Consider the following 57,671-nt stretch of genomic DNA (forward strand, 5'->3'; position numbering starts at 1 on the left):
ACCTTTTTTCGAATTTTCTTATTTTTAGAAAAATATAGTTAATTCTGCATATTCAGTATTTTATCTGACTATTTCTTTTTTTACTCCATCATCAAAATCTTTTTCGGCTGATATCGTACAATCTGGTATACCATAACCATAGAAGAAGCCAGCACAACCCCCATTCCACAAAGATACAATATTATAATCTGCTGTGTCTTAATTGCAGCCTGCACACCGTTCGAAAGATCTACAGCTATTTTTATCACATTCGCCAAAGGATAAGAAAAAATTACCCCCGCTGTAATTGCCAGCAATACCGGGCAAAAAGATTCCATCAACATCTGCAGCATAATCCGCATCTTTGTTTCTCCAACAGAAAGAAGAATGCCAATCTCAAACATGCGATCCCGCAAATTCATAAGAATCAAAAAACTTAATGTGATAGTTCCAAGGATTACGGAAACTATCACCATGAGATTCGAAATCCCTGCCAGGCTCTTCAGGCTGTCGGCCACCGCTTTATAAGCTGAAACATTTACCGTATAGTCCATATCATATTCTTCTTTGATATATTCCGGCATTTTTTTCGCATCTTCAGCAAACGCTCTTCCTTCTTCCGGGTCCTTCAACTGCAATGTAATTTCTTTTACATTATCATTTTCATTCATCTCATAAACTGGTGTATCCAGGGTATAGATAGCATTTGCTGGGTTATTATATACCACATTTCCACTGTAAGCTGCCTCGTTCGTACTGTAAATACCACTGATTTTAAATGTATACCGCTCCTTTGTGTATGGTGAAAGAACAGCTATGGTATCTCCTATTCCCAGTCCATTCCGTTCCGCAATCCCATCACTGACTACCGCTTCTTCTGCATTCTGCGGTACATGTCCCGAAATCAGTGTAACTACAGAAGAAACAGAACTAAAATACTCGACAGGATCAGATGATCCCTCCACATAAATATTTTCTGTTCCATTTTCTTCCTGTCCGTCCATAATTTCAGCTGTAAAGTTATCCGCCAGAGCAGCTGTCACCGTATTACAGCTGCCAAACCGAATTCTTTCATCAGCGCAGAGTTCCAAATATTTTTGATGTGAAATCGAATTCACACCGCGCGGCTCTTCACTGTATATCTGACGCTCATTCGATACAAGCACGCTTCCTCCGATGCTCGTCCGAATCTCCCATATCCGTTCCCGACTTGCCGCGCGGATACATAAGCCAAACAGGATCAGGATGGATAAAATCAGGAAACTTAAAAACATCAGAATTGTATTTTTTTTATGATAAGAAATACTGCGAAATGCTCTTTTGATCCAGTTCATAAAAACTTTCCCTCCCCCTCATGTTTAATCCTGCAATTTTTTCTTTTCCAGCCGTACCACCACATCTGCCTCCGCGGCAAATGCTTCCGAATGTGTAACTGCTATTACACATTTCTTATCTTCATGAGCCAGCTCTTTGAAAATTTTCACAATGCCAGCCGCCGTATCAACGTCCAGATTTCCCGTCGGCTCATCCGCAAGAATCACCTCTGCATTTGTCGAAATCGCACGCGCAATCGCTACGCGCTGCTGTTCGCCTCCTGAAAGTTTATTGATATTGCGGTTCATCTGATCTTCTGTAATTCCCATTCGTGTCAGAAGTTCCCGCGCCCGTTCTTTTTTGTTTTTAATCGGATTTGACGTAATTTCCATTGCCGCCAGCACATTCTCCAGCGGGGTCAGATAAGGCAGCAGATTATACGCCTGAAACACAATTCCAATCTTGCTGTTTCGATATCTTGTATAGCCAATTTCCCGGATATCTTTTCCTTCAAAGCACACGCAGCCGCTCTTAGGTTCTTCCAGCGCACCCGCCAAAGTCAGCGTCGTTGTTTTCCCCGATCCAGAAGGACCAACAATCGTGTAAAGAGTACCCTTCTCAAATGAATAGCTGGCTTTATCCAAAATATCAATTCTCTTTCCGCCGCTCTCGTAAAAATAGCTTACCTCTTTTAATTCCAGTTCTGCCATATTGTTCCTTTCTACTATAATCTAGTCGCCTCTACATTTTTCCAGTTCTCACTTCCGTAAGAAACCCATCTTTTACCAAATATACTTTATCAAATTTTTCCAGTTTATCATAATGATGTGTAATAAAAATCACAGATTTTTCCGGCATTTCTTCTGTTATAATTTTATAAAGATATTCATTGGCTTCTACATCAAATCCACTGGACGCTTCATCAAAAAGCATAACCGGCGCATCTTTCAATAGTGCCCGTGCAACCACAAGCTTTTGTCTTTCTCCTCCTGAAAGAAATGCTCCATCATCTCCTATTTGTGTTTTTTCTTTTTCTGGAAAACGTTGCAAGTATTTTTTCACGCCACTTTTCCTTAGTACCTCATTCAGTTTTTGTCTGTCTGCTTTCCCCTCCAAATCTATATTCTGCACAATGTCCCCCAAAAACAACGCTGATTTCTGACTCACAACAGAAAAAAGGCTTCGGTATTCTGATAATTTTAGCACTTTTATATTTTCACCATTACATAAAATTTCTCCTTCTTCCGGTTCATAAAATCGTAATAGTAATTCCAAAATTGTTGATTTTCCACTTCCATTTTTTCCAATAATAGCCACTTTTTCTCCCGGCTCAAGTTTAAAAGATACTTTCTTTAACACTTCCCTATCCTTTGTATACTGAAATCTCACATTTTTAAATTCTAATATTGGCGAAATCTCTTTTTCCACTCTTTTACTTCCACTTCGTTCCTCTTCCATATTCAAAAATGTATAAAGTCGTTCAGCGGACGGTTTGACACTTGCAAAATGCATACGCAGATCAATTAAACTATTTACCGGTCTTGTAACATAACTAGAATAAGAAACAAAAGCAAAAACTGAACCTATGGAAATTTTTCCCACGAACACCAAATATCCACCAACTAAATAAATAAGAATTGTTACACCCCACTCTAAAACAGCATCCCCAAAAATATTCCATGTCTCAATCATGGTTCCTTTCATTTCAACCGCTAACGATTTACAAATCTGTTTTAAAAATTCGCATTTTCTTAATTCATATAGATTCCACAATTTAATTTCTTCCACAGTATTAATTGTATCGCCAAGCCATCCTCCAAATTGTTGCTCAACTTGAATATACATTTTCATGTTTTTCTCACGCTTTTTAGCAAGACATTTTACTAACACGTATTTCACTGGAATTACTATCACTACAATGCATAACAGTTCAGGACTCAACAGCATAAGTCCAGCAAGTCCACTAATTACACGAAAAACATACGAAAAGCTCATCACTACATATCTATCTGTCATAGACGCAACCTGAGATACATCGCATTGTAACATTTGCACTATTTCCATACTATTTTTCATTTGAAAATAATGTTTTTTTAAATGCAATAATTTTCGAAATACATTGCAATACAAGTTCTTATAGAATGAATTATGTATTTCTGCAAAAGTTTTTGCCTGCACAACTTCAATCATTAAATATACCAGCACACAAACAAATAAACCGGCTACTCCATTAACAATTTGGGGCATATTTTTTTCGAGTATTCCGATGTCTGTGATCTGTTTTATCAATAATGGTTGCAGAAATACAGTTACTGTAGAAACAATAGTGCTTATACTCAAAATACCTATTTCTTTTTTATATTTGAGTAACTCTTTTAAAAAATATAAACATTTATTATTCTCTATTATTTTCTTCATTGTTCACAAATATAATATTTTTAATCCTTTAAGCAAACACTGATTCCTATTAGTCCAACCATACACACCCCAAGAAATATGTCCATCCAGACTATTTTCCCACTTTGCTTTTCTCCACTCGAAGGAGCCTTAAAAAATACTTTTTCAAAGCCTGTATCATTTTTATCAAAATATTTTTGTCCTATAACCTCTTCTTTCGTTTCATTCTCCTTCTTCTCAAGCCAATACTGGATCGAAATTTCCTGCATTTCTTCACCACCATATTCGGCTCTTTGATTATCTTTTGCAAGTTCTTCCGCTATTTTTCCGCCAAAAATCTTCATCGCACTATCTTGACTTTCTTCATAGGGTTTTCCAGCTCCCAAAAATAAAAATTGTCCTACTTTCTCCACGCTATCTGGAATCCGTATTTTTGACAAAGAAGAGCAATACATAAAGGCATTATCACCAATGCTCTCTAAACCATCATAAAAATAAATCTGTGTGATTCTAGTTCCCTGAAATGCGCTTTTTCCTACCTTTTTTAGTGTTTTTGGCATTACAATGCTGATAAACCCAGCAGTTGTATCACTGTACTGACCATCTTCCGCAAAGGCAGATTCCCCGATTTCAACAATGCCTTCGGATATCTGCACTGCCCGAAGATCCGTTTTTCTCAAAAAGCAGGAATCTCCGATTCTCGTCACTTCTTTCCCACCTACTTCTTTCGGTGTGACAATCACGCTTTCCGTCCCGATATAGTTTCGTAAAGTTACAGTTTCATCTTCTTCCACGCTATACTGGTAATCTCCCTCTTGGAGCCAGTCTGCCTGTAGCGAAACCTGTGTCGTTCCAGATTCCACTGCAAAAACGTCTTCCCGCCATACCAGCACCAGAACCATCGCTACGATCATTATCATTCTTTTTTTCTTCATGAACACCTACTTTCTGTCCAGCAATATAGATGCCGGGCTTTCTCTAGTTATTTTGCCGACTTGCAGAATTAATATCAAAAGGAAAAGATCTAAAATACCAAGAATCATCCCCGTCATGATTTTCCAGTTCCACTCAATGGACAAATCCGTATCAACAGTTACTCCCGTTGATTCATACGCAGCTATTTCGCTTGTCGGGAGCGCGTTTTTAATATTTCCCGACAGATCTTCATTTTCCTGCTCCACTTTCTCAGCCTGATTCGAAATCATCCGATCTGCGAAATACTCTGCTGTTGGTGTCGCACACAGCGCCGCAAAAACCAGGGCAATCAAAACCGGAACCAAATTCTCCAAAACGAACTGTCCTAAAATCCTTTTTCTGTGTTCCCCCATCGAAAGTAAAATTCCAATCTCACGTTTTCGCCCTTTGACTGACAGGCTGGTCAGAATGCCGAACAGTAAAATTCCGGCAGTCACAAATCCTACGATCATATATCCTATCAGACGATTCAATTTTTCAACAGGTTTCGCAACCATCTCATACCATTCCTTGTTTCGAATCAACTGATAGGACCATTCTCCAGATTCCAAATCCTGCTGTGATATTACCATTGGCTTTACGCTGGAACGTATTCCATTTTCATCGGTCTGTACAACATCATCCACACTTCCTATTTTTATTTTGTTTTTTGTTTCTTCTATGAATGGTTCAACTGATTTTGTATCTTTCAAATAGACCGTAACTGTATTAAATCCCACATTTTGAATTTTTAATGCTTTCATAGAATACTCGCAGAAAATATCCAGTGGAATAAAAATTAAATTATTGTGCCAGTCATTCACAACGGAATCGGACTGATAAACCTCTGGAGTTCTGTAAATGCCTCGAATTTTGAAACTAATTTCTTCCGGGGCACTTACTTTATAGTATTCGATCGTTCCCTGCTCCATTTTATATTTAACAGTATCGCCCACATGGAGATGATTTTTTTCGGCGTATTTTTCTCCTACCACAGCTTCGTATTTGCCCCGTTCTCCGTAGCTCAGTCCGCTTCCTTCCACAATCCTGTAACCCTTTGCCAGAAAATAGGTATCGTATGCGCAGTCCAGTGTTCCAACAGCCGTCATCGTATACATGCCTGAATCTTTCAGATAACCTTTTAGGCGCTGTTGTGTCTCCTCGCTGATATATGTTTCCGTATCCACCGGATCAAGCCAATATGTTCCCGCTTCCATGGTGTACCCCTGAACATAATTGCTGTCAATGAACTTTTCTACGATTGCGGACGGGATCGCATATACAGTACATGATTTTCCAGCTTCTCCCTCGGCCGGCCCGCGCAGAGTAATAGAGTTGGCCAATGTTTCCTGTGCTCTTTTCACTTTATTTCCACTTGCAATTCCAATCATCAGCATAGAAAATATCGCCAGGAAAAGTACTAAAAACAGTATGATATACATCAATGTTTTCGCAGGAGTACTTCTTAATTTTCTGCTCGCTCTTTTCAACATATTCTTTCTTCCCCCTATATATTTCAAAATGCGACAAGCTTATGTTTAATTTTCAAGTGTCCAAATAATCCTATCGCTCAATTTTTCTATTTGAGAATCACTTTTAATATCAACAACTGATATTTTTTTCAAATGCTCAAAATCCCTTTCCTTGTCAATTAATTTTAAAAAACACATCTTTTTTTGTTCAAAACTCGCATCCATATCAATTGCAAATTCTGATATTCCAATATCATTAATTGTAATATCATATCTTTTTTGAACCTCATCTTTAACATGACTAATAAACGCTTCTTCATAGCGCATATATGGTAGCATCAAAACACTATAATCTGGTTCTATTGCACACATAAACAATTGTGTAGTAATGCCAAAATCATTAGAATATTGTGGATTAAACGAGAGACATGCTCCTGGTATCCCAACAATTACAATATCATAATCTTGTTCTAACCGCTTTACAGCCGCATTTATATTTATAATTATCTCTTCATTCCTATTTTTCCCATTTAAATATTTCTTTTCAAAGCAAAATGTATCTTTCCCAATTAATCCATTTAATCCAGAAACAATTGCTGCAACTTTATATCCTTTTTGTTTCAAACATTTTTGCAGTTCTAATTCCATTTTCAATTTTCCACTATTTTGTGTCAAACCCAAAACGCAAATAACCGGAATATTTATCTTTCTTACTCTTAAATCGTCACACTTTTTTTGAATTTTTAATTTTTTAGCAACAACGACATTTTCATAATGCTGATCTATCTCTAAACTGTTCCTGATATTATTAATAGAAACTATCGTTATGGATTTCTGCTTTGCTGTTTTCACCACGCTCTTTATATATTCAGGCGATGCATCGTGCCAACTTTCAAGAAGAATTAACACTTCACATTCTTTTATAATATTACCTATTCCCTCCTCTATTATTATCTCACTACCATCACAACGTTGAATTTTTTTCCCGCAAAGTCCCCATGCTTTTATTGAAGCAATATGCATAATTTCACCATATCTACATTCATGTATGTTCTCAAATAGTGTTATACTTTCTTGATCTACCGGAAATATACCTACTCTTTTTAACATTTTCATTCATACTCCTCAAATTTATAACCAAGTTCTTTTAAAGTACAGTAATTTTTCATTGCCTCTTCAAATCCCCCTCTAACCTTCCAGCAATGTTTTTCTATTTCTTTATTTGAAATATTTTTAGTGTCATCTGCACATGCTATACAAATTGTGCAATGTTGATATGCCCAACAATCCTTACACCGGTCTTGCGAATATCGTTCTATATTTAGCAAATTTAACACTTTGTTTTTATCTATTCCTTTTTTTATATCACCTATTTTGGAAACTTCTGATATTTCACTCACTCGCTCACACGGATATATATTTCCTTCTGCTGTTACAAAAATTTTTTTCGCGCCTGGAATACAGGGACCACTATGATGATTTACCTTTGAAATCTCTTCTTGCATTTTTTCCTCATGTTGTTTAATTTCTCTCATTTCATTATCAAATTCTTCTTTTACTGCTCTAGCCACAAATTTTTCATTAATTCGTTTTAATTTTGAAAGAAAACATTTAAAATATTCATATTCCTGTTCTTCAACAAATTCTCCGCTAAATTCACATTGTTTATCCGTATAATTATCATTCAAAACAGATATTCTACTCAAATTTTTCGAAATCAGCCTATCTTTATCCAAAAACTCATATATTGTTCTTAACTCATTTTGGGGATCTAACACTGTGTTGAAAGACACATTTTTTTTATAATATTTTCTGTCCATACTATATATCATTTTCATGCTATCTCTCAATTTTTCAAATGATCCTCTATTACTTCCTGCAAATATTCTATTTTTATCGTGCACTTCTTTAGGCCCATCCAAACTAAACATAATTTGTATATTATTTTTAATAAAATACTGAACAATTTCTGGTGTAAACAACGTTCCATTAGTGGTCAAATTAAAATGTACCGTTCTTTGGCAATATTCTCTCTTCACATACTCAACTACTTCTTTTATCAATCTGAACATTAATAATGGCTCTCCGCCATAAAATGATATATATATGTCTTCGCTAGACATCGAATGCCCATACAAATAATCTACTGCTTCTTTTGCAGTTTCCCAGCTCATTTCTTTTTGACTATGATTTCTATTTTTGTAATCACCAGAATAAACACAATAACTGCAACGCAAATTACATTTTTGTGTCACTTGCAAAACTAACTGATTCATTCTATTTTCTAAATAAGATTCTAAAAAGTCCGTAGCAAAATGTTTTACCTCTTCTACCCGCGTTCTTTTCAAATATCCTTCATTTATTAGCTTTTCTATTTCTCTTTCCGCTTTTTCATCCCAAATATTGTTTTCCAAAAAATTATATGTTTCGAAAGACACCTGAATAATTTTATCAGTATTCACATCATATACATAATATTCTTTTGCAGTTTTGAAACAATGAATAAATGGTTTATGCATGTTCTTTTCCTCTTGTTTTATATGCTATTTCTTTGTTAATCAATTTTATTATGTCATCAAATGTATCAAATTTTCCAGCCACAATATCTTTTTCCTTAAAATGAATATCAAATTCTTTTTCTAACTCCACATATACATTTATCAAATCTCTTGCGCTGAATTTTAGATCATTTCCTAAAAGCTTTTGATTTTTCCAGTCTTTTTTCTGTTCTAAATTTCTATATTTCTTTAATATATCTTTCACTTTTTCTTCTATCATTTCTATTCTCTTTCATCAAATCTACTATTGTCAGCATTTTTACTCTACAACAAACATATCAACATTTTAACAAACGCTATTTCAAAGGATCTATAATACTTCTAGCCATATTCTTAAACGATTTTTTATAATGCTTAAATCAACTTTTAAACTTATCCTCTAATTAAAATGAGGACTACCACTAATTAACACTGTAGCTGCCCTCATCTTTCTTACATTTTAGTGATTAGCATTAGATCCAAATACACTTGTGTATAACTGATTCTGCGCCTGAGCTTTCTGAACATAGGCAGACCCACACGTAGAAAAGCATGTGCATGAACACGGTCCATTTGCATAAACACTCACATTATTTCTTCCCTTATGTTCTTTCTTTTTAAGCGTTTTCTTCATTTGAATACCTCCCTTCGAGCATAATTTTATTACCCATTGCGATCGCAAAAGTAATCCAGTAAATTTTAGTCGTCTAAAAGTTGCATTATTATCCATTTATATGCGTTATAACAATTTTCAAACTGCATTTGCTCCATCCTTGTTTTCACATTCCATCCTTTTTTATCAAAAACCTCAAAATCTATCAAACTATTACTTTCAAATATATTTTTATCCGTTTGAATAATAAGCACATCTGGATTGTATATTGTATTTACTGCCATTATTAACGTCTCTGTCACATTCCCATGCGTATAAAATTCTAATGGAATTTCTGCCACGCAAGACTCTTTTAGGTTCTTTTCTGATGTTAATACTATACACTCATAGTCTTCCTTCCCAAAACACTCATATAACAACTTTGCCCCAATAACAGTACGTGTTAAAATTATCGGAATTGACCACGCTTTATTATTCACAATCCCATTCCATTCCAATTCTTTTTCATAGATACATTTGTTTATATGATTCATAATAAATTTTTTTGCATCTTGGTATGAACCTTTTTTATTTTTCCTTAAATAACATATCAAAAGCACAGTAATAATCGGAGCTGCAAAACTATTTGATTTGTATTCTTTCCCAACAATCTTCTTTAAAACGTCATCAAAATTTAACTGTATCGAATTCATTTCCGAAAAAGGAAATGATTTAGACACCGAAATTTCTTTTTCCTGCAATTTAGCAATATAATTTCTTACCCCGAAAACCCCATCAAAGCATGCCGGCCATGTAGGAAAGTTTGTATTTGATAGCGCTGCACATAATATCATTTTATTAGAAACCATTTGTTTTATAATATTTTCTATCTTTTTTGCATCTATATAATTTGTTGTTCCAACACTCATATGCACAAGTTTTATCTTTTCTTTTAAGCACCATTCTAACGCCGCTTTGAATGAATCAATGCTACCTCTTTCCCCTGTTTCCATAATTTTTATAGAGATAAATTCTACCTCTGGGCAAAAATATTTGATGATACTATAACACTTATCGCCATGTGTTAGTTTATATCTCTTTCTAAACAGATTATCTTTTTTTTCAGAATTGCACAAAACAACTTTTTTATTCTCATCAACATAGTATTCATTCTCACTCAGAAACAGCCCCCCTGCTGTCCCGTCATCTATAATTACATATTTTCCATCGTTTTTTTTATTTTTCATATGCAAATAGTCTTGTTCAGCTTTTCTTTTTCGTCTACATACTTACATTATATCTATATTTCTTCTTTTTTCAATGTGCTTTTTGTACATATTTTCAGTTTTTATTCATTATAAATTCACATAAATATTTTTTTCACAAAAACATGTAATTTTTTTTATATAAATACGTATATTTATAGATATTTCTTTTCATATCAGTTCAACCCCCATATTTTCCACAACTCTCAACTTTTTCCACTAATATCCTATTTGTTCTTTCATTTCCATTCTTATCCCCTTCTATCTAGCAGATTCTTCCGCTCTCAACTTCAGAGAAAAAGCGGTCGGCGTGTGGGCGGCGGATGCGGTGGGAGGGGAGAAACGTGCCGGGGCGCGGGGCATTGATTTGGGTGGGAGCGGAACCTGACGCGGACGGGACGGAACGGGGGAGATGAAATCCGGCTCACAAAGCCGGATTTCAAGAGACACTGAGTCGGGAAAACATCAGTTTTCCTGACGAATTGTCTCGGTGCTCCCCCGTTCCGTCCCATCCACGCCAAGGTCTCCGCCCCACCCAAATCACAGCCCCGCACCCCGGCACGTTTCTCCCCTCCCACCGCATCCGCCGCCCACACGACGCCCGCTTTTCCTCGTCCCCCCTCCCACCAAAAAACGGCCCCACAAGGAACCGTTTTTTCTCATCTTATAATACATTCTTCAACAGCATCAGCACCGGATTATTCTCCCGAATCCATGCCAGCGCCATATCGCCCTGGATCTGCTTCATGCATACATTCCCCCAGTGTGTCGCCTGAAAGCAGTACACCACCGCAAAGAAAATCCAGATCCACAGCACCGCACGCACGACACCAAGTCCTGCTCCTCCCATGCGGTTCAAAAAGCTGATCCCCGGAATCTCCGCAATCAATTCCACAATTTTCACCGCAATCGTCACGAAAACAACGGCAAGCACCAGCGTCAGAAAGAAAGCAATCCCTTTCATAATCTTTTCCGATACCGCCTTCGCCGCGTAGGATGCCAAACTGTGCAGCTGTTCCTCCTGGTACTCCCGCACCGCGCCGCTTCCGAGGATCTGGTTCACCAGCTCCTCCGGCACGCCCATGCTCTCCAGCCATTTCTTCTGCACATCCTGGTTTTCCCCCGACAGAAATTCATTGTTTTCAAATGTCTCTAAACATTTCTTCTCCACATACTGCGGCAGCGTTGTCCGCTCATTCAGCACATCCGTTACATACGGATTCATCCAGATCGCCAGTCCTGTCACCAGAATCAGGGACACCATGGACAGCACTGTCCGGACCAGCCCCTTTCGATATCCAGCCAGCGCGGAAAGAATACACACCGCAAGTAATACGTATCTCAGCCAATTCATGTTTTTCTTCTCCTATTTCAGCCGGATCATCGAAACGCCGTCCTCCTCCGCGAGCAGATACCGGTTCTGCCCCATGCCGAGGATCTCGTGAATCTGTGTTTCGCTGACCACGCCGCTGTACTTCTTTCTTCCATTTAAGGTATATACACACAGCTCCTGCCGGTTCGTCAGCAGAATCTGTTTTTCTTCTATCTGAAGGTTCTGGTAATAGAAATCCAGATTTTCATCCGCAAGCTGCTTTCCTTTCAGATTGTAGATTTTCATCCGGTAAGGATGATCGTCGCTCTCCCCGCGCAGAATCAGAACCACGCGGTCGTCCGCATACGCGCAGCTTAAAATTTCTCCATCTTCCGATACGCTCACCGTTTCCTTCGGCTTGTTTGTTCCTTCATAAACGCGGAAGCCGTTGTCAAAGAAGGCAACCCATGAGGATGTTCCCGCGGTTTCGATCTGCGGGCACAGCATATCGGTGTAGCTCGATGAGCTTGCAAGATTGTCCACCAGATCCTCGCCCCTGCTTCCGAAATTGTAGAAAGCGACCTGTGATTTCATCTTGCCGCCGTCTTCGTAAGCGTAGGAAACCGCCATCCAGAGTCCGTCCGCGGAAAGTGAGAGATCCATCGGATAGCCCGGGCTGTCCATGTTCGGGTGAGAGGAGGCGATCTCCGTTCCATCGGTATTATAGTATTTGATCCAGCTCTCCCCGTTGTTTTCCAGAATCGCCGCAACGACGCCCTGGCCTGCAACGGATGCTTTCACGATCGGATACGACGCGGTAATTTCGCCGGCCTTTCCATCGGCATCGTATACAACAATTTTGGTTCCGTTTTTATCGTAAATGGCAATTGCATCGCCGCAGGATATCATCTGCGGATTTTCCATGGTATAATGATCGCTCCAGAGGGTCTGATTTTCCCGGTCGCGCAGTTCGATGCCGTCGATACCGTAGCGCACGATCTTATTTCCGGATTTCTGAAACATATACGTATCGGTGTCCTCGGTCTCTGTTGCCTGTACTGTGTCGTATCCCTGAAAAGTACGCAGCTGAAGCCATACCCCTGTACCAATTCCGGCCGCGAGAATGGCTCCTGCAAGGATTCCAACGGTGATCCGGCGTCTGCGTTTTCTTTTTCTGTTTTCTGCTTTATACTCCTCAAGATCCCGGACTTTTGCTCCGTTCTCCTGTTCTTCTCTGTTTTTTCCGTCCATTTTCATTCCCCTTATGTTCTTTTCGGACTTATTTTCTGCCGCCCTTTCGGCCGCAGTTTGATTCCGCTCTAGTGTACCATATTTTTCTCTATTTTGGGAGGTATATTTTCTGCCCCGCATATATGAGATCTTCCACCGCGATCTGGTTCAGTTCGCAGATATCTTTCACTCTGCTCATCGTTCCGTAATATCTCTCACTGATTTTCGAGAGGCTGTCCCCCTTCTGTACGGTGTACTCCTGCCAGACCTGCGCGGCGGTTTCTGCCGTCTCACTGCCGGAAGCAGTTCCCGGGGCGGACGATGGCTCTGCTCCCGGTGCTGGATCTGTCTGCACCGTACCGGTATTGTTCTCCGCTGCACCAGTCTGCTCCCCGCCGGATGTGCTTTGCTCTCCGCTGCCTGCCGGATCCGTTCCGGATAAATTCTGCTCCTCACTTACCGCCGCGCTCCCGCTCTCATTTTCCGTTTCCAGTTCCGTTCCTGTGCTTTCCGGTGTCGAAGTATTTTCCCCTGTGTTTCCCTCTTCCGCCGCTGATGCTTCCGCTGCACTCTCCGCCGTCTGTGTCTTCTCTCCCTGTACGTTTCCCGCCACTGCTACCGTCTGCTCCTTTGTTTTCCCCGGAAACGGCAGCGCATCTCCGTATTTCTGCGTCACCGTCACAAGAAGCGCCGCAGCCGCGCATGCTGTCATCGCATAGAGGATCGGCTTTCTGTGATCGTGTTCCGGCTCCTCCCCGCTCTTCTCCTCAATCATCTTCCGAAAATCGCTGACAGCGCGGTCGGGCACGCTCTCTCCGTTTTCGATCGACCGGTTCTGATTCTGATCGATCAGATACGACTGCATCGGCTCATTCTTTTCATAATAAATGTAAAAGCCTCCCGTGCTCCGCAGGGTGCCGCCCTCGTACGTATAGAAGGTTTCCTCTTTTTCCTGTCCGTTGACGCGGAACAGCGTCTTGTCATTTCCGCCGAAGTGGTTCAGATGCGCTCGGATGATCTGTTCATTCAGATCCTCCCCGTATCCCGGAAGAGAAAGTGCCCAGCCGAGGATCTGCTGGTTTTTGAAATATTTTTCCATCACATCGTGGACCTCCGTCCATACTGCATCATCGAAGACCAGGTGATCCGGCGCCGGCTCCATCGTATGAATCGCGGCCGCGCTGCGGATAAAAAAGTAGGAAATTCCGTCCGCCCACTTAAATTCACCGAACAGCATGGCGGCACGTCCCTCTGGTGCGGAAAAATATTTTTTCAGAAAGGTTCCGACATAATCTTCCAGATAAATCCGCTCCCTGCCGTTCGTATCACCGACCTGGCGGATATTTTTCGGCAGATGAAAGTATCCCTCGTTGCCGTTCGCCTGCTCTTTGTTTTCTTTATAGACAATCTCAATCATGCTTTTCACCCCTTTTTGCCTACTTTATCACGGATGTTCCGCGAAAAAGATCGTTTTGGGGCAGGGCTGTCACGGTTTTTTCCGACTGTTTTCCCGTTTTTCTGCACCGGAGGGCATGTCATGTTTTTTTCATTGCAGGAATAGTTTATACCATATACGGTTAAACTGTGGATGATTCTTCTGAAAGGCAGGTACCGGTCATGTTTCGAAAAAAAGACGCCGAAGTTTACTACATCAATGAGCGAAGCCGCAGCGCCAGCGAAGAGCTGGCGTCGCTGTTTTCTTACTGCATTCAAAAGGACGGACGCATGTTCCGTGAACTGGTATTTCTCTGCATCGGAAGCGACCGGATCACTGGGGATTCCTTAGGACCGCTGATCGGGTACCAGCTTTCGCCGTACTGCAGCCGCATTTTTCATGTCTATGGAACGCTGGATGACCCGGTGCACGCCCTGAATCTACCGGACCGGATTTCGTACATCCATTCCCGCCACCCGGAGGCACTGCTCGTTGCGATTGATGCTTCGCTTGGTTCGCGGCGTCATCAGGGATACATCACGATCGGAAACGGGGCGATCCGGCCGGGCGCGGGGGCAGGGAAGACGCTGCCCGAGGTCGGGGATATTTTTATCACAGGCATTGTGAATGTATCGGGCAGTTTTGAACAGCTTCTTCTGCAGACAACCCGGCTTGCCACGATTTTCCATATGGCGGAATCCATCTCGCAGGGAATCCTGCTCGCCTGCCGGGAACTTGAGGCGGCCGGGACAAGCGAACTTCTGCTTTAAGAAAAACTGCAGACAGCAAAACAGGCAGAGACTGCACCATTTTCCGGTGTGGCCTCTGCCTGTTTTCTTTTGTCATTTATTTCGAAAAATCTTATTTACAGAACTCTTTTACCTGCTCGTAAACGCCCTCGCCGTCGAGTTTGTATTTTGCAAGAAGAGCGGCTGCCGGGCCGGACTCTCCGAAGACGTCCTGTACACCGATTTTTTTCACCGGAACCGGGCATTTCTCTGCCAGTGCATCGCAGACTGCGCTTCCAAGTCCTCCGATCACCGAGTGCTCTTCTACGGTTACGACTTTGCCGGTCTCTTTTGCTGCTGCAACGATCAGCTCCTCATCCAGCGGTTTGATGGTGTGGATGTTGATGATCTTGGCATCAATGCCGTCTGCGGCAAGTTTCTCTGCTGCTTCCAGAGCGGAGCTTACGCAAAGGCCTGTTGCAACGATGGTGACATCCTTGCCTTCACGGAGAACAACGCCTTTTCCGAGCTCAAATTTGTAATCCGGTCTGTCGTTGATCACCGGCACTGCCAGACGTCCGAAACGAAGGTAAACCGGTCCGTTGTATTCATAAGCTGCTTTCACGCAGGCTTTTGCCTCTACATCATCTGCCGGGTTCAGGATGACCATGCCCGGGATGGTTCTCATCAGGGCGATATCCTCGTTGCACTGATGTGTTGCGCCGTCTTCTCCTACGGAAATTCCGGCATGGGTAGCACCGATTTTTACGTTCAGATGCGGGTATCCGATGGAGTTGCGTACCTGCTCAAACGCACGGCCTGCGGCAAACATCGCGAAGGTGCTTGCGAACGGAACGATGCCTGTGGTGGAAAGGCCGGCAGCGATTCCCATCATATTACATTCTGCGATACCACAGTCGATGTGACGGTCCGGATATGCTTTTTTGAACACACCAGTCTTGGTTGCTGCTGCAAGGTCAGCGTCGAGTACGATCAGATTGTCATGCTCTGCGCCAAGTTCAACCAGTGCATTACCGTAACTTTCTCTTGTTGCGATTTTCTTTACTTCTGACATAACGCTTCACCTGCCTTTTCCAGTTCTGCCATAGCAATTGCGTATTCTTCATCGTTCGGAGCTTTTCCGTGCCAGCCTACCTGGTTCTCCATGAAGGAAACGCCTTTTCCTTTTACGGTCTTTGTGATGATGGCGGTCGGCATGCCTGTTACGGTGCGCGCCTCATCAAATGCAGCTTTCAGCTGATCGAAATCGTTGCCGTCCGCTACGTTGATTACGTGGAAGTTGAATGCCTCGAATTTTTTGTCGATCGGGTACGGACTGTTGACATCTGCTACGTTTCCGTCGATCTGAAGTCCGTTGTTGTCTACGATCACAACGAGGTTGTCCAGATGTTTTGCTCCGGCAAACATGGCTGCCTCCCAGACCTGACCTTCCTGGATTTCACCATCGCCAAGAAGTGTATAAACACGAAATGCTTTGTTCTGCAGTTTTGCACCGAGTGCCATTCCGACTGCTGCGGAGATTCCCTGTCCGAGGGAACCGCTTGACATATCAACGCCCGGGATATGTTTCATATCCGGATGTCCCTGCAGATAAGATCCAAGATGGCGAAGGGTCAGCAGATCTTCTTTCGGGAAATAACCTTTTTCAGCCAGTGCTGCATACAGTCCCGGCGCTGTGTGGCCTTTCGAAAGTACAAAACGATCGCGGTCCGGATCTTTTGGATTTTTCGGGTCCACGTTCATTTCTTCAAAATACAGATACGTGAAAATATCGGCTGCAGACAGAGATCCGCCCGGATGGCCGGCCTTTGCTGCATGAACGCCGCTGACGATCCCTTTGCGGATCTCATTGGCCGTCTTCTGAAGTTCTAACTTGTTCATGTCTTTTCTCCTTGTTTAGTTGAATCGGAATCAAAAGCTGGAAATATCGCTATTGTTCACTTTGTTCACAATACCATATTTCCAGCTTTTATGCAATCATGTTTAGGTCTTATTCGCCGAATACAGCTTTGTAGTCAGCCTGGAATTTTGCGATTCCGGCGTCGGTCAGAGGATGTTTGGTCATCTGTACGATTACGTTGTATGGAACAGTTGCAATGTCTGCACCAGCCAGTGCGCAGTCGGTTACGTGGATCGGGTTGCGGACACTTGCTGCGATGATCTCGGTGTCGATGCCGGCTACGTCGAAGATCTCAACGATTTCACGGATCAGATCAACGCCGCGGGTGCTGATGTCATCGAGTCTTCCAAGGAATGGGGAAACATAAGTTGCACCTGCTCTTGCAGCCAGAAGTGCCTGGTTTGCGGAGAAGATCAGGGTTACGTTTGTCTTGATGCCCTCTGCGCTCAGAACTTTAACAGCTTTGAGTCCTTCTACGGTCATCGGGATTTTAACAACCATGTTTGGATGGATGGCTGCGATCTCACGGCCTTCTTTGATCATGCCTTCTGCATCTGTTGTGGTAGCTTTTACCTCGCCGCTGATCGGTCCGTCTACGATCTCGGTGATCTCTTTGATGACCTCTTTGAAGTCACGTCCTTCTTTTGCGATCAGGGACGGGTTGGTGGTAACGCCGCAGATAACGCCCATGTCGTTTGCTTTTTTAATGTCCTCTACTTTTGCTGTGTCGATGAAAAATCTCATGTTGTTTTTCCTCCCATATTCATACTTTCGTAAGGTTTCGGGGCCTGTTGTTTTCCGCAGAACGGCTCCGTTTTTCTGTTATCTCCAGTATAGATATGTTTGGTTTTTCCGTCAAGTCGGCCTCATTTTTATTAATTAATTTTATTATTTATAAATACTATTTTATAAATTACTCTGGCGGATTTTTTCTCATTTTTTCCGGTTTTTCCTTTTCTTTGTGTTTTCCCGGTTTGCGTCGGAGCTGTTTTATTCAAAATTATTAATAATAATTTCAGCCGTCCTATTTATTTTTTAATTTTTCGGTTCTTGCATACGAAGTGCTGCGCCGCACGATCAGTTTCGGCTCATACTCGACATGATACGTGCTTAAGGGTTCATTGCCGTCCTGGCTTTCCCGAAGAGACTGGATTTTCCGCAGGATGATATCGCACGCATCGCGGCCCTTCAATGGCACATAGTGGTCAATCGTCGTCAGGGAAATCGAGCGGAAGCTGGAATAGACGGTGTTGTCACATCCCACTACGGAAATATCCGCCGGAATGCGCAGTTTGCTCTCGAGCACGGCGTCCATGATCCCGAACGCGATCATATCATTCATGCCGACGATTGCCGTAAGGTTCTTGTCCTCCCGCAGCAGTTCCTTCGTCAGATAATAGCCCATCTTGTACTCAGAATCCATGCTCGGGATCACCTCGTCGAGGTCCTCATCCGCCGATTTGACGATCACGCCGTGGCCGTATCCTGCCTCCTCAAACTCGCGCACAAAGCCCTCCACGCGTTTCAGGCGCTGGCCCTGTTTGGAAGTCAGCGGAGGTGAAACAAACGCCACATGCCGGTGTCCCAGTTCCAGCAGGTGGCGTGCCATCAGCCTGCCGGGTTTTGCATTGTTCAGCTCGACCGCATCAATTTCCAGCAGCTCTTCTCGGTTGTTGATGATGACAAGCGGAATCTCCGCGGCCAGCTCCTCCACTTTTTCCTTGCAGCTTCTGCTCGGATTGCAGGTATAGATAATGCCGCGCGGGCGCACACTCTTCATCATCCGAAGATAATTCTCTTCGATTTTCAGATCCCTCTGCGTATTGCAGACAAAGACCCCGTAATTCTTCTCTTTTGCAACTTCTTCGATGCCGTGCAGCAACATCACATAGTAAGGATTCGTCAGCGTCGGACAGAAGACGACGATCAGCTTGTTGCCGTTCGACTCTCTTCTCATCTTCCGCCGGGGAATCTGGTAGCCCAGCTCTTTTGCCGCCGCCTCCACTTTTTCTACTGTTTCCCGCGAGAACGAAACGTTTTCCCGCCGGTTCAGAATCATGGAGACCGTCGCCTGGGATACGCCTGAGGCTGCTGCGACATCACTGGATGTCACTTTTTTTCTGCCCATAATTACAGCTCCGTTCTGCCCTCTAACGCACGCAGAAGGGTGACTTCGTCAATATTTTCCAGATCGCCGCCCACCGGAACACCGCTCGCAATCCGTGTTACCTTGATGCCGGTCGGCTTGATCAGCTTGCTGATGTACATCGCTGTCGTCTCGCCTTCCAGACTGGAGTTTGTGGCAACGATAACTTCCGAGACATCACCCTGGAGACGCTGCATCAGCTCTTTCAACCGGATGTCGTCCGGCCCGATTCCCAGCATCGGGGAAATGGCTCCATGCAGGACGTGGTAAACGCCGTCGTATTTTCCGGTTTTTTCATATGCCGCAAGATCCTGCGTCGTCTCCACCACCATGATCACGCTGTGATCGCGCTTGACATTGGCACAGATCGGGCACAGTTCTTTGTCGGTCAGCGTCTGGCAGCACTTGCAGTACTGAACGTGGGATTTTGCTTCTGTGATCGAATCGGCCAGCCGTTTTGCCTGGTCGGCCGGCATATTCATGATATGAAATGCCAGCCTCTGTGCGGTTTTCACACCGATGCCAGGCAGATGGGACAGCTGCTCGATCAACTGATTGATGTATCCGCTGTAGTAATCCATCAGAACGGGAATCCTCCGCCCATGCTGCCGAGTCCGCCGGCAAGTTTGCCCATAGCTTTGGCTGCCTCGTCCTCAACTTTGCGCAGTGCTTCGTTGGTTGCTGCCATGATCAGATCCTCGAGCATTTCTACGTCGTCCGGATCTACGGCATCTTCGCTGATTTTAACTTTGGTTACTTCTTTTTTACCGGAAATGGTTACTTCTACGGCTCCGCCGCCTGCTGTCGCAGTGAACTCTTTCTCCTCCAGTGCTTTCTGGTTCTCTTCCATCTGCTTCTGCATTTTCTGAGCCTGCTTCATCAGATTGTTCATGTTGCCCGGCATTCCTCCCGGGAATCCTCCTCTTTTTGCCATGGTAATATCCTCCTGAAAAATTTGTTTTTAATTTATTCTTCCCCGTCGTCGAAGTCGCTCTCGTCGTCCTCCTCGACCGGGATTCCATGAATCGCCTGCGTCAGTGCATCATCCACGGAAATCGTGGAGAGCGCGGCGTTTGCATGCTGGTCTGCTAAAATGAGCTGGACCTCTACGGTTTTTCCAGTCATCTGTTCAATAATGGTGCGGATCTCATCGGCTGCCTCCGGCCGCTCAACGTAGATGGATGCGAGCTGGTCTGCAAACTCAACAAACAGTTTGGCGTCGCCCGTCTCGCTGTTGTATTTCGGAACGGCGCTCTGCAGAAACTGGCGGAACATGCCGCTTGTCTGGCCGACAATTGCCTTCCAGGACGCGCTGATGCGCTGTAAATCCGCCGGTGCGGCTTTCACTGGTGCCGGTGCACTCTGCGGTGTTTCTGCCGCCGCATAGCCGTCTCCGGCCGCTCCGGAGCCTCCTGCACTGCCGTTTCCTGCTCCCGGTGCATTTGTCACCATCATCGGGATTCCGCGCTCCATTTTTTCTTCGAGAATCCTAAGACGCTCCAGCACGGATTCGAGGTTCTGCTCCATCTGCGGTTTGCAGAGTTTGACGAGCGCCACCTCAACGAGCACGCGCTTCTGCGCCGCATAGCGGAGCTGGCCGGAGAGCTCGGATAAAACGCGGATATAGTGGATCAGCGTCTCATCGTCTACCATCGTGCTCTCTTCTTTTAAGAGCTTCAGGTTTTCTGTAGAGACGTCGAGCAGTTCTTCGGTTTCATCTGCGCTTTTTACCAACAGCAGATTCCGCAGATACCACGTAAAGTCGGTAACGAACTGTCCCAGCTCTTTTCCGCGGTTTAAAAGGGTTTCCAGCGTGCGGATGCTTCCCGTTACATCCCCGGCGAGGATCGTGCGGAGCATCTGGCTGAAGATTTCGGTATCAACAGTTCCGAGAACCTCAAGGACTTTATCGTACGTCAGCTTCTGCCCGAGGTAGAAGGCGATGCACTGGTCCAGGAGGCTTAACGCGTCTCGCATGGATCCGTCGCCCGCCTTTGCGACGTAGCGGATGGCTTTTTCTTCGACGTCCACGCCCTCTTTTTCCATCAGTTCACTAAGACGCGCCGCAATGGTGTCGATCGTGATGCGGCGGAAATCGTACCGCTGGCATCTGGAAAGGATCGTCACCGGGATTTTGTTTGCCTCTGTGGTCGCCAGAATGAAGATGACATAGGACGGCGGCTCCTCCAGGGTTTTTAAGAGTGCATTGAACGCTCCGGTAGAAAGCATATGCACCTCGTCGATGATATAGACTTTATACCGTCCCTGTGTCGGCCGGTAGGCTACCTCCTCACGGATTTCACGGATGTTGTCGACACCGTTGTTCGATGCCGCGTCGATCTCGATGACGTTCGTGGAAACGCCCGCCAGAATCGCCTTACACGTCGGACATTCGTTGCACGGGCTTCCGTCCACGGGATGTTCGCAGTTGACCGAGCGGGCGAGAATCTTGGCGATCGTCGTTTTTCCTGTTCCGCGGGTTCCGCAGAACAGGTACGCATGACCGATGCGGTCCGCGCGGATCTGATTTTTTAATGTTGTTACAATGTGATCCTGTCCTTTTACATCCTCAAAGGTGGAAGGACGGAATTTTCGGTACAGAGCAGTATAGCTCATAAAATTTTTCTCCTTTTATTGCATCGGCATGGAAGCCTGCCGCCGGCAGTTTCTTTTGGACAGCAGTGCAACAGAAGAACGGAGACCTTGTTCTTCTTGCTTTAAGGCCTCCGTTCTTTTTCCTTGCCTTTTTTCGGGAACGCATCAATCGCCGAAGCTGATTCCCATCCGTTTTGCCTGCAGGACTTCCTGTGCATTCGGATCTACGGTCTTTAATTTTCCGGCGCACTCGCCCAGCGGAATTTTCTTTACTTTTCCGTTGACCATTCCGACCATGTAGCCGTACTGTTTGTCCAGAATAAGCTGTGCTGCCTCGGATCCGAGTCTTGTGGAAAGGACACGGTCATACGGACACGGGCTGCCGCCTCGCTGCATGTGGCCCGGTACGGTGACGCGGATTTCCATGCCTGTCTTTGCCTCGATCTCTTCTGCGATCTTGTAGGATACGGACGGGTATTTCTTTGCGATTTCTTCCTGACGTTTTTTCAGCTCTTTCTTCGGAAGTGCTGCGTCTTCTTTTGCAATTGCACCCTCGGCAACGGCAAGAATGGTGAATCCGCTTCCGCGCTCTTTTCGTCTGTTGATGGCCTCGCATACTTTTTCAATATCGTATGGAATTTCCGGAATCAGGATAACGTCTGCGCCGCTTGCGATTCCGGCGTACAGCGTCAGCCAGCCTACTTTATGACCCATAACCTCTACGATAAAAACTCTCTGGTGAGAGGAGGCTGTTGTATGGATGCAGTCGATCGCATCGGATGCAATATTGACGGCACTGTAGAAACCGAAGGTCATATCCGTTCCGTAGATATCATTATCGATGGTTTTCGGAAGATGGATAATATTCAGTCCTTCCTCTCTCAAGAGGTTTGCTGTTTTCTGGGTTCCGTTTCCGCCAAGAATGACAAGGCAGTCCAGAAGGAGCTTGTGGTAGGTATGCTTCATTGCTTCCACTTTGTCCAGACCGTTTGCATCCGGGGTACGCATCAGCTTGAACGGCTGACGTGAGGTTCCGAGAATAGTTCCTCCCTGTGTTAATATACCGGAAAAATCTTTTGCACTGAGCATGCGGTAATCGCTGTAGATGAGGCCTTTATAGCCGTTCATGAATCCGTATACTTCGAGATCTTTTACATTGTTTGCAAGGCCTTTTACGACTCCGCGCATGGTCGCATTTAATGCCTGGCAGTCTCCGCCGCTTGTTAACAGACCAATTCTTAACATATGACTTTTCCCATCCTGTTCTTTATTAGATTTTCACGACTGCTTCTTGTTTCTTGGCAGTATTATGGAATGTTTACATTATACCCTATTTTTTTCGTTCTCACAATAGTTCGGGGGAAGAAAGCGCGGGAGTTTCTATTTTTTGTACGAAAAAAGGAAGTCTGTGGTTCAGGCTTCCTTGGATTTTCTTTTTTATGCGCGCCGCACTTCGAACTCTCACCACGAACGTTACTCCTACAGCCTACTCGGCCCAGGCACCCTCACGGCACACAGGAGATTCCACTTAGTGCTGCTGCATTCCTGCCCTGACACGGTTCATGGAGTCCTGTTGCGTAAGACCCAGACGTCAACGTCACTTATAGAAGGCAGCTTCGCAATGAAAGAGCCCTCGGATTGGCATCACCCCCGCTGTAGCGGATTGCGGGTACAGGGCACCGCTATCTCCCCGGCTGCGCATTGTTTAGTATACGGGATTTCGGAGGGGATGTCAAGGAATTTGTGAATTGAAATATTGGTATAGCACGAGTATAATTTATAGTAAGGCCAGAAAATAACGCAAAAATTCAGTACCGCAGAGTGTGAACGACTGCTTTTTTCATTATTTTCAAGATTTGCTATCGATAACTTTTTGAAAATGATACATTTTTTTCTTATAGAAGGAGGATGGACGAATGATACGAGTTACGGTCTGGAATGAGTTTCAGCATGAGCGAACGCAGGAGAAAGTGAAAGAGATTTATCCGGACGGGATTCACACCTGTATTGCAAAGTTTCTGGGACAGGAGGAGGAGCTTTCGGTTCGGACGGCTGTGTTTGACGAGAAGGAGCATGGGCTGACGGAAGAAGTGCTGGCAAATACCGATGTGCTGGTGTTCTGGAATCATATGCTGCAGGAGGAGTTCTCGGACGATGTGGCCGAGCGGGTTCGGCGTCATGTGCTGGCCGGAATGGGGCTGGTAGTTCTGCATTCAGGGCATTATTCCAAGATTATGCGGAAGCTTCTCGGAACAAGTATGACGCTTCGGTGGCGGCATGGGGATCGTGAGAGACTGTTCTGTACGTGTCCGACCCATCCGATCGCGCAGGGAATTCCGGCATGGGTGGATATTCCGGAGGAAGAGATGTATGGGGAGTTTTTTGATATTCCCAAACCGGATGATGTGGTATTTACGGGATGGTTTGCAGGCGGTGAGGTGTTCCGCAGCGGATGCACCTTTACACGTGGGCTGGGCAAAATTTTCTATTTTCAGCCGGGACACGAGGAATACCCCATTTACCATATGCCGGTGATTCAGAAGATTATCAAAAATGGGGTACGCTGGTGCGTTCCTGTAGTACGAAGACCGGCACCACTGGATAATGCATGGGTGAATCCATCTACGGAGGAAGTGTATCTTTCTTCACACCAAAAATAGCAGCTGCAGTTTACCGATATCTGTATCCCGTTTGATTTTTTCAAAACAGGGGTCTGATTTCACGATCAAAAATGTTCTGCAATACACGGATGGAATCTGCGTACACATTGCATAAATCAGGAGGAAATGTTATATGAGAAAGCTTTCCGTTTTTTACGAACACATTCTACAGGCGTGTGAGCAATCCGGTAAGACGATTCCGGAAGTGCTCGCGTTCTGCAGGGATCAGGGAATTTCGGCTGTTGAGATGAACTACAGTCTGTTTGCATCAGAAAAAGAGGTCATTGCCCCGATGCTTTCCGATGCGGGGCTGGTGATCAGCTGTATGCATGAAACCTTTGATTTTTCCCATGATACGGATCTTGGCAGAGCACAGCAGATGCTCGATACTGCGGCATCGCAGCAGGTTTCGCGTGTCCTGTTTGTTGCAGGCGCGCTTGAAACTGCCGAAGCGGCAGAGCTTGCAGCCTGCAGCAGCACCTATGAGGCAACGAGTACTTTTATGACCGAAAACAAATCGATTCAAAATATGGTACATGCGCTTTCCTCACTCGCCGAATATGCGGCTTTGCGTGGCGTTACGATTACCTTAGAGGACTTTGACGGTTTTTTACAGCCGTTTGCACGCACATATCCGCTGCTCTGGTTTATGGAGCACGTGCCGGGGCTGCGGTATACGCTTGATATCGGAAATTTTGCTTTCAGTGATGAGGATGTTTCGTATGCTGCCTGGCTTCTGAAGGATTATATTGTCCATGTTCACTGTAAGGATCGTGCCGAAAGTCCGCTCGTTCACGGACGTTTCTGCCGCGGCCTTGGCCAGACACCGGCCGGAACGGGATATCTGCCGATGGCAAAGCTTCTTACAGATTTAGAAGCGTGCGATTACGACGGTTATCTCGCCATCGAGCATTTCGATGCGCCGGATCAGTTATCGTTCATCGAACAGTCCGCAGCGTTTCTGCGCCAGTGGGTTTCCGAATAATTCCGCCTCTTTCATAAGCGCTCTGATTTTCGGAAAATTTCGTATTTCCGGGGAGAAATTCAGCAAGGAAAATATGTCGAAAAAATTCTTTACTATCTTTGGTTTTTTCGTATCTTTTCCTTGCTTTCCAGGGAAAACATGGTAAACTAAATTTGAAGCTTTTTGAGAAGGCATGATTCGAAAAGCAAATCTAAAACAAGAGGGTTTTAAAGTAATGGGAGAAATTATTATTCCGCAGGGTTACAAATCTGCATTAAACCTCCACGATACACAGGTGGCGATTAAAACAGTAAAGGATTATTTCCAGCATGAGCTGACACATCGTCTGCATCTGCTCCGTGTAACAGCTCCACTTTTTGTACAGCCGGAAACCGGCTTGAATGACAATCTGAATGGCGTAGAACACCCGGTTTCTTTTGAGTTAAAGGATCAGGGTACCAAGAAAACCGCTGAAATTGTTCAGTCTCTGGCAAAATGGAAACGGTACGCACTTCACAAATACGGCTTCTCTGAGGGAGAAGGCATCTACACCGATATGAACGCCATCCGCCAGGACGAGGTGACCGACAACATTCACTCCGTTTACGTGGATCAGTGGGACTGGGAAAAAATCATGTCCCCGGAAGAACGCAATCTTGATTTCTTAAAGAGTACCGTAAAAGATATCTATGAGGCACTGAAAAACACGGAAAAACATATGGCAGACCAGTACGACTACATCGAAACCATTCTGCCGGATGAAATTTTCTTTATCACTTCCCAGGAACTTGAGGATCGCTATCCGAATCTGACTCCAAAGGAAAGAGAGTATACAATCACCAAAGAAAAAGGTGCTGTCTTTATTATGCAGATCGGCGGCGTGCTTGCTTCCGGAGAGCGTCAGGACGGACGTTCCCCGGACTACGACGACTGGTCCTTAAACGGCGACCTGATCGTTTATTATCCAGTGCTTGACATCGCTCTTGAGCTCTCCTCCATGGGTATCCGCGTCAACGCAGATGCTCTCCGCGCTCAGTTAAAGGAATGCGGATGCCAGTCCCGCGCGAAGCTTCCCTTCCAGAAATCCATTCTGAACGGCACTCTCCCGCAGACAATCGGCGGCGGTATCGGACAGTCCCGTATCTGTATGTTTTTCCTGCGCAAAGCGCACATCGGAGAGGTACAGTGCTCGGTATGGCCGATGGAGACACGAGAGGTGATGGATGTGATGAATATTCAGCTTCTGTAAGATTGGTTTCGAATAGACTATTACTGTAAAAGGGATACGTTTCCTGTCCGCCCGTTTTCAGGGTATGACAGAAACGTATCCCTTTTATATTTTCCTGCATTGCTGCTGCATTTCGTCCTTACATCAAATCTTTTTCTGCTTTTCGCGGTTTCAGAACCGTTCTTCCAAAAGCTCAAGCAGTTCCTCTCTCTGAAAGGATGCTGTCTTAATTTCATCACCGGAAAGGATCTCTTCCGCCAGCTCTTTTTTCCTCTGCTGAAGCTTGATGATTTTTTCCTCGATGGTTCCTTTTGCAATCAATTTGTATACCGTCACAACATTTTTCTGCCCAATACGATGTGCACGGTCTGTCGCCTGATTTTCAACTGCAACATTCCACCATGGATCGTAATGGATGACGATATCCGCGCCGGTCAGGTTCAGGCCGGTTCCGCCTGCTTTTAGGGAAATACAGAATACAGACGTGTCATCCCGGTTGAACTGTTCCACCATTTGTGCACGCTGCTCTTTTTTCGTGCTTCCCTGCAGGACAAAGTAGCTGATGCTTTCTTCCTGCAGACGCGCGGTCAGGATCTCGATCATCGAAGTGAACTGGGAGAACAGCAGGATTTTGTGGCCGGATTCCACGGCACTCTGAATCAGCTCGATGCAGAGATCGAGTTTTGCCGAACCGCCTTCGTAATTTTCGTAAACAAGCGCAGGATCACAGCAGAGCTGACGCAGCCGCGTCAGTTCAGAGAGCACCTGGAACCTGGAATCGGCAAATTCTTCCTCTGTCTGGTTCTGCAGCATAAGCGCCAGCCGCTGGGCATGTGCATGATACAGCTCCTTCTGCTTCTGTTCCATGCAGGCAGCCATATTTTTCTCAATTTTATCCGGCAGATCCTTCAGCACTTCCTTCTTCAGACGGCGCAGAATAAACGGACGGATCATCTTTTGCAGACGTTCTAATCTTTCTTCGTCGCCGTTTCGCACAATCGGAAGTTCAAACTGCTCGCGGAATTTCTGATATCCATAGAGGAATCCCGGCATCAGATAATCAAAGATGCTCCATAGTTCACTTAACTGGTTTTCTACCGGTGTTCCGGTTAATGCCAGGCGGAACGATGCATGGATCGTTTTCACAGCTTTTGCTCCCTGCGTTGCGTGATTTTTGATGAACTGCGCCTCATCAATGATCTCGCAGAAGAACGGGAGATCCTGATACAGTTCGATATCGCGGCGGAGCAAATCGTACGAGGTAATCAAAATATCCTGCATACCGGCATTTTGGATCATCTCTTTCCTCTGTTCCTGTGTGCCGGCGACGAGTCTCGTCTGCAGCTCCGGAGCAAAGCGGGCACATTCGCTCTCCCAGTTATAGACGAGAGATGCCGGTGCAACGATCAAAGAACGACGATTTGCATCTTCGGGTGCTTCCTGCATTTCAGATAAGAGAAAGGCGATGGTCTGCAGCGTCTTTCCAAGTCCCATATCATCCGCCAGAATACCGCCAAAGCCGTTCTGGCATAAGGTTTTCAGCCACCAGAATCCTGTTTTCTGATATTCACGGAGCTGTGCCTGCAGATTGTCCGGAAGTTCAAAATCGTTCTCCTCTGCAGTTTTCATATTTCGGATCAGCATACGGAACTCGCGGTTTTTCTCAACCTGAAGATCATCCTGCTCTTTTAAACGGGTATCGAGGTAGAGTGCTCGGTATTTCGGAATTGTGATCTCGCCGCTCTTCAGCTTTGCCTCGGAGATCTGCAGATTTTCCCGCAGTTCCGAGAGAACGCGGATACCGTCCTCGTCCATATCCATAAATTCACCGGTCCTCAGGCGGTAAAATTTCTTTTTCCGGTCATATTTTGAAAGAATCTCTGCCAGTTCCTCCATGCCAAAATTGCCCGGATTCAAATGAAGTTCCAGTACATTTTCTGCGAGGGATACACCGACAGAAACTTTCGGGGACGGGATGACACGGATCGCTTTTAACCGGTCAGAAACAAAAATTTCGCCCAGTTTCTGCAGATCTTCCATACCGCTGCTTAAAAACTCATACATCTCATCGGCTCCCTGGAGAAGCATCTGATGTTTCCGCGCATCATAGGCACTGAAACAAGATCGAACGAGCTGGTTTGCCGCCGCTTCTTTCCGTACATCACGGCCATGGGAAAGCTGATGGATATCGTTTGCATCTGCAAAAACATTGTATTTTTTCTCGCCATAGACAGCCAGAAGTTCGCAGGTAATCATATCATGCTGCGGCGCATCCAGATAAATCTGAAATTCCACCTGCGGCGGAAGATACTGCTGTAATTCCAGCTTTTCTTCTTTTTTTACCTTAAAATGTTCCTCCAACACCGGAAGAAGTCCCTGGCAGAAGGTCGGGATATCTTCTTTTGCAATTTCACAGACTCCGTCCGGACATCGCTCCATATATTCCAGGAAGTCGCAGACTTCTGCTATCTCTTCCCTTGGGATTCGGTAAATTGTATTTTTTTCTGAAAGAAAATACAAATATTTTCTGCCATAAAAAATGGGATCCGCATACATCTGTACCTTTAGGCCATCTGCTTTCCGTAAAAGCTTCATTTCATACTGCGGCATCCCCTCCTGGCAGTGCCACAGTTTTTCTTCTCTCCAGTTCGTACGACAAAAGAACTCCTGGCTGCCAACAGCCTCAAAAAATTCATCCATATTCTGCACAGAAATCATCACATAACGGTCATCAAAACAGGACGCATAGCTGCCGGTACCTATCTGATAGCATGAGCCGCATTCCATGGTATATGCACTCAGAAATTCTACCATCGGACGGCTTTCTTCTTCAAAAGCATCCATACAGTGCAAAAAAGAAAGCTGCGCACCGTAGCTGACCGTTTCCATATTTTTTACAGCTGCTGTCATTTTGGAAACACTTTTTAATACATACATCCTTTTGCTTCCGATTTTAAATTCTGCCCGAAAGGAATCGTCAAACTGGCTCTCCAGATGAATTTCCAGTTTAACCTGACCTGCTTTTGCTTTCGGCAGAAAAGCAACCTGATCCCGCATCACATAATGTGAAAGCAGTTCAGAAAAACCGGGGCTTGTCTCTGCTTTTGGTGTTGGTTTTACTACTTTTCTGACAATTTTATGTTCTCCCTGGAATTCTTTCATTCCTTTTTTCACGCCGACAGCACGAAGAAGCTGCTCCAGTTCCTGATGTTCTTCGTCATTTCTCACTTTTTCTTCCAGTTTTTTTCTCTCTTTTTTCCGCCATTCAAGATAGTACAGCAAAACAGCGACACAATGTTTGCACAATCCCCAGTACTGCTCATGTGCCGGACAATCACAATCATCTTCCATAATTTCAGACATTTCTTCATCTACAGAAACGCTGACACAATACATATTTTTTCCGCTTCCGTCTACGACAGCTGTAATTTTATGCAGTTGATATCCGAAAATATCCTTCATTTCCTGTACCTGAAAAGCATGCACTTTCTGTTCTTCATAAATCTTTTTTCCACGGTTATATGATACGGAATTCGTCTCCTGTTTGATGTCCGCCTTTGTAATCATGCTGGTAAAATCCTTTCTGTTCTATCTTTTCCCATCATTCACAATTCGTATTTTACAGATTCTGGTTTTGATCACATCCGGGTCAAGATCTCCACTGTAGTAAATGGGAATCCCACTCTGTACGATCAACGAAATCAGTTTTAATGCTGCATACCGCGGCTGTCCCGACGTACACAGCAGCGACACATTCTTTCCCTGCACCTGTTCCATAAGATAGCTGAATACCATTTCGTTTTCCACAATGTATACACACGTTCCGACAGGCTGTACTTCTGTAATACCCTTCAGATTTTCCATGGTAAGCACATACGGTTCCCCGCATCGGCAAAAGGCTTCATATGCTGGATGCCATATCTCCTGTTTTTTCAAACGAATTCCAAACGCATGTACCATGGAAGAAATATTATCCGGCACAACTCCCACGCACTGCAGCAGTTCTCTCCATTGCATTCGGTACTGATAAATAAGAGGTTTCATCAATTGCCTCCAAGTAGTCCATCCTTTTTTCCTTTCTTATTCTCTTTTATTTCAACTAATAAAAATTATATCATATCCTGCTATATATGATAAGTTTCTTTTGGTTAAAAACAGAAAAACCCCGGCCGCCTTACGGCGCCGGGGTCTCTTACGTTTGAGCACAAGTATCTTTCGATACAATTATATTTTATTTCCCGCAGTGCTTTCCTCGATTTCGCTTCGCTCCATCTCGGTCGGGCTGTCGCCCTATAAATTCTCCGACTAATGCCCTTGTGTGAGCAAGCTCCCACCGGTCATTACTCTCCGAATTTGCACTGCTCATAGATAACCGAAATTAGTCGATCAGAGTAGCAACACGGCCTGATCCAACGGTACGGCCACCCTCACGGATAGCGAAGGTAAGACCCTGATCCATAGCGATCGGGTGGATCAGTTCGATGGTCATCTCAACGTTATCACCAGGCATGCACATCTCAGTTCCTTCCGGAAGAGTGATAACACCTGTTACGTCAGTTGTACGGAAGTAGAACTGCGGACGATAGTTGTTGAAGAATGGAGTATGACGGCCACCCTCGTCTTTTGTCAGAACGTATACCTGAGCGGTAAATTTGGTATGGCAGTGAACGGTACCTGGTTTAGCCAGAACCTGTCCTCTTTCGATCTCTGTTCTCTGAACACCACGAAGCAGAGCACCGATGTTATCACCAGCCTGAGCCTCATCGAGGAGTTTACGGAACATCTCGATACCAGTTACAACAGTTTTCTTGGTCTCTTCTTTCAGACCTGCGATTTCAACTTCCTCATTCAGATGAAGAACACCAGCCTCAACACGGCCAGTAGCAACAGTACCACGACCAGTGATGGTGAATACGTCCTCTACAGGCATGATGAAATCTTTATCAGTGTCACGCTGCGGATCCGGGATCCAGCTATCTACTGCATCCATAAGCTCCATGATTTTATCTCCCCATGGGCCAGCCGGATCTTCCAGAGCTTTCAGAGCAGAACCCTGGATGATCGGAGTGTCATCTCCCGGGAAGTCATACTCGTTCAGCAGCTCACGGATCTCCATGTCTACCAGCTCAAGCAGCTCTTCGTCGTCTACCATATCGCATTTGTTCATGAATACAACGATGTAAGGTACACCTACCTGACGGGACAGAAGGATGTGCTCTTTTGTCTGAGCCATAACACCGTCTGTAGCAGCTACTACAAGGATAGCTCCGTCCATCTGTGCAGCACCAGTGATCATGTTCTTTACATAGTCAGCATGGCCTGGGCAGTCAACGTGTGCATAGTGTCTTTTCTCTGTCTGATACTCAACGTGTGCAGTAGAGATTGTGATACCACGCTCTCTCTCTTCCGGAGCTTTATCGATATCTTCGAAGTTCTCAGCAGTGTTTCCTTCTACTCTGGTAGAAAGTACTTTTGTGATAGCTGCGGTCAGAGTTGTTTTACCATGGTCAACGTGGCCGATGGTACCAATGTTACAATGCGGTTTTGTTCTTTCAAATTTAGCTTTAGCCATTTTAAAATGTCCTCCTTAAAATTGCGCCCAGTGGGCTTTTTTGAGACTAAATTGGTGGCAGGAACCCACCTGAATCGTAAACCTGCTAAGTCTGATTATATTGCATTTCTGTCCTATTTGCAAGGGAAATCTTTGAAAAAGATATACATTCAGGCTGTGCAGCCGGTAAGGACTGCACAACCAGTACGGTTTCTCAAATTATTTTGCTTTTGCAGACAGAACTTTTTCCTGTACGTTTTTCGGAACCTGCTCGTATTTATCAAAGAACATGGAGTAGTTACCACGTCCCTGAGTTTTCGAACGAAGGTCTGTTGCGTAACCGAACATTTCAGCCAGCGGTACGAATCCACGGATCATCTTTCCGCCGCCGATGTCATCCATACCCTCGATACGACCACGACGGGAGTTGATATCACCGATAACATCACCCATGTAATCTTCCGGAGTGGAAACTTCGACTTTCATGATAGGCTCAAGAAGAACCGGAGCTCCCTTCTGCATAGCTTCCTTGAATGCCAGAGAACCGGCGATGTGGAATGCCATCTCAGAAGAGTCGACCTCATGATAAGATCCGTCGTATACATTTGCATGAACGCCAACTACCGGGAAGCCTCCCAGGATACCGGCTTTCATAGCCTCTTCGATACCTTCGCCTACAGCCGGGATATACTCTTTCGGAATAGCTCCACCGACAACGGTAGACTCGAATTTGTAAATCTCTTCGCCGTTTGCATCCATAGGCTCGAATTTAACTTTACAGTGACCATACTGTCCACGTCCACCAGACTGTTTTGCATATTTGCTGTCGATGTCTGCCGGTTTGGTAATGGTCTCTTTGTATGCAACCTGCGGAGCACCTACGTTAGCCTCTACTTTGAACTCACGAAGCAGACGGTCAACGATGATTTCCAGATGCAGCTCACCCATACCAGCGATGATGGTCTGACCAGTCTCCTGATTGGTGTGTGCACGGAAGGTCGGGTCCTCCTCAGCCAGTTTTGCAAGGGACTCACCCAGTTTGCCCTGGCCTGCTTTTGTCTTAGGCTCGATAGCCAGCTCGATAACCGGCTCCGGGAACTCCATAGACTCAAGGATTACCGGATGCTGCTCGTCGCAGATGGTATCACCTGTTGTGGTGAACTTGAATCCGATTGCAGCTGCGATGTCACCGGAGTAAACTTTATCCAGCTCCATACGTTTGTTTGCATGCATCTGAAGAATACGTCCAACACGCTCTTTTTTATCTTTTGTTGCATTCAGTACGTAAGAACCGGAGTTCATAGTACCGGAGTACACACGGAAGTATGCCAGTTTACCAACGAATGGGTCTGTCATAATCTTGAATGCCAGTGCGGAGAACGGCTCGTCATCGGAAGAATGTCTTACGATCGGGTTTCCGTCCAGATCGGTACCCTCGATTGGCGGGATATCGGTCGGAGCCGGCATGTACTCAAGGATAGCGTCCAGAAGTTTCTGAACACCTTTGTTTCTGTATGCAGAACCGCAGCATACCGGTACAGCTGTACACTCGCAGGTAGCTTTACGCAGAACTGCTTTCATCTCGTCAACAGACGGGATATCATCATCCAGATAACGCATCATCAGCTCATCATCCAGCTCGCAGATCTTTTCGATCAGTTCTGTATGATACAGCTCAGCGTCGTCTTTCATATCTTCCGGAATATCAGTGATGGAGATATCATCACCCTTATCGTCGTTGTAGATGTAAGCTTTCATCTCGAACAGATCGATAATTCCCTTGAACTCATCTTCCTTACCAATTGGAAGCTGAAGGCAGATAGCATTTTTACCAAGTCTGGTCTTGATCTGATCTACAGCATTGTAGAAGTCAGCACCAAGGATGTCCATCTTGTTGATGAATGCCATACGCGGTACGTTGTAGGTATCAGCCTGACGCCATACGTTCTCAGACTGAGGCTCTACACCACCTTTTGCACAGAACACGCCGACAGCGCCGTCCAGTACACGAAGAGAACGCTCTACCTCTACGGTAAAGTCAACGTGGCCTGGGGTATCAATGATGTTGATACGGTGCTCAAGAGCGCCCGGTTTCGGCTTGCAGTTCTCTTCCAGAGTCCAGTGGCAGGTTGTAGCAGCTGAAGTAATTGTGATACCACGTTCCTGCTCCTGTTCCATCCAGTCCATGGTAGCAGTTCCTTCGTGAGTATCACCAATCTTGTAGTTAACACCGGTATAGTACAGGATACGCTCGGTCAGGGTTGTTTTACCTGCATCGATGTGAGCCATAATACCAATGTTTCTGGTTCTCTCTAATGGATATTCTCTTCCAGCCAACGGATTTTCCTCCTCTTAGAATCTGTAGTGAGCAAATGCCTTGTTAGCCTCTGCCATCTTATGAACTTCTTCTTTCTTCTTCACAGAAGCACCTGTGTTGTTAGATGCATCCAGAATCTCGTTTGCCAGTCTGTCTTCCATGGTACGCTCGCCTCTCTTACGAGAATAAGCGGTCAGCCAACGAAGGCCAAGAGCCTGACGTCTGTCCGGTCTTACCTCGATCGGTACCTGATAAGTAGCACCACCGATACGTCTTGCTTTTACTTCAAGAACCGGCATGATATTGTTCATTGCTTCTTCAAATACTTCGATTGCTGGTTTTCCAGCTTTTTCTTCTACTTTAGCAAATGCGCCGTATACGATTTTCTGGGCAACGCCTCTCTTACCATCCAGCATGATGTTGTTGATCAGCTTGGTTACCACTTTGTTATTGTATAACGGATCTGCTAAAACATCTCTTTTCTGAGTATGTCCTTTACGTGGCACGTTACTTCCCTCCTTAACCATCATTCGATTAAATCATCGGTACTCACACTTATTTGCAGTATGTCCGCGCGTGTAAATTCTCTATAAATCCGCAGCCGTGGGGATTTATGGAATAACGCACAACATTTCGCTTTTTTTGTGATACTAGATATATCTCGAACTCGTTTTACTTAATTATTTCTTTTTCGGTCTCTTAGCACCGTATTTAGAACGGGCCTGTTTTCTGTTAGCAACACCTGCAGTATCAAGTGTACCACGGATGATGTGGTATCTGGTACCTGGCAGGTCCTTAACTCTTCCTCCACGGATCAGAACAACGCTGTGCTCCTGAAGGTTGTGACCTTCTCCTGGGATGTAACTTGTTACTTCGATTCCGTTGGAAAGACGAACTCTGGCGATTTTACGAAGAGCTGAGTTAGGTTTTTTCGGTGTAGCAGTTTTAACAGCTGTGCACACACCTCTCTTCTGAGGAGAAGACATATCTGTGGATTTCTTTCTCAGAGAATTGTAGCTTTTCTGCAGTGCCGGCGCGGTAGATTTCTTTACGGAAGTCTCACGGCCTTTTCTTACTAACTGGTTGAATGTTGGCATTCCATTTCACCTCCTGATAGATTTCTCCGTGTGTCCCACGGGGTTTCATACGGCTGCTTTTGTTCAACATAAATGCTTTGCAGCTTTTTGCGCGCCAAAAGAAACCGTCTTTTACGCACGCTCGTTTATTATATCGTCTGTCCTATCAAAAGTCAAGGGGAAAATTCGTAAAAATCGCGTGTTCACGCGGCTTTTTGCGGATTTTCCCCATTGCTGCATTACTATATAAAAGTGTTTTTTCTTCCTATTATATTCTCATCCAATTATTTTCTGACATTTTTTTTCGTCAGAACGTGTACACGAAAGAATCCTGCTTTGCAGGCTTTCAGACTTCACCGGCTGCGGCGGGTCGCTTCAGCGATACAAAAACGAAACCGGCTGTTTGCGGAAATGATTTTTCAGACATACTCTAAAGCGGACGGTCTCGAAAGCCCGGGCACGCATCACACCGTTTTGGTTTTTCCTCACTCTGTGCATTTCCCCAGAGCTCGCGCGCTTTTTCCTCTGCGCAACCCCTGCACCAGGGAAACATACGGATGTTGCTGATGTAGAATCTTTGAAAGGTTATCTCATCGTTGTTGATGTCAAACTGCTGTTTTCCCGACAACTCCTCTACATGTTCCGCAATCCATGCCTTCTGTCCTTCTGTCGCCGGGTGTCCCGGTCCGCCGAGCACATAATCCATATCGGCATGGAGATTTTCCGGTTCACCTGGTTTGTGGAAGCCCACAAATAAAATATATCCCCGGCGCAAAAGCTCCTGAATCGGCTCGTCCGTCTGACCTTCCGGGCCTAGAATTGCCCGCGCGGTCTGCGCATGAAAATTTTCTGTTTTTGGATAGAATCTTCCCGTTGGTGCTAAAAATCCATCTGCCATGCTTTTATCTCCCATATATTCTCATTTGTTCTACGCTTATATACCATACTCGATTTTTCTCCAACAGGCAAGGCTTGTTTTTACTGAATTCTTTTTACTCGATTCTTTTTGCTGGATTCTTTTTTGAATCTGTGCTATACTCATTCCCGTGCATTTATATAATCGGATTTTCCCGCCTTTTTACGGGTGTCCGGACTGGTTCGTGAACTTCCCAGTATAAAAAACCAAGTATCTCAAAATCATTTTATTTCAAGGAGATTGGAAAATGAATGCAAAAAAACTGATCATCGACTGTGATCCCGGCATCGACGATTCTCTCGCCCTGATGCTTGCCGCAGCTTCCAAAGAGCTGGATCTGATCGGCATCACCACAGTCAGCGGAAATGTACCCGCTTCTATGGGCGCAAAAAATGCCCTCAAAATTCTTTCCATGATTGGAAAAACAGATGTCCCTGTTTATGTCGGAGAGGAAACTCCCCTGGTCCGCGACTATGTGGATGCCATGGACACGCACGGCATGGACGGCCTCGGCGAATCCGGCTGGCCGGATGTCAAAGAGCTTACGCCAAAAACAGACGCTGTTTCTTTCCTCATCGAAACCTTAAAAGCAACCCCTGATGTTACCATTCTTGCCCTCGGACCGATGACGAACCTTGCAAAAGTCATCTCCCGCGCACCGGAGTGCCTGACAAACCTGATGTCTCTTGTCTCCATGGGCGGAAGCTATAAGAGCCATGGAAACTGCTCCCCGGTTGCCGAGTACAATTACTGGTGCGACCCGGATGCCGCAGCCGAAGTATTCCGCGCGTTTTCCGAGCTGCCGCAGCTTGCAGGCAAAAAACTTCATATGATCGGGCTGGATGTCACACGAAAAATTGTCCTGACGCCGAATCTTGTGGAATATATGAAATGCGTAAATCCAGGAGTCGGAACCCGCATTGAGGAGCTGACGCGCTTCTACTTTGATTTCCACTGGAAGCAGGAAAAGGTCATCGGATGCGTGATCAACGATCCGCTCGCGGCCGCTTATCTTGTGGATCCGTCGCTCTGCAGCGGTTTTGATGCGTATACGCAGGTAGAAACCGGAGGTCTCTGCATCGGACAGACGGTTGTGGATGCCATGAATTTTTATCAGAAAGCACCGAACAGCCACATTCTGACGCAGGTCGATGTGCGCCGTTTCTTCCTGATGTTCTTTGAGCGCGTTCTCGGCGTGCCGCAGGAGGAATCCGCACCGGTTCTCGACCAGATTCTCACCGCACCGCCGGTCTTCCCACATGAGACGATGTTTCAGAAGGGAGGCGAGGCATGATGAATACTAACCGTACGTTAAAACTCACGACACTCGCGCTCTGCGGTGTCATCAATATTCTCGGCGGTACCATTGCTCTGCTGCTGCGTCTTCCGGTTTATCTGGACTCCATCGGAACAGTTCTGGCAGCCGCTCTGTTCGGACCTGCTGCAGGCCTCGTTCCGGGACTGATCTCCGGACTCATTTCCGGCATGACGAGTGATGTCTATGCGTTTTACTATATTCCGGTGCAGCTTGTCATCGGTCTCGTTGCCGGCCTTGTATTCCGCAGACTCCGCCCGTCCCATACGGCAGGATCCCGCAGCGAGAGTCTTTCCCTCCGCTCCATGGGCTGGAAGCTGTTTCCGGCAGCGCTTGTGATCTCACTTCCGGGTACTGTGGTAAGTTCCACAATCACCGCGGTTGTTTTCGGTGGAATTACTTCCTCCGGCTCCACTGTGCTGGTGCAGCTGCTTCACAGTCTCGGTATGAATCTGACTCTCTCTGTCTGCGTTGTACAGGCCATGACAGACTTTGTGGATCGAATGATTGTCCTTGCAGTCGTCCTCGTGATTCTGCCCGCCGTTTCTTCTGCTTTCGGCAGTCTTTCTATGAGAAGCAGAAAATAATCTGTACCAATAGCACAAAGAATCCTGCAAAAAATTCACTTTCTTTTTTGCAGGATTCTCATATTTTGGCATAACAAGAACTCCGGAAAAAAGGGGAGGCTGCATCAGGAGCCATCCCTTTTCCGGAGTTTTTTATTTCTTCTTTAATAAAATCATTCACATGCGCGGATCCATACCTGCATTTCGCCCTCACCTCGGTTGTTCCACATATAATATGGAATCAGCTTCAGTTTCGTCTTTTCCTCTTCCTCTTTCTGATACAGATGATACAACGGCTGTTTTTCCGCATCGCCCAGCTTCATGCGACGTCCCTCGGCCGTTACGCGCACAAAGTGCTCGCCCAGCTCATCGGCTGCTTCTGCGGTTTTTTCACCATTCACACAGAGTTTTGTCAAATGCAGATTCTTTCCGTTGTCTGCTTCTTCCATACAGTAAACAACCGGTCCTCGTTTTACGGCAACACGGCCGGCGTCCTCGCGTACAAGCGGATTGGATGCCAAAAACTGGATTTCCATCGGGAAGTTCAGGCGGATCGTCTCACCCTTCGCCCATACTTTTGTCACATACAGATACCCGTCTTTTTCTTCCAATTCTGCGCCTTTTGGAATCTCTTTTTCATAAGAAGCACACCATCCCGGGATGCGGAATGCAAAGGTGTACGGCTCTTTGGTATCGCTCTCGCAGGTCACGGAAACATGGCCGTCCCACGGGAATTCGGAAGTGATGGATGCTTTTACTTTTTCTCCTTCCACTGTTCCACCCATGTACAAGTGGACAAACAGGGTTGTGTCGTTTTCCGTGTATGCGTAAGATGCAACTGAGCTTACCGTTCTTGCCAGGTTCGGAGGGCAACAGGCACAGCCGAACCATTTCTGGCGGATCGGTTTTACATGGAATTTCCGCTCATCCTTGTGGCATGCCTCCGGCAGTACCTCCAGCGGATTGACATAGAAGAAGCTCTTTCCGTCGAGCGCCATTCCGGAGAGAACGCCATTGTAGAGGGCTAATTCCATCACATCCGCGTACTCTGCTTTTGCCTGAATCTCCAGCATGCGGCGAGCAAAGAACACAAGACCGATGGATGCACAGGTCTCTGCGTAAGCGGTATCGTTTGGCAGGTCATAGTTGAAAGAGAATGCCTCTCCTATATGAGTGGCACCGATTCCGCCGGTGACGTACATTTTCTGATGCACCATGTTGTTCCAGAGAGTTTCACAGGCTTTCAGCAGGCTCTCATCCTGCGTTGCCCTTGCCACATCCGCCATGCCGGAATAGAGATATACGGCGCGTACGGAGTGCCCCTGCACCTCATCCTGCTGACGCACCGGGCGGTTTGCCTGATTGTAGCTATATCGTTCCTCGCCCTCCGGGCAGGTCAGACCGCGCTCGATATCGTAATAGTATGGTTTTGTTCCGCGCTCGTCGATGAAGTATTTTGCAAGATCGAGATACTTCTGCTCGCCGGTCAGATCATAGAGACGCATCAGAGCCATCTCTGCAATTTCGTGACCAGGATAACCTGCTTTTTTCCCCTCGCCGTGACCGAGTTTGCTGGCAATAAAGTCCGCGAAACGCTCTGCTGCTTTTAAGAGACGGTCTTTTCCGGTCGCCTGATAATAGGCTACGGCGCCTTCCGTCAGATGACCGAAGCAGTACAGCTCATGGTTGTCCTTAAGGTTTGTAAAAATCATATCCTGATCGTTGATCAGATAGTAGGTATCGAGGTATCCGTCTTCTCTCTGTGCTGCGCAGACAGCTTCAATTGCTTCATCTGCCGTTTTTTCCAGCTCCGGATCGGGATGCTGTGTCAGGGAGTACGCAACTGCCTCCACCCATTTGGTAAAATCGGTATCCTGGAACAGGAAGCCATAAAATCTTCCGTCCATTTTGCCATCCTTCGGCAGTGTCTCAAAAGTATCCAGCGGATATTTGATCTGAACAAATTTGTCTCCTTTTGCTTTCCGCTCTTTTTCAACTTCACCGGCGCGGCGGTAGTTCCGCATACAGAAGCTCGGTGCTGCTTCCGGAACATTGTCATTTAAGGCATTCCACTGATACGGAATTACTTCGGTGCGGACAAGCTCCATCTCTTTTTTCCAGAATGCATCAGTAACCTGGACTTTTGCCAGGGATAATGGTTTGCTGAAGTTTTTCTGATCCATTTTTTCGGTCTCCTTTTTCGTTGTCTTCCGCCGCCTCCTGGTTTGAAAAAGATATTTTCCTTGCTTTCAGGGATGGGAAGCGTTACACTTCTTTTGACGGCTGTTTTCCTGTTTTTCTATAGTTTTATTTTAGCAAAACAGACCGCCGTTTAAAATACAAGAATGTTTGAAAAGGTTTGAAAAAGTCATATGATCTCTGTTTTATTTCCAGATGCCGCCTGTTTTACCTACGACCTCTGCGGCAAATTCCAGTCCCCGTCCCCGGAGTGGATGCACCTGACACGGAATCTCGTCAATTTTGAACTGATGGTTGTGACGGAAGGAACGCTTTTTATCGCGGACGAACGCCGCTCTTACGAAGTCCATCCTGGCGAATATCTTCTTTTGCCTCCGACCGCCCATCAGCACGGCTCGAAAAAAGGAAGCTGCTCTTTCTACTGGCTCCATTTTATCCCTGGTATCCCCTCCGCACCGCTCATCGCTCCTTCTGACCCGACCGCCGGATCGGTTCTGGATGAGTTTCATGCTGCACCGCCATCCTCCTACCGCCTTGAGGACCTCGCTCCCGCCCAGCTTCCATCCAACTACCCCGAAACGTTATGCATCCCGCGCCAGGGAACGCTTTCCTCCCCGAACCGCGTCATCATCCTCATGAAGCAGCTCCAGGACACTTCCCTGCGTTTCCACAACACGTTCCTCAACAACAGCCTGACTGCCGCTGTTCTCGGCGAAATCAACTGTCAGAGCCCCTTCTACCGCACCTACACTTCCGAAACGCAGCGGACGCAGATCCTGCAGGACATTATCAGCTACATCCAGTACCACAGCAGCGAGTCCCTCAAAGTCACCGAACTCGCCCGTTATTTCGGATACAACGACAAATACCTCTCCTCCCTCTTCCACGAGGGCACCGGGATGACGTTAAAACAATTCATCCTGAAATCCAAAATGGACAGCGCTATGGCCGAGCTGACGGACACAAATCACACGGTCTCTCAGATTGCCTATAACGTTGGATTTCAGGATGCGCATAATTTTTCCACGGCTTTCCGAAAGCTCACCGGGATGACGCCGGGACAGTACCGGAAGAGTTATGGGAACCGGAAACTTTCTTTTGAATAGGACGGGAGGATACGACCCCCAGGCACCGCGGGGGGCGGACGCTCCGCTGCGCCTGGGGACCCATCTACGTTTTGGCGGACGGAAGTGATTTACTCAATGGATGGATTCACTTATTCTTTAGAAATTTACTGTTTCTTTTAGAAAATAGACATACTTTGCTCACATTTCTTCACTATACTATATCTCAGATAGTTGATGAACCACTCAAAACTATCTCCCCCCTCATTATGAAAGAGCAGCCCGCATATCCGCGGGCTGTTCTTATTTTTTGTCTTTTTGCACCCCACCTAACGTAAATGCCGCCTGCGGTCGGGGAAATATCCCGACCGCAGGCGGCCTCACAATCTACCGTGGAATCACATTACTCTTCCGCAGCTTCAATTGCTGCAGTCTCGATAATAAATTTCACGCTTCCATCCATTCCATTTGCCTTACCACTGTAAGAAGTATAAGCACATTTATCCGAATTCAGCGCCTGAATCCGATCCAGTACATCTCCCAGATCATCCTCAAAGGTACTCTTCAGCTTGCTGGTACCCTCTTCTTCAAACTTCTTCGTACCGTCAGCCAGTTCTTTCGCCCCATCGGACAGCTCGTCAATACCATCAACAACCTTGCTGCTTCCCGATTTCAGATCAGAAGCTCCGCTTGCCAGAGAAGAAGTTCCATTTGCCAGTGTAGAAGCTCCGCTCGCCAGCGTAGATGCTCCGCTTGCCAGCGTAGAAGCTCCGCTGTTCAGTTCAGAAGCTCCGCCTGCCAGGGAAGAAGTTCCATTTGCCAGTGTGGAGGCTCCGCTTGCCAGCTGGGATGCTCCGCCTGCTACCTGAGAAGCACCGCTTCTTAAGCTTCCGCTGTTTGCAGAAAGTTTTGCAGATCCATCGCTTAACTGGCTTCCCAGCTGTCCAAGACCTGCGGTCAGCTGTGTCGTGCCGCCCTGCAGAGTCGTAACACCCTCAACCAGAGCCGGTGCATTTGCTTTCAGCTGGCTTGCGCCGGAAAGCAGCGTGTCATTGTAAGCACTCAGCTGGGTAAATCCTGCGTTCAGTGCATTGATGCCTGCTGTTGCTTTTGCAAAACTCTCATTTGTGCTGCTGTACAGCTGGCTCACACCTGCGGACAGAGTACCGATGCCCTTGTACAGAGCGCTTCCGCCTGCATCAAGCTGTGCCACACCTGCGGTCAGTTTCTGCATTGCACCAAGATTCTGCTCAACAACTGTTTTATTATCGGTGATGGTCTGCATCTGTTTCTGCATGGTCTCAAGCTGCGGCATCAGAGCTGCAACCGTCTTCTGCAGATCACTGTACTGGCTCTTGATGTCGCTCATCTTCTGCTGCATTGCTGCAAGACCGGAGAGATCCGGGCGCTCGATTTCGAAGTTCAGTTCCGGAAGGGTAATCTGCGGAGCTGTAACTGGAGTAACCGAAACGGTTCCGGCGGAAGCGGAAACGCTGACACTTCCGATCTGGTTTCTTGCTTTACTTAAGGAATCGGCAAGCTCTGTATTTCCAGCGCTCTTAGCTGCGGAAATCTGTGCATCCAGTGTAGCTGCTGCTGCAGAGAGCTGATCATTTGCCTGTTTTGCTGCATCGGCGGATGCCTGGCTTGCTGCTGTATCAGCTGCGCTCTGTGCTGCTGCTGTTGCTTCCTGGTTCAGCTGTGCTGCTGCTCCGTCTGCCCATGCCTGAACCTGTGCTGCCATCTGGGTTCCCATCTGCGTTGCCTGATTCGTGATCTGTGCCTCCAGACCGCTTAAGTAGCTCTCAAGTCCTTTGGACAGCGTATCCATCTGGCTCATCAGCTCGCTGCCGTTTGTCATCATGCTGTTGACAGATCCTGCGATTGTGGTGTTCAGAACCTCGGAGAGTGCCTCGGTCTCGGAGATCAGGGTAGAACCGGTGCTGGTCATACCGTCTACCATCGTCAGAAAGCTCTGTACATCGGTGCTCTGCAGCTGCTCGTTCAAACTGGTCAGTCCTTCGGAGAGTTGTTTTGCTCCTGCTAAAATATCATTCTCATCTTTTCCGTCGAGTGCTGCGTTCAGTGTTGCGATTGCACTGTTTACCTCGGTCAGGCCGTCTGCCAGAGGCTGAAGCTGCTCAGCGCCTGCTGCAAGCTGTTTCTCGCCTGCTACATAAGAAGCAACGCCGTCGGACAGCTGTGTTGTTCCGTCGGTGTACTGTTTTACGCCTGCAACGACTTTATTCACACCGTTTACATACTCGGTTACGCTTCCAGTCAGCACACCGTTCTTTCCAAGATACGTCTGGATTGCTTTATTCAGGGTATCAGCGCCCTCGGTGTAGGAGTTTACGCCGCTTGCCAGGGAAGAAGCTCCGCTGCTTAAGGTGGATGCTCCGTTGGACAGGGTAGCTGCTCCGCTGTTTAAGGTAGAAGCTCCGCTGTTCAGAGTAGAAGTTCCGTTTGCCAGAGTCGATGCTCCGCTTGCCAGTGTGCCGGCTCCGCTTGCCAGTGTGCCGGCTCCGCTGTTCAGCTCGTCAGCGCCGTCTTTTAACGTTCCGATACCGTCATCCAGCTCTTTGTAGCTGTCTTTTAAAGTATCCACACCATCGGAGAGTGCCTTGGAACCGTCAACCAGTTCCATTGCAGCATCCTCAAGATCACTCAGTGCATCCTTCAGATCATCGTATCCGGTGATGTTGTCGGTATCGATGGTGTCGAGAACATCGTCAAGTGCAACGGTGAAGGTAGAATCCAGAGAGAAGTTCTCCACATCTGCAGTGATCTCCAGGCTTTCCGGCAGTTCGAAATCGCTGTCACCGGATACCAGATCTTCAAGGGAATCGGAATTTAATCCCAGGCTTTCCTGCAGGCCCGGCATACCAAATCCGATTACGATGTTTCTGCTTCCATCGGAAATGACTTTACCATTGTCGATCTTGACATTGGAGAAAGTATCCTGCGGAAGAATCATTCCGGTCATCAGGACGAATGGGGTGTACATCGTCTCTTTCTTGCCATTGATGTCAACCGTTGTCTTTGTGTTGTTTGTATAGTCAACTTTGATTTTCAGTTTTCCGCTCTTTCCGGCCAGGTCATCCGGTTTGATTTCCTTGCCGTCCAGATAATAGGTGAACTTCACGGAAACCGGAGGTTCTTTTGTGGTTGTTCCCTGATAATAGATATCCTCGCCGTCTGTCTGCCAGGTCAGCTCGTTTCCGCTCTGGGTGAACTCCTCGTCGCCCTTTACGTTTTTGATGTCCTTCAGTTCACTCTCATCTTTCAGGTTCTTTTCCGTTCCTGCGTTCTTCAGCCAGTTGGATACGGTGATCTGATCTTCCGATCCGTCTGCATTTGCATTTACATATACGGTTTCTTCTTTGGAAACCGCTGCGTCCTCTCCTGTCGCTGCATAAACCGGAGCAGCTCCCATAACAGCAGCCATACCAACAGCAAGACCAGACATCATCTGTTTTCTCAGTTTTCTGTTTCTATTCATTGTGATAAACTTCCTTTCTGTGGTTTTTATAATGGTTTTTTATGATGAAATCCAGGATCATAAGAGAAGTAAAACCCGCTCGGAGTAAGATACTGCGGGATACTGTTTCCCTCAGATCGAGGATGTTTTTCCTATGCCTTTCAATCATCTAATGTTATAACGCAAAAATGACTCTTAGTCAACATTAAATACTGCACAAAATTGACGATCGGTCATTTTTTTCTTCGTGCATAGTCACAAAAATGAGAAAATTAGTCATTTTCCCTTTGACAGTTTCCATGTATTCTAACTATAATTGTAGTTAAGTAAATGACACATGATGTGATATTTTTCAGGAAAGGAGACTCTCTGTGGGAAAAATTGACAACAACAAACAAATGAAACGTGAGTCCCTTCTGGACTCTGCTTTCTCACTTTTTATCAACAACGGCTTCAGTAAAACATCCATTTCGGATATCGTGAATAACGCCGGCGTTGCAAAAGGTACCTTCTATCTTTATTTCAAAGATAAGTACGATATTCGGAATCATCTGATTGCACATAAGGCGAGTCAGGTATTTCAGGCCGCCTACTCAGATCTGCTGCGCCACCCGGATATCCATGATTTTGAAGAGCAGGTGCTTTTTATCACCGACAATATCCTCGACCAGTTTGCCGCCAACCACAGCCTCGTGACGCTGATTTCCAAGCATCTGAGCTGGGGATTCTTCAAAAACTCTCTTACCTTTGCTCCGTTTGCCGACACGCCGGCCATCTACACCATCTATGAATCTCTGCTCTCTCATGCAGCATATACGTATCGCTCACCGGAGCTGATGTTCTATATGATTCTGGAGCTTGTAAGCGGTACAAGCTACAATGCTATCCTGTACCAGCAGCCGGTTCCGCTTGAAGAACTAAAGCCGGAGCTCTACGCTGCCATTCGGGGCATTTTCAAGCAGTTCCGAATCCGGAAGAAACGGAAAACCACGGAAAATGCAGGCGCGAATCCCGACTCACTGCTCTCGTAAACAAGAAAGAATCCTGCTTTGCAGGATTCTCCGCCTGCGGCGGGTCGCTTCAGCGACATAATTCCCGTCCGCCGCAGTGCGATCCTGCCCGGAGGGCTTTTTTAATTTACAGGAAAATTCAACGAAGTTTCCTGTAAATCAAAAAAATACTTTCGCGGAATCTTTTCAAAAGAAACCACGAAAGTATTTTTTATTTTTCTCTTTGCCTATACCTGCTGTTCCAGATACTCACCAATCCGCTGTTCCATCACAGGCACCAGCCACTCGGCATAGCCGGCCTTCATCGGATGAATCGGATCCTGAAGATACAGTTTTCGTTTTTCCGGGGAAACACGGTTGATTCGTTCGTCATTCCAGAAATCGATCACACCGATCTGCCATTTTTCCTGAATTTTCAGAAGCGCCTCTACCATCTTCGCGTACGGCTTGGAATCATACTGTGGATTCGTATAGAACATCACCGGGCAATGCCACGTTTCTTTTGCATATGCAATGATATACTCAATCGCGCCGCAGACAGTTTCGACATCGAAGCTCTCCAGATCGCGGGATTCCGAAATTTCACCGAGCGGGCTGTTGCGTGTTGCATCGTTAGTGGACAGCTGGCAGATAAAAAGATCCACCTGTTGCTTTGGATCAAGCCTGTCGCGCATACGCTCGATGTAGGAATCCTCACCATTATCAATCAGCGTGGTTCCGTTGACCGCTTCTTTGATGCAGGTACAGCTGTCTTTCTTCGCTATGTACTCCGCAAACGAATTGTTGTGGGCAGCAAAGCCCTTCGTCACGGAGGATCCCAAAAATACAACTGTTTTTCCTTTTAACGGACTTGTTTTTTTAAACGGAATACGGGAAACATCGTATCGGACGGAATTTCCCTTTTTAAAATAACCTGTTTTCTTATTCATGCTATATATGCCGCCGACAGCTAAGGCTGCGCCTCCCGCGGCCAGGATTCCGGCTATTATTTTTGCATCCATCGCAAAACCTCCATTATCTGATTCAATACCACTTCACAGATCCTGTCGGATCTTTTTTTCGAATACCCCTATCTTACATCATTTTTCCGAAAATGCAAGTAAACTTTGTTGTCGATTTTGTTCCGATTTTGTTAACAAAATACGGATTTTCTGTGTTCTGGTCGAATCCTGATCGATTCCGGCGATTTTTTTATTCTCTTTCCTTCAAAAACCATTGACTTTCAAGTGCACTTAAATGATATATTAGAAGCAACGTAATTACTATTCTTTCTGTACTTCCAGAGTCCTTCCACGCCTGCTTTACGAAAACCTCTGCGAATACAGAAGCATTGCAAAGGAGAAAATTCTACTATGAAAGAAACAATTTTAGGCAATCACCTGCGAAAAGTTCCTTCCATTGCAGTCGGATGCATGCGGCTTTCCGAAAAATCGAAGGACGAGATGAATCATTTTATCCACTCCGCGCTGGAGCAGGGCGCATATTTCTTTGATCACGCGGATATCTACGGCGGCGGCATGAGCGAGACTGTGTTCGGTGAGGCATTTTCCGGTGATCCGTCCCTGAAACGGGAGGATATTTTTCTCCAGTCCAAATGCGGCATCCGCCAGGGCTTCTATGATCTGTCGAAAGACCACATCCTGGAATCCGTCGATGGTATTTTAAAACGTCTGCAGACGGATTACCTCGATCTTTTGCTGCTCCACCGGCCGGATGCGCTCGTAGAACCAGAAGATGTAGCTGCCGCCTTTGATGTTCTGTTTGAGAGCGGAAAGGTCCGCCATTTCGGTGTTTCCAACCACAAGCCGATGCAGATTGCACTGCTGCAGAAATATGTCCGCCAGCCACTCGTTGCCAATCAGGTACAGTTCAGCATTCCGGTTTCCAACCTTGTTGCAAATGGCATGGAAGTGAACATGGAAACACCGGGTTCGGTTGACCACGATGGCAGTCTGCTCGATTACTGCCGTCTGCACGATATTACCCTGCAGGCATGGTCTCCGTTCCAGATGCCATCATGGAAAGGATGTTTTCTTGGAAGCGACGAGTACCCGGAACTGAACCGGAAAATCCGTGCACTGGCCGAAAAATACAGCGTCAGTGATACCACGATTGCGGCAGCGTGGATTCTGCGCCACCCGGCAAATATGCAGCTTGTCACAGGTACGGCAAGCGAAAACCGCCTGAAAGAGATTATCGCGGCATGTGCTATTACGCTGACGCGGGAAGAATGGTATGAGCTGTATCTGGCGGCAGGCCATCCGCTTCCGTAAGTTTTTCTGTCCGCCTGCCCATATGCGGAACAAGGCTAAAATCCCCTTTTCGGATCCGTGATTGATTTATAACATCGGAAAAGCATTCCTTTGGATCTTATCGATCTTCTGGAATGCTTTTCCCTTTTCCTTTTCTTTTTTCATGCAGCTATCTGCAATCCGCATTGGCTGCCTGCCCATAACCAAACAACTGCTCTGTGATTTATCAGATCTCTCCCACCAGATATCCCTGTTTTCCGTCGCGCAGGAAGATCGGCAGTGTTTCGATCGGCGCCTCGATTTCGTAGGCTTTTCCGCCCTCATAAACATCACCGGTATTTGCCAGCGTCCAGGACGCACCGGCCGGCAGATAAACGGTACGGCTCGTTGCTTTTGCCCGGACAATCGGTGCTACAAGGATGTCGGAGCCGAACATGTAAGCATCGGAGATGTCCCAGCATGCTGCATCCTCCGGGAACTCATAGAACATCGTTCTCATGACCGGTGTTCCTTTTTCGTGTGCTTCTGCCATCAGGCTTCTCGTGTAATCGCGCATTTTTTCGCGGACACCAATGAATTTTGTCAGGATTTCATAATTTTTCTCTCCGAAGCTCCATACCTCGTTGTCAGCTCCGGTTCCCTCACGCACTTCGCCAGCCTTGTTGATGATTTCTTCTCTCGGTCCCCGGTTTCCGTGAATACGCATAACCGGGCAGAAGGTACCAAACTGGAACCAACGCACAAGCAGCTCCTGGAAGTCCGGATCTTCGGTCACACCGCCGTGGAATCCGCCGATATCGGTTGTCCACCACGGAATGCCGCAAAGTCCCATATGAAGGCCTGCGCAGATCTGTTTGCGGAAGTCCTCGTAAGTTGAGAAAATATCGCCGGACCACACAAGGGCTCCGTATTTCTGGCTTCCGAGCCATGCGCAGCGGACGAGGTTGACGATATCCTCCTGGCCGCTCTCTTTCTGGCCCTCGTAGAACATACGGGAATACTCTCTTGGATAAATATTTCCGATCTCTTCCACCGGGCCTGCGGCGTAGCGGTAGCACTCGTACTCATAGGTTGAAAACTCCGGTTCAGCCTCATCGAGCCAGAAGGTGCGGATGCCGAGATCTGCATAATTTTTCTTTACTTTCTCCCATACATACTTTCTTGTTCTCGGATTTGTTGCATCCAGGAAGACATTATTTCCATGGAACAGCATCTGTACATCAACACCTGCATTGCTCTTCACGAGGAGTCCCTGCTGTTTCATTTCTTCGTAATTCTCGCTTCTCCAGTCGATCTGCGGCCAGATGGAAACCATCGTCTCGATGCCCATCTCATGCAGCTCGTCGATCATTGCTTTCGGATCCGGGAAATATTCTTCATCAAAACGATAATCACCGCATCTTGGCCAGTGATAGTAGTCGATGACAAAGACATCCAGCGGAATGCCGCGTTTTTTGTACTCGCGTGCCACATTCAGTACCTGCTCCTGATTATAGTAGCGCAGTTTGCACTGCCAGAAGCCAAGGCCGTACTCCGGCATCATCGGAACTTTGCCAATGGCATCTGCAAAGTGCTCTTCAATTTCCGCCGGGGTATCGCCTGCAGTTACCCAGTAGTCGAGCTGCTTTGTGGTGCGTGCCAGCCATTCCGTTGTGTTCGTTCCGAAATGAACCTCACCGACCGCTGCATTGTGCCACAGGAAGCCGTAGCCTAGGCTCGATACATAAAACGGAATGCTCGCCTGCGAATTACGGTGCGCCAGTTCCAGGTTGCATCCCTTCAGGTTCATTCTCTCCTGCTGATACTGTCCCATACCATAAATCTTCTCATCCGGGTTGGAATCGAAGGATACTTTCAGCTGATAAGCGCCGCCCTTTAATGCACGGTAATCGTGTGCGCGCAGGCAGAGCGCTCCGCCGTTTGCGATCTCGGAGAGCAGCACCTCACCCTTCTGATTCAAGAACGTAATCCGCAACTTCTGTCCCCACGGCTGAAGCTCGAGAACCGCCTGGATTTTACCGTTTTTGATCGTCGCTTTCAGCTCGTCCACCAGCTCAATTTCCGCTTCCACCGGTTCCGGATCAAGCAGTGCAATGCTTCCCTCTTCTATCTCCGAAAGAAGCGTACCTCTCACCCGAAGACTGTCCTTCTGCCACGGCTCCACCCGGACCGTCTCCCCATCCTGCCGGAAAATCAGCGCATTTCCCTGTTTCTCAAAATACTGCATAAAAACCTCCCTTTCCAGAACCCGCCGTTCCAAACGCATGCATGGGCTCTGCTCTTTTCGTTTACTTTCTGCTTAGCATTATACTAACATTTCCGGCAGAATACTTGATCTTAATTTTCATGTTCTAACACTATTTTGATCTTTTTCAATTATTTCCCATTGAAATAAAGCTCTTTCTTAAGGAATCGGAATTCGCCTTTCCCCTGCGTCCGTTTTTCAACGCAAAGAACCCCCAGAGCCATTACAGCCCCGGGGGTTCTCATTCCTTCATTTATTATGCAAGCTTCAAAGTATTAACCTTAACTCCAGGTCCCATAGTAGGAGCCAGAGTAACGCTCTTCAGGTACTGTCCCTTCAGAGTAGCCGGTTTTGCTTTGTTGATTGCACCGATCAGCGTCTGGAAGTTGTCGCTTAACTGCTCCTCAGTAAAAGAAGCTTTTCCGATTGGCACGTGGATAATGTTTGTTTTGTCAAGACGATACTCAATCTTACCTGCTTTGATCTCTTTAACGGCTTTGGTAACATCCATAGTTACGGTACCAGCCTTCGGGTTTGGCATTAAACCTTTCGGTCCAAGTACACGGCCCAGACGACCAACAACACCCATCATATCCGGTGTAGCAACAACAACATCATAATCAAACCAGCCATCGTTCTGGATTCTCGGGATCAGCTCCTCAGCTCCAACGAACTCTGCACCTGCTGCAACAGCCTCATCAGCTTTTGCGCCTTTAGCGAAAACAAGTACACGAACCTGTTTTCCGGTACCGTGCGGCAGAACAACTGCTCCACGGATCTGCTGGTCTGCGTGACGTCCGTCACAACCAGTTTTGATGTGAACTTCGATTGTCTCGTCAAATTTAGCAGTAGCTAATTTCTTAACTGTGGAAATAGCATCTGCCGGATCGTACTGAATGCTACGATCAACTGCTTTTGCAGCCTCTAAATATTTCTTACCATGTTTCATTGTCTAATAACCTCCTGGTGGTAGTTGCGGGAATCTCCCTCCCACGTCAATACGAGAAGATGTAAACTCTTCTTCTAAATTAGTCCTCTACAACGATACCCATACTTCTTGCGGTACCTGCGATCATGCTCATAGCTGCCTCAACAGTTGCTGCATTCAGGTCTGGCATCTTCATCTCTGCGATCTCACGAACTTTGTCTTTAGAGATAGTAGCAACTTTCGTTTTGTTCGGAACGCCGGAACCAGATTTCAGGTTGCAGGCTTTCTTAAGCAGAACTGCTGCCGGAGGAGTTTTGGTTATGAAGCTGAAACTTCTGTCTGCATATACAGTGATAACTACAGGGATGATCAGGTCTCCCTTATCTGCTGTTCTTGCGTTGAACTCTTTGGTAAACTGTACGATGTTTACTCCGTGCTGTCCAAGTGCAGGTCCAACCGGTGGTGCTGGTGTTGCTTTACCAGCAGGAATCTGTAATTTGATATATCCTGTAACTTTCTTTGCCATTTTACGGCACCTCCTAAATAAATGTGGTAATTGCGGGAATTTCCCTCCCACGAAACGCCCCTGGGGCATTTCTTACATCTTCTTGACTTCTGCGAAACTTATTTCTACCGGCGTTTCGCGGCCGAACAGCTCAACATTGATGGTAACCATCTGTTTTGTATCGTTGATACTCTGAATCAGTCCGGTTGTATCCTTCCATGCGCCGCCTGTTACAACGACTGCATCGCCGACTTCAAGGTCAAGCTCAACCTTTTCCTCACCACCGGTGATTCCAAGGTTCACCATTTCCTCATCCGTAAGCGGTACCGGCTTGGATCCCGGTCCGACGAAGCCCGTAACACCTCTGGTATTGCGGACAACATACCAGGTATCGTCGTTCATGATCATGTTGATCAGAACGTAGCCCGGAAACAATTTCCGGAGTACCTGTTTCTTGGTTCCGTTCTTGACTTCAACAACTTCTTCCATAGGAACACGTACTTCCAAAATCTGATCCTCAAGATGACGGTTCTCAATTGTTTTCTCAATATTGGCTTTTACTTTGTTTTCATAGCCCGAATAGGTGTGGACTACATACCAGTTTACTTCTGACATTCTGACACCTTTATCCTTATTTGATCAATAAATTGACGAACTCGATTACAGCGCTGTCAACCAGGGTGATTAACCCGCAGGTTACTGCAGAGATCGCTACGACTGCAACGGTCTGCTTGCCCAGCGTTTTGTTGTCAACCCAGATGATTTTTCTGAACTCTGCTTTCAAGCCCTTGAACCAGCTCTTTTTGGATGCCTTTTTTTCAGTTTCTGCCATTTGATCACCTCTTACCAAAGATTATTTGGTTTCTTTGTGCATTGTGTGCTTTTTGCAGAATCTGCAGTACTTCTTTGTCTCCATTCTCTCAGGATGGTTCTTTTTCTCTTTTGTCATGTTGTAATTACGCTGTTTGCATTCAGTACATGCCAATGTGATTTTTACGCGCACGACTTCCACCTCCACTGTGTATTTGCGTTATCGCTTGTGATCCTTGCGGATCAGCGGCGGTCTCTTCATTTCTGCCCTGTTTTTGCTGCTCGTACTTCAGCAATTTCAGGCATAAAAAAAAGACCTTCTTCCATGTCGCTGGTTTATTGTAGCACAGGAACTGCCTGTTGTCAACAAAATTCACCAAAGTACGCTGAGATTTTTTATCAGGATCGTATCGTTCACTGGTTTCCGGCGAACTGTAACACCCTGTTTGTTCGAGGCGGTTCCGGACAGGAAATGGTTCTGCGCGCAATTTTTCCTGCGCGCAGAACCATTCTCCTATTCTTTCCCTTAAAAAAGCCTTACGCATCCGATCTGGAATACGCGTTTTTCATCTGGTTGCTGAGTTCAAAGAGTACCTTGTGCAGTGTTGCACCCGTCTCTTTTTTCAGCATTTCAGCGATTTTGTTGTTTGCTTCTTCTCTCAATTGTGTCTGTTTTGTTTCGTCTGTCTCCCCTGCAAGCAACGCATCGTACTGATGGATCAGTGCATGGCCTTTTGCCATCACCTTTTCCTGATACCGCTCAATGTGGAAGATAGAAGACTTATAGGATGCATCTGCCATTGCTGCCACCATGCGGCTTGCCCAGTAGAAGTTATCTGTGGAAACCTCTCCCGTTGTGTTGGAAAGATACTCCGGTGTTGTCGTCACATCGGTGTAGAACGGAACCAGCACATTGAATGCATTTGACGCAAATGCAATCCACTGCAGAATGCCGTTGTCTCCTTTGTGATCCGGGCGCATCTGGATGGCAGAAAGGAAATCGGTCCGGTTGACACCGATGGAGCGGTATGCCCCTTTCCACGATTTATCGCCGTATGCGGCATACGGGTCGTACGGTGTTCCCTGATAGTGGGAGGACAGTACGTATTTCACATCCTCTACGGTGATCTTCTTCTCCGGAACCATCATCCACGGAATATCGTCGGATACCGGTGTGTAATCGGCATCCGGTCCGTCCCATTTTTTCGTGTGCGGGTTCAGATAGCGCTCCATGAACCAGGCACGCGGTGTATTGTAAACGTGATCGGAATCATCGTGGCTTCCGAAAGCATCGCGCGGATTAAAATTTCCATCCATAGAAAGATCCAGATGATATGTTTCAATAAATTCTTTCAAGTCTGCTGAGCACATATATTCCTTCTGTTCGCCGAGCGCATCCTCCAGATCAAAATGGTCGATGCCAAGCTGGTTCGGCATGGCCACATAATGGTCATCCGGCACTTTCACTGCCATCCAGTGATGGCCGCCGATCGTCTCCAGCCACCAGATCTCATCGTGGTCCTGAAATGCAATGCCGTTCATCTCGTATGTACCGTACTGCTCCAGCAGGCTGCCCAGTCTTTTGACACCTTCTCTGGCGCTTTTAATATAAGGAAGAACAATATAAACGAGATCCTCCTCGCCGATTCCGCCCGGAACCTCTTCTTTTCCGTCTTCCGCCGGCTGATAAACGACAAGCGGATCAGCACCCAGCACACGCGGATTCGATGTGATTGTCTCGGTCGCAGTCATACCGACCTGCGCTGCATTCACGCCGCTTGCCGCCCAGACCCCCTCGCCTTTTTCTGCGTTTGGCACTGCAGTGTACCGCATCGGATTGTCCGGAAGCTCAATGGTCAGATGTGAAATCTCGGTTTTATATGTTCTCGGCTGCTCCTCCGGGTGAATCACTACAAATTTTTTCGATGTATAATGGCCTGCACCGGAATCGTCGTTTCGCGCGATCATGGTGGAACCGTCATATGATGCTTTCTTTCCAACTAAAATAGTTGTACAAGGCATAGCTATAGCCCTCCTTTTGCTGTCTTATGCTTCCGATTATGACACTTTCAACTGCGATTTGCAAGCACCATATTATCTGTCGTTTTCTTCCTTTTTTACAAAATAAACCGTATCAATTCCTTCTCCCCTGTCATCCTTCAGCCGCCTGACAAGACTATATCCCAGCTTGTCCAGGATATGCTCCTGGGCCCCGTTCGTGGACCAGGTACGGAGAGTAATCCGGCTTCCCGGAAATTTTGCCGCGATGTCCTTTTCTGCTTCTGCATACATTACCTCCGAAATTCCCTGTCCGCGGTAATCCGGCCAGACGCAGAGGGTGGTCAGATAGCAGGAATCCGGATATGCTTCCAGATTTTCACAGTTAAAATGATCCTTCCAGGTCATAAAGGCCCGCACGACTCCCTCTTCCTTCCACAGCACCACATGCTGACTGCAGATATTTTCCAGATATTCTGCAATTCCATCCGTCTTTTCTTCTGTCTCGGCCCAGTTCGTCTGGGATGTACTGTTGCGGTGGGAAAGCGGCGGAACGAAATCCTGATCGCACAGCTCCAGCAGCCGCCGGATTTCCTCTTTCTCTTTTCGATCCTCTATCCCGTCCCTTACAACGACTCTGCTCTCGCAGCACATCCACGGAAGCCGGCATACGAGTGCTGCGGCTGCACACATGCCATCTTCTACACTGGCGGCATCGAGCCATTCTTCTCTGGTATGCGCTCCCCCGCCCCGGCAGAAACCGACGCAGATAGCAGGAATATGCCGCGACAATGGGATATTACAGTCTGTGGATGCTTCAGAGCATACCGGTTCTTCCCCATCGGCTGCCTTCAGCGTTTTCTGTGCGCACCGCGTCATACGTGCCATCTGGACAGGATCGGTTTCTCTTGCGCACGGCCGCTTTCCGACGAGCTTGCAGGAATACTGTACCTCCTCACTCTGGCGTGCTGCTATGGTCTCCTCCAGATATGTTTCGCAGGCTTCCAGGCTCCTGTAATCCTCCGAACGGAATTCAAACAGCATGGAGGCATCCTGCGCAATCGTATTAACAGAGGTTCCTCCCTCTATTTTTCCCACATTGTATGTTGTATGAGATGCTGCATCCGTCTGAAAACGGTAAAGCTCTCCGATCAGGCCCGCAAGCTCTGCAATAGCATTTTTTCTTCCGAAATTCAGGAAGGAATGACCGCCCTTTGTTTTTGCCGAAATCCGATACCGGACAGACCCGATGCAGATGGGATACATTTTATCCCGATACAGATCAAAGGCTGCCATTCCGCACAGATTTTTTTCATAATGGTCAACAAGCGCGCGAACTCCGCACAGATTGCCAAGCCCTTCTTCTCCAAGATCCGCTGCAAAAATCAGACCGCATGGAAGCTCCGGCTCTGTCTCATGAACGTATTTTGCCGCCATCAGAAGCATCACAACATTCACGGTATCGTCTGTGATGCCGGGACAACGCCAGATCATTCCGTCTTCTTTGATCTCCAGCGGCTCCTCCAGCGAAAACACGGTGTCCAGATGCGCCGTATACAGAACCTTCTTTTCCTGTTCCGGCCGATACTCCCAGATTACATTTCCAAGCTCATCCGTATGAACCGACTCCATGCCCTGCTGTTTCATCCATTCCATGCAATATGCGATTCTCTGATCTTCTTTTCCCGTTTCCGTCGGGGTCAGTGTCAGCTCCCGCAGCGTCTGCAGCGCAAGTTCTTTGTTGTTCCGGCAAAAGTTTCGGTATTCTTCTTCTATTTCCCATTTTTTACGCATGAAGTACAATCCTTCCTTCTTTGTATTCCCATTCTGTTCCATATCTCTTGCTCACGCGGGTGAGATATTCTGCAATTTTTTCTGCTGTTTTTTCGTCTGCTACGTACGGAATATTTTTTTCTGCGTTTTCCCTGTCCATACCAAGCTCGACCGGCAGAAGCTCCAGATGTGTGCATTTCCCCTGACAGATCTCGAAATACGGCAGCACACTCCGATAGACCTCCGGAATTTCGTAGAGGGAATGTGAGGACTGCTCCTGCCGCCTGGCGATTCCGATGGATGCTGCCGTGTGAATATTCAGACCATATTTTTCCATGTAGTCCGCAGGCAGAAGGCGTACATACTGATTTTCAAAAATAAAATTTCCGAGGCAGTAGAAAATCGGACAGTCATGATACAGTTCGATTCCCTTCAGCTGATGCGTTCCGCCCCCGATCACCGCGCTGGCGCCCGCATCGATACAGGCGTGTGCAAATTCCTCCAGAAAATAATCCGCTTCCTCGTCATTGTCCTTACGGATTTCATGGGAATGTACCATAACCAGGACTGCCTCACATGTCATCTTCGCTTCCCGGATTGCATCGACGGTGCGTTTCACATCGATCGGATTCGGGCTGGAGCTTCTTCCCTCTGTTCCGTCCTTGCTGATTTCAAACATTTTCCCGCCAAATTCCATGACACCCTCGGAAAGCGGAGCTATAAATCCCTCCTGCCGGTGCAGATCCCGCAGTCCGTTGATTCCGGTCACCTCTGCAATCTTTGCAAGATCCTGCGCATGTTTCTCCGTAATGGTATATTTTTCCGAAAAGCGCAACGGATTTAAGCCCGGCCTGCCAGGCTGCCGTTCCGTCTGGCTTCCCGCCCTGGCTGCATTCTCAAACGTAGAACAGATATCAATCACCGCAATCTGTCCCG

Annotated in this window: 48 protein-coding genes, 1 other RNA gene and 1 riboswitch (1 of these 50 running past the window's edge); of the genes, 9 read left to right on the plus strand and 40 right to left on the minus strand. The window is 46.5% G+C overall.

The features are described 5' to 3' along the window. Nucleotides 1–80 precede the first annotated feature (80 nt). The 12 genes from DW769_RS03760 to DW769_RS03815 all read right to left on the minus strand — a co-directional run bounded on the left by DW769_RS03760 (nucleotide 81) and on the right by DW769_RS03815 (nucleotide 14,469). Nucleotides 81–1,313, minus strand: coding sequence for an ABC transporter permease (locus DW769_RS03760; RefSeq protein WP_055226878.1), 1,233 nt, complete (start codon nucleotides 1,311–1,313; stop codon nucleotides 81–83). 24 nt (nucleotides 1,314–1,337) lie between these two features. Then, nucleotides 1,338–2,003, minus strand: a complete 666-nt coding sequence (locus tag DW769_RS03765) for an ABC transporter ATP-binding protein (RefSeq protein ID WP_055226876.1) — start codon at nucleotides 2,001–2,003, stop codon at nucleotides 1,338–1,340. Between the two features lie 31 nt (nucleotides 2,004–2,034). Further along, on the minus strand, nucleotides 2,035–3,711 hold the full coding sequence (locus DW769_RS03770; RefSeq protein ID WP_055226874.1) for an ABC transporter ATP-binding protein: 1,677 nt from the start codon (nucleotides 3,709–3,711) through the stop codon (nucleotides 2,035–2,037). A 20-nt stretch (nucleotides 3,712–3,731) separates the two neighbouring features. Then, nucleotides 3,732–4,625, minus strand: a complete 894-nt coding sequence (locus tag DW769_RS03775) for a leucine-rich repeat domain-containing protein (RefSeq protein ID WP_022463281.1) — start codon at nucleotides 4,623–4,625, stop codon at nucleotides 3,732–3,734. Between the two features lie 6 nt (nucleotides 4,626–4,631). After that, nucleotides 4,632–6,041: an ABC transporter permease gene (locus DW769_RS03780; RefSeq protein WP_158554998.1), complete on the minus strand. Its 1,410-nt coding sequence runs from the start codon at nucleotides 6,039–6,041 to the stop codon at nucleotides 4,632–4,634. A 141-nt stretch (nucleotides 6,042–6,182) separates the two neighbouring features. Then, the gene (locus tag DW769_RS03785; protein WP_055226872.1) at nucleotides 6,183–7,226 is read right to left on the minus strand and encodes a DUF1611 domain-containing protein; all 1,044 of its coding nucleotides are present in this window, start codon (nucleotides 7,224–7,226) and stop codon (nucleotides 6,183–6,185) included. Between the two features lie 2 nt (nucleotides 7,227–7,228). Beyond that, nucleotides 7,229–8,635, minus strand: a complete 1,407-nt coding sequence (gene ccpM / locus DW769_RS03790; RefSeq protein ID WP_055265672.1) for a Cys-rich peptide radical SAM maturase CcpM — start codon at nucleotides 8,633–8,635, stop codon at nucleotides 7,229–7,231. Next, nucleotides 8,628–8,894, minus strand: a complete 267-nt coding sequence (locus DW769_RS03795) for a hypothetical protein (RefSeq protein ID WP_055226866.1) — start codon at nucleotides 8,892–8,894, stop codon at nucleotides 8,628–8,630. Before DW769_RS03795 ends, ccpM begins: the two co-directional genes overlap by 8 nt. Nucleotides 8,895–9,352: 458 nt before the next feature. Further along, nucleotides 9,353–10,492, minus strand: coding sequence for a hypothetical protein (locus DW769_RS03800; protein WP_055226864.1), 1,140 nt, complete (start codon nucleotides 10,490–10,492; stop codon nucleotides 9,353–9,355). Nucleotides 10,493–11,174: 682 nt separating this feature from the next. Beyond that, nucleotides 11,175–11,864: a CvpA family protein gene (locus DW769_RS03805; RefSeq protein WP_055265670.1), complete on the minus strand. Its 690-nt coding sequence runs from the start codon at nucleotides 11,862–11,864 to the stop codon at nucleotides 11,175–11,177. A gap of 12 nt (nucleotides 11,865–11,876) precedes the next feature. Beyond that, nucleotides 11,877–13,073 carry a DUF5711 family protein gene (locus DW769_RS03810; RefSeq protein WP_055226860.1) on the minus strand — a complete coding sequence of 399 codons (1,197 nt, stop codon included), beginning with the start codon at nucleotides 13,071–13,073 and terminating at the stop codon, nucleotides 11,877–11,879. 88 nt (nucleotides 13,074–13,161) lie between these two features. Then, the gene (locus DW769_RS03815) at nucleotides 13,162–14,469 is read right to left on the minus strand and encodes a LysM peptidoglycan-binding domain-containing protein (RefSeq protein WP_055226858.1); all 1,308 of its coding nucleotides are present in this window, start codon (nucleotides 14,467–14,469) and stop codon (nucleotides 13,162–13,164) included. A 200-nt stretch (nucleotides 14,470–14,669) separates the two neighbouring features. Here DW769_RS03815 and yyaC point away from each other — a divergent pair, with 200 nt between their 5' ends. Beyond that, complete coding sequence (gene yyaC / locus DW769_RS03820) at nucleotides 14,670–15,257, plus strand: spore protease YyaC (protein ID WP_055226856.1); 588 nt, start codon at nucleotides 14,670–14,672, stop codon at nucleotides 15,255–15,257. Between the two features lie 91 nt (nucleotides 15,258–15,348). Here the strand turns inward: yyaC and DW769_RS03825 are convergent, their stop codons facing one another. The 9 genes from DW769_RS03825 to ffs form a co-directional block, all read right to left on the minus strand. Further along, nucleotides 15,349–16,290: a transketolase family protein gene (locus DW769_RS03825; protein ID WP_055219295.1), complete on the minus strand. Its 942-nt coding sequence runs from the start codon at nucleotides 16,288–16,290 to the stop codon at nucleotides 15,349–15,351. After that, complete coding sequence (locus DW769_RS03830) at nucleotides 16,278–17,117, minus strand: transketolase (RefSeq protein WP_055219293.1); 840 nt, start codon at nucleotides 17,115–17,117, stop codon at nucleotides 16,278–16,280. Before DW769_RS03830 ends, DW769_RS03825 begins: the two co-directional genes overlap by 13 nt. 109 nt (nucleotides 17,118–17,226) lie before the next feature. Further along, complete coding sequence (gene fsa / locus DW769_RS03835) at nucleotides 17,227–17,880, minus strand: fructose-6-phosphate aldolase (protein ID WP_022463272.1); 654 nt, start codon at nucleotides 17,878–17,880, stop codon at nucleotides 17,227–17,229. A gap of 280 nt (nucleotides 17,881–18,160) precedes the next feature. Next, on the minus strand, nucleotides 18,161–19,264 hold the full coding sequence (locus tag DW769_RS03840) for a LacI family DNA-binding transcriptional regulator (protein WP_117761711.1): 1,104 nt from the start codon (nucleotides 19,262–19,264) through the stop codon (nucleotides 18,161–18,163). A 2-nt stretch (nucleotides 19,265–19,266) separates the two neighbouring features. After that, nucleotides 19,267–19,863 carry a recombination mediator RecR gene (gene recR, locus DW769_RS03845; protein ID WP_022463270.1) on the minus strand — a complete coding sequence of 199 codons (597 nt, stop codon included), beginning with the start codon at nucleotides 19,861–19,863 and terminating at the stop codon, nucleotides 19,267–19,269. Next, a complete protein-coding gene (locus DW769_RS03850; RefSeq protein ID WP_022463269.1) occupies nucleotides 19,863–20,216 on the minus strand; it encodes a YbaB/EbfC family nucleoid-associated protein in 354 nt (117 codons plus the stop codon). Before DW769_RS03850 ends, recR begins: the two co-directional genes overlap by 1 nt. Nucleotides 20,217–20,248: 32 nt before the next feature. Next, nucleotides 20,249–21,898 (minus strand): DNA polymerase III subunit gamma/tau, encoded by a 1,650-nt coding sequence (gene dnaX / locus DW769_RS03855; protein WP_055265662.1) that lies wholly within the window; start codon nucleotides 21,896–21,898, stop codon nucleotides 20,249–20,251. Between the two features lie 144 nt (nucleotides 21,899–22,042). Further along, on the minus strand, nucleotides 22,043–23,122 hold the full coding sequence (locus DW769_RS03860) for a 6-phosphofructokinase (protein ID WP_022463267.1): 1,080 nt from the start codon (nucleotides 23,120–23,122) through the stop codon (nucleotides 22,043–22,045). 194 nt (nucleotides 23,123–23,316) lie between these two features. Further along, an RNA gene (gene ffs / locus DW769_RS03865) (signal recognition particle sRNA large type) lies at nucleotides 23,317–23,579 on the minus strand. Between the two features lie 214 nt (nucleotides 23,580–23,793). Here ffs and DW769_RS03870 point away from each other — a divergent pair. The 3 genes from DW769_RS03870 (at nucleotide 23,794) to asnA (ending at nucleotide 26,750) form a co-directional block, all read left to right on the plus strand. Next, nucleotides 23,794–24,537 carry a ThuA domain-containing protein gene (locus tag DW769_RS03870; RefSeq protein ID WP_117761712.1) on the plus strand — a complete coding sequence of 248 codons (744 nt, stop codon included), beginning with the start codon at nucleotides 23,794–23,796 and terminating at the stop codon, nucleotides 24,535–24,537. Between the two features lie 133 nt (nucleotides 24,538–24,670). Then, on the plus strand, nucleotides 24,671–25,522 hold the full coding sequence (locus DW769_RS03875; protein WP_118749986.1) for a sugar phosphate isomerase/epimerase family protein: 852 nt from the start codon (nucleotides 24,671–24,673) through the stop codon (nucleotides 25,520–25,522). 214 nt (nucleotides 25,523–25,736) lie between these two features. Then, nucleotides 25,737–26,750, plus strand: coding sequence for an aspartate--ammonia ligase (gene asnA / locus DW769_RS03880; protein WP_118749987.1), 1,014 nt, complete (start codon nucleotides 25,737–25,739; stop codon nucleotides 26,748–26,750). 150 nt (nucleotides 26,751–26,900) lie between these two features. On the opposite strand, the gene DW769_RS03885 is transcribed toward asnA, so the two are convergent. The 7 genes from DW769_RS03885 to DW769_RS03915 form a co-directional block, all read right to left on the minus strand. Continuing rightward, complete coding sequence (locus tag DW769_RS03885) at nucleotides 26,901–30,296, minus strand: DEAD/DEAH box helicase (RefSeq protein ID WP_118749988.1); 3,396 nt, start codon at nucleotides 30,294–30,296, stop codon at nucleotides 26,901–26,903. Nucleotides 30,297–30,317: 21 nt separating this feature from the next. Then, a complete protein-coding gene (locus DW769_RS03890) occupies nucleotides 30,318–30,773 on the minus strand; it encodes a DUF2399 domain-containing protein (RefSeq protein WP_118749989.1) in 456 nt (151 codons plus the stop codon). 334 nt (nucleotides 30,774–31,107) lie between these two features. After that, a complete protein-coding gene (gene tuf / locus DW769_RS03895) occupies nucleotides 31,108–32,301 on the minus strand; it encodes an elongation factor Tu (RefSeq protein WP_022463261.1) in 1,194 nt (397 codons plus the stop codon). 198 nt (nucleotides 32,302–32,499) lie between these two features. After that, nucleotides 32,500–34,617 (minus strand): elongation factor G, encoded by a 2,118-nt coding sequence (fusA, locus tag DW769_RS03900; RefSeq protein WP_117509903.1) that lies wholly within the window; start codon nucleotides 34,615–34,617, stop codon nucleotides 32,500–32,502. 15 nt (nucleotides 34,618–34,632) lie between these two features. Continuing rightward, nucleotides 34,633–35,103 carry a 30S ribosomal protein S7 gene (gene rpsG, locus DW769_RS03905; RefSeq protein ID WP_022463259.1) on the minus strand — a complete coding sequence of 157 codons (471 nt, stop codon included), beginning with the start codon at nucleotides 35,101–35,103 and terminating at the stop codon, nucleotides 34,633–34,635. Between the two features lie 174 nt (nucleotides 35,104–35,277). After that, nucleotides 35,278–35,694: a 30S ribosomal protein S12 gene (rpsL, locus tag DW769_RS03910; protein WP_022463258.1), complete on the minus strand. Its 417-nt coding sequence runs from the start codon at nucleotides 35,692–35,694 to the stop codon at nucleotides 35,278–35,280. A 409-nt stretch (nucleotides 35,695–36,103) separates the two neighbouring features. Continuing rightward, on the minus strand, nucleotides 36,104–36,571 hold the full coding sequence (locus DW769_RS03915; RefSeq protein WP_117802594.1) for a hypothetical protein: 468 nt from the start codon (nucleotides 36,569–36,571) through the stop codon (nucleotides 36,104–36,106). 189 nt (nucleotides 36,572–36,760) lie between these two features. Next, nucleotides 36,761–36,805: riboswitch (PreQ1 riboswitch) on the plus strand. Between the two features lie 31 nt (nucleotides 36,806–36,836). Here DW769_RS03915 and DW769_RS03920 point away from each other — a divergent pair. Together DW769_RS03920 and DW769_RS03925 are read left to right on the plus strand one after the other, a co-directional pair. Beyond that, the gene (locus tag DW769_RS03920; protein ID WP_118749990.1) at nucleotides 36,837–37,883 is read left to right on the plus strand and encodes a nucleoside hydrolase; all 1,047 of its coding nucleotides are present in this window, start codon (nucleotides 36,837–36,839) and stop codon (nucleotides 37,881–37,883) included. Continuing rightward, nucleotides 37,880–38,491, plus strand: a complete 612-nt coding sequence (locus DW769_RS03925) for an ECF transporter S component (RefSeq protein ID WP_022463255.1) — start codon at nucleotides 37,880–37,882, stop codon at nucleotides 38,489–38,491. The genes DW769_RS03920 and DW769_RS03925 overlap by 4 nt, the downstream gene beginning before the upstream one ends. A gap of 152 nt (nucleotides 38,492–38,643) precedes the next feature. Here DW769_RS03925 and DW769_RS03930 read toward each other — a convergent pair whose 3' ends face one another. After that, on the minus strand, nucleotides 38,644–40,653 hold the full coding sequence (locus tag DW769_RS03930; RefSeq protein ID WP_117802596.1) for a glycoside hydrolase family 127 protein: 2,010 nt from the start codon (nucleotides 40,651–40,653) through the stop codon (nucleotides 38,644–38,646). A gap of 189 nt (nucleotides 40,654–40,842) precedes the next feature. On the opposite strand from DW769_RS03930, the gene DW769_RS03935 reads away from it, so the two are divergent. After that, nucleotides 40,843–41,775 carry an AraC family transcriptional regulator gene (locus DW769_RS03935; RefSeq protein WP_117802597.1) on the plus strand — a complete coding sequence of 311 codons (933 nt, stop codon included), beginning with the start codon at nucleotides 40,843–40,845 and terminating at the stop codon, nucleotides 41,773–41,775. Between the two features lie 361 nt (nucleotides 41,776–42,136). On the opposite strand, the gene DW769_RS03940 is transcribed toward DW769_RS03935, so the two are convergent. Beyond that, nucleotides 42,137–45,235 (minus strand): hypothetical protein, encoded by a 3,099-nt coding sequence (locus DW769_RS03940; RefSeq protein WP_118749991.1) that lies wholly within the window; start codon nucleotides 45,233–45,235, stop codon nucleotides 42,137–42,139. Between the two features lie 350 nt (nucleotides 45,236–45,585). Here DW769_RS03940 and DW769_RS03945 point away from each other — a divergent pair, with 350 nt between their 5' ends. Continuing rightward, nucleotides 45,586–46,245: a TetR/AcrR family transcriptional regulator gene (locus tag DW769_RS03945; RefSeq protein WP_118595266.1), complete on the plus strand. Its 660-nt coding sequence runs from the start codon at nucleotides 45,586–45,588 to the stop codon at nucleotides 46,243–46,245. Nucleotides 46,246–46,451: 206 nt separating this feature from the next. Here the strand turns inward: DW769_RS03945 and DW769_RS03950 are convergent, their stop codons facing one another. Further along, nucleotides 46,452–47,225, minus strand: a complete 774-nt coding sequence (locus DW769_RS03950) for an SGNH/GDSL hydrolase family protein (RefSeq protein ID WP_118749992.1) — start codon at nucleotides 47,223–47,225, stop codon at nucleotides 46,452–46,454. Nucleotides 47,226–47,576: 351 nt separating this feature from the next. Here DW769_RS03950 and DW769_RS03955 point away from each other — a divergent pair, with 351 nt between their 5' ends. Further along, complete coding sequence (locus tag DW769_RS03955; RefSeq protein WP_117761719.1) at nucleotides 47,577–48,497, plus strand: aldo/keto reductase; 921 nt, start codon at nucleotides 47,577–47,579, stop codon at nucleotides 48,495–48,497. A 205-nt stretch (nucleotides 48,498–48,702) separates the two neighbouring features. Here the strand turns inward: DW769_RS03955 and DW769_RS03960 are convergent, their stop codons facing one another. The 9 genes from DW769_RS03960 to DW769_RS04000 all read right to left on the minus strand — a co-directional run. Next, a complete protein-coding gene (locus DW769_RS03960) occupies nucleotides 48,703–50,703 on the minus strand; it encodes a glycoside hydrolase family 31 protein (protein WP_118749993.1) in 2,001 nt (666 codons plus the stop codon). Nucleotides 50,704–50,977: 274 nt separating this feature from the next. Beyond that, complete coding sequence (rplA, locus tag DW769_RS03965) at nucleotides 50,978–51,670, minus strand: 50S ribosomal protein L1 (protein ID WP_022463246.1); 693 nt, start codon at nucleotides 51,668–51,670, stop codon at nucleotides 50,978–50,980. 79 nt (nucleotides 51,671–51,749) lie between these two features. After that, nucleotides 51,750–52,175 (minus strand): 50S ribosomal protein L11, encoded by a 426-nt coding sequence (rplK, locus tag DW769_RS03970; protein WP_022463245.1) that lies wholly within the window; start codon nucleotides 52,173–52,175, stop codon nucleotides 51,750–51,752. A gap of 72 nt (nucleotides 52,176–52,247) precedes the next feature. Beyond that, nucleotides 52,248–52,769, minus strand: a complete 522-nt coding sequence (gene nusG, locus DW769_RS03975; protein WP_022463244.1) for a transcription termination/antitermination protein NusG — start codon at nucleotides 52,767–52,769, stop codon at nucleotides 52,248–52,250. A 16-nt stretch (nucleotides 52,770–52,785) separates the two neighbouring features. After that, nucleotides 52,786–52,986, minus strand: coding sequence for a preprotein translocase subunit SecE (gene secE / locus DW769_RS03980; protein ID WP_022463243.1), 201 nt, complete (start codon nucleotides 52,984–52,986; stop codon nucleotides 52,786–52,788). 21 nt (nucleotides 52,987–53,007) lie between these two features. Continuing rightward, entirely contained in the window at nucleotides 53,008–53,157 is a 150-nt protein-coding gene (rpmG, locus tag DW769_RS03985; protein ID WP_055219257.1) for a 50S ribosomal protein L33, read from the minus strand. A 344-nt stretch (nucleotides 53,158–53,501) separates the two neighbouring features. Beyond that, on the minus strand, nucleotides 53,502–54,986 hold the full coding sequence (locus DW769_RS03990) for a C69 family dipeptidase (RefSeq protein ID WP_118749994.1): 1,485 nt from the start codon (nucleotides 54,984–54,986) through the stop codon (nucleotides 53,502–53,504). A 72-nt stretch (nucleotides 54,987–55,058) separates the two neighbouring features. After that, nucleotides 55,059–56,756, minus strand: coding sequence for a M20/M25/M40 family metallo-hydrolase (locus DW769_RS03995; RefSeq protein ID WP_158579789.1), 1,698 nt, complete (start codon nucleotides 56,754–56,756; stop codon nucleotides 55,059–55,061). Next, nucleotides 56,749–57,671 carry the 3' portion of a CapA family protein gene (locus DW769_RS04000; RefSeq protein ID WP_158565914.1) on the minus strand. The gene runs 388 nt beyond the window's last position, so only the last 923 of its 1,311 coding nucleotides appear in the window; its start codon lies off the right edge, out of view; its stop codon occupies nucleotides 56,749–56,751. The genes DW769_RS03995 and DW769_RS04000 overlap by 8 nt, the downstream gene beginning before the upstream one ends.

The sequence above is a fragment of the Blautia sp. AM29-29 genome (genome assembly GCF_003480555.1).
GTDB classification, from domain to species: Bacteria; Bacillota; Clostridia; order Lachnospirales; family Lachnospiraceae; genus Fusicatenibacter; species Fusicatenibacter saccharivorans.

Coding starts and splice junctions, on each gene's coding strand:
- DW769_RS03760 (WP_055226878.1), bottom strand. CDS start 1,313: ATGAACTGGATCAAAAGAGCATTTCGCAGTATTTCTTATCATAAAAAA.
- DW769_RS03765 (WP_055226876.1), bottom strand. CDS start 2,003: ATGGCAGAACTGGAATTAAAAGAGGTAAGCTATTTTTACGAGAGCGGC.
- DW769_RS03770 (WP_055226874.1), bottom strand. CDS start 3,711: ATGAAGAAAATAATAGAGAATAATAAATGTTTATATTTTTTAAAAGAG.
- DW769_RS03775 (WP_022463281.1), bottom strand. CDS start 4,625: ATGAAGAAAAAAAGAATGATAATGATCGTAGCGATGGTTCTGGTGCTG.
- DW769_RS03780 (WP_158554998.1), bottom strand. CDS start 6,041: ATGCTGATGATTGGAATTGCAAGTGGAAATAAAGTGAAAAGAGCACAG.
- DW769_RS03785 (WP_055226872.1), bottom strand. CDS start 7,226: ATGTTAAAAAGAGTAGGTATATTTCCGGTAGATCAAGAAAGTATAACA.
- ccpM (WP_055265672.1), bottom strand. CDS start 8,635: ATGCATAAACCATTTATTCATTGTTTCAAAACTGCAAAAGAATATTAT.
- DW769_RS03795 (WP_055226866.1), bottom strand. CDS start 8,894: ATGATAGAAGAAAAAGTGAAAGATATATTAAAGAAATATAGAAATTTA.
- DW769_RS03800 (WP_055226864.1), bottom strand. CDS start 10,492: ATGAAAAATAAAAAAAACGATGGAAAATATGTAATTATAGATGACGGG.
- DW769_RS03805 (WP_055265670.1), bottom strand. CDS start 11,864: ATGAATTGGCTGAGATACGTATTACTTGCGGTGTGTATTCTTTCCGCG.
- DW769_RS03810 (WP_055226860.1), bottom strand. CDS start 13,073: ATGGACGGAAAAAACAGAGAAGAACAGGAGAACGGAGCAAAAGTCCGG.
- DW769_RS03815 (WP_055226858.1), bottom strand. CDS start 14,469: ATGATTGAGATTGTCTATAAAGAAAACAAAGAGCAGGCGAACGGCAAC.
- yyaC (WP_055226856.1), top strand. CDS start 14,670: ATGTTTCGAAAAAAAGACGCCGAAGTTTACTACATCAATGAGCGAAGC.
- DW769_RS03825 (WP_055219295.1), bottom strand. CDS start 16,290: ATGTCAGAAGTAAAGAAAATCGCAACAAGAGAAAGTTACGGTAATGCA.
- DW769_RS03830 (WP_055219293.1), bottom strand. CDS start 17,117: ATGAACAAGTTAGAACTTCAGAAGACGGCCAATGAGATCCGCAAAGGG.
- fsa (WP_022463272.1), bottom strand. CDS start 17,880: ATGAGATTTTTCATCGACACAGCAAAAGTAGAGGACATTAAAAAAGCA.
- DW769_RS03840 (WP_117761711.1), bottom strand. CDS start 19,264: ATGGGCAGAAAAAAAGTGACATCCAGTGATGTCGCAGCAGCCTCAGGC.
- recR (WP_022463270.1), bottom strand. CDS start 19,863: ATGGATTACTACAGCGGATACATCAATCAGTTGATCGAGCAGCTGTCC.
- DW769_RS03850 (WP_022463269.1), bottom strand. CDS start 20,216: ATGGCAAAAAGAGGAGGATTCCCGGGAGGAATGCCGGGCAACATGAAC.
- dnaX (WP_055265662.1), bottom strand. CDS start 21,898: ATGAGCTATACTGCTCTGTACCGAAAATTCCGTCCTTCCACCTTTGAG.
- DW769_RS03860 (WP_022463267.1), bottom strand. CDS start 23,122: ATGTTAAGAATTGGTCTGTTAACAAGCGGCGGAGACTGCCAGGCATTA.
- DW769_RS03870 (WP_117761712.1), top strand. CDS start 23,794: ATGATACGAGTTACGGTCTGGAATGAGTTTCAGCATGAGCGAACGCAG.
- DW769_RS03875 (WP_118749986.1), top strand. CDS start 24,671: ATGAGAAAGCTTTCCGTTTTTTACGAACACATTCTACAGGCGTGTGAG.
- asnA (WP_118749987.1), top strand. CDS start 25,737: ATGGGAGAAATTATTATTCCGCAGGGTTACAAATCTGCATTAAACCTC.
- DW769_RS03885 (WP_118749988.1), bottom strand. CDS start 30,296: ATGATTACAAAGGCGGACATCAAACAGGAGACGAATTCCGTATCATAT.
- DW769_RS03890 (WP_118749989.1), bottom strand. CDS start 30,773: ATGAAACCTCTTATTTATCAGTACCGAATGCAATGGAGAGAACTGCTG.
- tuf (WP_022463261.1), bottom strand. CDS start 32,301: ATGGCTAAAGCTAAATTTGAAAGAACAAAACCGCATTGTAACATTGGT.
- rpsL (WP_022463258.1), bottom strand. CDS start 35,694: ATGCCAACATTCAACCAGTTAGTAAGAAAAGGCCGTGAGACTTCCGTA.
- DW769_RS03915 (WP_117802594.1), bottom strand. CDS start 36,571: ATGGCAGATGGATTTTTAGCACCAACGGGAAGATTCTATCCAAAAACA.
- DW769_RS03920 (WP_118749990.1), top strand. CDS start 36,837: ATGAATGCAAAAAAACTGATCATCGACTGTGATCCCGGCATCGACGAT.
- DW769_RS03925 (WP_022463255.1), top strand. CDS start 37,880: ATGATGAATACTAACCGTACGTTAAAACTCACGACACTCGCGCTCTGC.
- DW769_RS03930 (WP_117802596.1), bottom strand. CDS start 40,653: ATGGATCAGAAAAACTTCAGCAAACCATTATCCCTGGCAAAAGTCCAG.
- DW769_RS03935 (WP_117802597.1), top strand. CDS start 40,843: ATGATCTCTGTTTTATTTCCAGATGCCGCCTGTTTTACCTACGACCTC.
- DW769_RS03940 (WP_118749991.1), bottom strand. CDS start 45,235: ATGAATAGAAACAGAAAACTGAGAAAACAGATGATGTCTGGTCTTGCT.
- DW769_RS03950 (WP_118749992.1), bottom strand. CDS start 47,225: ATGGATGCAAAAATAATAGCCGGAATCCTGGCCGCGGGAGGCGCAGCC.
- DW769_RS03955 (WP_117761719.1), top strand. CDS start 47,577: ATGAAAGAAACAATTTTAGGCAATCACCTGCGAAAAGTTCCTTCCATT.
- DW769_RS03960 (WP_118749993.1), bottom strand. CDS start 50,703: ATGCAGTATTTTGAGAAACAGGGAAATGCGCTGATTTTCCGGCAGGAT.
- rplA (WP_022463246.1), bottom strand. CDS start 51,670: ATGAAACATGGTAAGAAATATTTAGAGGCTGCAAAAGCAGTTGATCGT.
- rplK (WP_022463245.1), bottom strand. CDS start 52,175: ATGGCAAAGAAAGTTACAGGATATATCAAATTACAGATTCCTGCTGGT.
- nusG (WP_022463244.1), bottom strand. CDS start 52,769: ATGTCAGAAGTAAACTGGTATGTAGTCCACACCTATTCGGGCTATGAA.
- secE (WP_022463243.1), bottom strand. CDS start 52,986: ATGGCAGAAACTGAAAAAAAGGCATCCAAAAAGAGCTGGTTCAAGGGC.
- DW769_RS03990 (WP_118749994.1), bottom strand. CDS start 54,986: ATGCCTTGTACAACTATTTTAGTTGGAAAGAAAGCATCATATGACGGT.
- DW769_RS03995 (WP_158579789.1), bottom strand. CDS start 56,756: ATGCGTAAAAAATGGGAAATAGAAGAAGAATACCGAAACTTTTGCCGG.